Source organism: Acinetobacter genomosp. 33YU, assembly GCF_001990725.1.
Lineage (GTDB): Bacteria > Pseudomonadota > Gammaproteobacteria > Pseudomonadales > Moraxellaceae > Acinetobacter > Acinetobacter seifertii.
Genome location: NZ_LFZQ01000006.1, coordinates 57,672 through 115,342 on the forward strand (window position 1 = coordinate 57,672; position 57,671 = coordinate 115,342).

The window sequence follows — 57,671 nt, forward strand, 5'->3', positions numbered from 1 at the left end:
AAAGTTCGTGGTTCAATTGCCACCAGTCTTGTCAAAACGCTTTCATGTAAATCACCTTTCCCTGGCACACTCAAAATGTCCGGAGGTTTATGAATCACCATAAAATCATCATCACGATAGATCAGATGTTCACTTAGAAAATCACTCAAAGTTGTATTCCCAAGGCAAGATGAAAAACAAGCGGGCAATAATAAAAAGCTTACGTCCGAATTACAATGCCGTTCGGGTAAATTAACGACAGAATTTGCAAATATTATGATTCACTTTATGGCTAAAGCCGATTAGTGCTTCAATAACTGCATAATATGTTGCAAGGTAGGTGTTTGCATCAGCTCTTCAGCGCTTAGACTCGCACCGTTCGCACGCCATAACTCCACCAGATAATTGACTCCTACAGCATCTAAACCATAGTTTCTTAAATCTATTTCAGGATGAATTTCCATTGGATGCCGCCCCACCTGCTCAGCAACTGCCAATAAAATTCCTTTATCGGACAACACCTGTGCCGATGGTGCACTTAAAGACCATAAGCGCATTAAAGTCTGTGTATTTATATGTTGAATGGAGTCAAAACTGATTTTTTCAATCCATTGTATATGCTGCTCTAAACTACCTGCCAAGATCGCATCATTTACAACAGCTACATAATCTGTAATGGATAAAACAAGCTGCATCACTTGCTTAAACAACGGGGATAAATTTCCAGCTATTATCACTTGTGCTTGAGTGTTTGATGACAATTGTTGCCCAAGCTGTAACATGACCTGTTGAAGTTGAGATGACTGAATCATCATGACTGGAATTTCGAGTGCCTGTGCTCTTTTACTTAGCATTTCTAAATGATCGGCTAATGGCTGATTCATCCAGTCAGGGGCATTTTCAAGTTCGTTTAACCCAACGATGAGTAAAATGCTATGCGTAGATTCAATAGACCAATTTGAAGTACTTGGGGCTAATTGGATTTTTCGAGGTAAGGGATAAAACATTGTTCTCTACAAATATAAAAAAAGCTCAAATTAAAAAGCCCGTTTAACACGGGCTTTTTTGCTTACTTCATTTCGGCAAATGTTTCTTTTGCAGCCTGAATCGTATATTCGATATCTTCATCAGAATGAGCAGATGAAATAAAGCCTGCTTCAAATGCCGATGGCGCTAAGTTTACACCGCGCTTTAACATGCCATGGAAGAACTTTTTGAAAGCTTCAATGTCACATGCCAACATAGAGTCAAAGCTTGTAATATCTTCTTGATCGGTAAAGTAAAGACCAAACATTGCACCCGCTTGCTGAGTTTTAAATGGAATACCTGCTTCATCAGCCGCGGCTTGTAAACCCGCAAGTAACTTTTCAAGTTGAGCAGATAACTTGCTGTAAAAGTCAGGTTGACGTAAATGTTTAAACATCTCGATACCAGCACGCATAGCAAGTGGGTTACCAGATAACGTTCCTGCTTGGTATACACCACCTAAAGGTGCGATGCATTCCATGATTTCACGCTTACCGCCAAACGCACCTACAGGTAAACCCGCACCAATAATTTTACCCAAAGTCGTTAAGTCAGGTTTAACGTTATAAACTGACTGAGCACCACCTAAAGCAACGCGGAAACCTGTCATTACTTCATCAATAATAAATACAGATTTATATTCATCACACACATCACGAATGGCTTGTAAGAAACCGTCAATTGGTTTCACCATGTTCATGTTACCCGCAACAGGTTCGATAATAACGCCCGCAATTTCATGACCGAATTTGGCAAAACACTCTTTTAATGCAGCAATATCATTATAAGGCAGCGTTAAAGTATGTTTAGCAAAATCGACTGGAACACCTTTTGAAGTTGGCTCACCCTCACCTAAAGTAAGTAAACCCGAACCCGCTTTTACTAAAAGTGAGTCAGAGTGACCATGATAGCAACCTTCAAACTTTACGATTTTGTCACGGCCAGTATAACCACGCGCTAAACGAATAGCGGTCATGGTTGCCTCTGTACCAGAGTTGGTCATACGTACCAATTCAATGGATGGCATGATTTCACAGATAATATCTGCCAAAGTCGTTTCATGTACGGTTGGTGCACCAAAACTTAAACCATCTTCTGCTGCTGTTTGTACCGCTTTAATAATTTCTGGATGAGCATGGCCCAAAATCATTGGTCCCCAAGAACCAACATAGTCAACATAGCGCTTACCATCGACATCCCACAAATAAGCACCTTTAGCTTTCTCGATGAAAACTGGTGTTCCTCCAACGCCATTAAAGGCACGTACCGGAGAGTTCACACCACCAGGAATGTGTTTGCTGGCTTGTTTAAATAACTGTTCTTGCTTTGGAGATAAACTCATGGAAATGCTCGTCTTAAATATCTAAAAAATAATTTTGAAAGCTTAAGAAAATAATTGTGCCCACGCTTGTACACGGACAGGAATTTCAGCAGTTGATCGACCTAATATATCACTAATGACTGCGCAGAGGTCAGCTCCAGCCTCAATCACAGGTTTTGAGTTTTCAACAGTTAAACCACCAATTGCACAAATAGGTAAATCATATTGAGCCGCTGCTTGCTTAATGACTTCAATACCGACATTGCCGGCTTCTGGTTTTGTGGCAGTTGCATACACAGCACCAAAGGCAACATAAGTTGCGCCATCGACAATTGCTTTTTGTGCAAGGTCTAAAGAGTTGAGGCAAGTACGGCCAATAATGACACCTTCAGGAAGTTTCGATTTTGCATCTGTGATTTCACCATCACTTTGTCCTAAATGCACACCTAAACCAAACTGAGAAGCCAATTGTAAGTCATCATTAATCACAAAAGGAACTTGGTATTTTTCACATAACTTTTTGATCTGGTCAACTTCAGCAGGCTGGTCTGCTTTGTCTACTTTTTTACGGCGGTACTGTAAAATTGCGACCTGGCGAGTTGCGAGTGCGGCGTCTAATTTTTCTAATAATAATTGGATTGGGTCATCATTGGTAATGAGGTATAAACCGCGCATACTCTACTCTCGCTTTAAAAAACTACGCTAGTATAACGGATTTATAGGACATCATAAGTACCGATTGATATAGGCTTAACAGTACCAATCGGCATATTAAAATAGGAATAAAAAATTAACTCGGAATTTTATCGTGCTTACGGTCAATCAAACTTAATTGACCAGTCGCCACATCAGATAGCATTCGCCAATCAGAAATAAAGCTATAAAGAGGCTGTTTAAAACTGGCAGGCTTATTTTTTTCAAATACGAAATGTCCAACCCATGCACATGCATAGCCAGACACTAAACCATAAAGTGCGTATTTAGCTTGTTTCTTACGAATGGCTTTTGAAAAAAAGTATATCCCAATGCTGCTACCCACCACATGTAGGCGTCTGCTCATAATGTTACGGTGTTCAGTTAAATAAAAGCGATAAAATTCCTGATAGTTTTTAATCGGTAAGTCAAACTCTGGCTGAGCTTCATGGTTGAAGTTTACTGGTGCATTCACGATCATCTTCCTGATTTTTATTTGATCAAAACGTCACCTGATTGTACACCTAAATAAAAGCCTAGCGTCATATGTTTGATTGTAACTTTCTCTATCAAAAGCACTACTTTTAGCGCTAAGCTATTATACTTATTCAAGATAGTTTAAATACCTGATTCAGGGAGATCCATTATGGTTGAAGTTGAGCTTAAGTTTCAGTTACCTGAATCGAAGAAAAAAACTGTTCTGCAGTATTTAAAAAAACATAAAGCGCAGAATATTCATTTACAGGCCAAATATTACGATACACCAAATCGCCTACTCGCAAAAAATGGTATGGCCCTACGTTTACGTAAAGAAAATGATTTGTGGGTACAAACCTTTAAAGCTGCAGGTCAAAGCCATTTACACCGTGTCGAAGAAGAAGTTTTTTTAGGTAAATGCGAACAAGAACCCGAGTTAAACCTTGAGTTATACAAAGATAATAAAGCAGTTACCGATTTACTTACTCAAGCTTTAGGCACTGAGGTTGAAAAGCTAAGCTTGCAGTTTGAGACCGATGTACATCGTACTTATCATGTATTTGAAGCTGACAACACCGCTATTGAAGTCTGTCTTGATGACGGTGTGGTAAAAACGGCAACAACCCAAAGTAAAATTTGTGAAGTTGAGTTTGAGCTTAAACAAGGTGCTGTTAAAACACTGATTCAATTTGCACAGCAATGGATTAATCGTTATGAGTTATGGCTCGATGTTAGAAGTAAAGCCGAACGCGGTAATTTACTCGCATTAGGAAAAGCCGTTTCACCTGCTGTTCACGCAAAAAACTTGAGTTTAGATAAGAATATTTCAGCAGAACAAGCGCTCAAAAAAATTGTAGAAAACTGTTTAGGACAATTCTTACCGAATATGGCTGCAATTGCCGATAACGTCGCCGAAGCTGAGCATATCCATCAGGCACGTGTAAGCTTACGTCGTTTACGCAGTGCACTTCATCATTTTTCAGGATGGTCAGACGATTTAAACCCTGCTTGGGAAGAGCAAATTGCAGCACTTTTCCGCAAGCTTGGAAACACGCGTGACGTAGATGCTATTCGTACTGAAATTTTACCTATGATTGTGCAACATGGTTCACCTGAGCTTTTACTTCCAATCTCAGAGGAGCCATTAAAAGATCTTGCTACACTGTTCAAATCGGCAGAAACCGTCAAGCTTGTACTCGCATTACTGGCATTTGCTTATTCAGAAGAAGATAGCCAAAGTACCAAAGGAAAATTTAAAAAGGAGATAGAAAAAAGCTTAGATAAGTTACATTACCAAGTTGTGAGTCATGCTAAAGATTTCAATGAACTCGAAGTAACTGAACAGCACAAGATACGTAAAAAAGCTAAACAGCTACGTTACTGCATTGAATTTATATCAAGCTTATATCCATCTAAAAATGTTCAACAGTTTTTAAAGAAATTGCAACCCGTGCAAAATACCTTAGGACTATATAACGATTTGTTTATAGCTGAAGATCTCTTTAATAAAGCAATTGAACACGACCCGCACTTTTGGTTTGCTCTAGGATGGATTAAGGCCAAACAGCCTTATTTACAAAATCAGTCTGCCGAAGCTTTGCAAAAATTTAATAAAGTAAAAACTTTTTGGTAAATATCTTATAGTCGCGACATAGATGTCGCGACTTTTTATATTATCGGTATTTACCAAATACTTTCCACACGCCATTATCTGCTAACGGGTCATTATAGCTATCGCTACGCTGCTTTCTTGGTTTATCTCGGGCATCGACAAGTTCAAAGTGAGGCTCTACCCCTAGTACAATACCATTAGTATAAAAACGTGAACGTGTATATTCACTTTGACCATGCTGGAACACATAAGTTCTCAAGTCGATAAATTCACGGTGAGCAACGAGTGCTGCCGTCTCATCACTCTGCAACCATTCTTGCATGGTAAAAATCTGATCTGTTTCAAACTGACCGCATTTTTCAATAAGACTTGCCACACCACGAAAAGTTTTCGACTCTTTAGCACGTGTTTTATTAATACGAATCCGATCTACATGAAAAAAGAATAATGGTAAGTTCAGATGGCTTGGTAAATGAATTGCATCTGGTAATTCATCTTCCATAAAAGGTTGAAAAAGCTCTTGTGCCCTTTCGATTAAATCTTTCCATTGTTGGTAATAGGCTAAAACTTCTTCTTGCAAACCATAATAAATTGGTAGCCCTTCGACATGCTCTAAATATTGGGGTGGAAAAATATGCTGACGTAATAGAGCAATGTCTGTTTTTAAACTTTGAACGGCTATCGCATCTTGCATAATTAGAACTTCCAACACTTAGGCTATTTACAGACTAAGGCAAAGGTTTTGTTTCCGCAAGGCTTTGCCTATAATAAGCAGCTCTATTTTTGCGGGAATATGTCATGTCTCAAAAGATTAATGCAACAGATATTACTGAAGAAGAAGCGTTAAATGCTGTTTTCTTTGAGCGTGCGGATGAATTCATTAAACAAGCGAATGATTTTTGTCGCCCGCCTAAAGGCCAAAAGCCTGACCCTGCTGAGCTTCGCGGCCAAGTGAGTGCAGCCATGTTATTTGCAACAGCCCGTTTTAACACGTGGGTGGCTGCAAACAATTTTAAAGATGGCAATGAAATGCGCGATGCAAAAGAGCAAGTGATGTCTTATTTGCTTCAGCAATTTCAAATGATGCTCGAAGATAACTTTGATGAGTATTGTGAACAGTTCGAAAACTACTTACGTTTCCGTAAGAATGAAGATTTCCATGCTCACAAACATGACCATGACCATGACCATGACCATGACCATGACCATTAATAAGCTTTAAATACTCAAATAAAAAGCCACTTCATGTGGCTTTTTGTTTGATAAGTTAGTTATTGCTTTTGTGCTTGGCCATATTGGTCAGCCATCACTTCCACAAGGTTTGAAGGTTTAATATATTTTTTAATGACTGCGTTCACATCGGCAACGGTCAGCTTAGTTAAGTCTTGATCATGCTTAACGCGGTCAAGTAATGTTTTACCCGACTCAAGCTCAATATTTAACATACCGTGAATATTGCGCTCATCTTCTAGTGCAGTAACTCGTTTCTTCATGAGATCTGCTTTAGCTGCTGCAAGCTCTTGCTCAGTGATACCCTTCGTTAACAAGTCATTTAATACCTTATGAACTGAATCAGAGACTTGTGCTGAACGCCCAGCCGTATAGTTTGCACTAATACTTAACGCACCAACATTCGTGTCCTGATCAAGTTGTAGACCTGTTCCAAAACCATATACCAATGCATTTTTTTCACGAAGCTCTTGAGCCAAACGCGATGAGATTTGAGAATCACCTAAAATATAATTCATTAAAATTAATGCAGGTGCGTCAGGATGGTTTTTCCCAACTGGTAGTGTGATTATACTTTGATAACTACCAAACTCGCGTTGTTCAGATAAAGCATGTACCTTCTGAGCAGGAAAATCGACATGTTTAATTAAGATTTTTTCGTATGGTTGCTTACTGTTCCAGCTTCCAAACTCTTGATTCAATAGATTTTTCATTTTCTTTGCATCAAATGCACCAGTAATCGCAATTTGCGCATGGTTCATTGCAAAGAAATGCTGGTACAGCTCTTTAACTTGTTCTTGGGTCACATTCTTCAATTGTTTTTTAGCCAACTCAGGTTCGAAGTGATAACGCAAATCACCCGGTTGGTATTCTTCAATTAAACGCGATAATGTTAAACCTGCCACGACATCTGGTTCTGTGTAAGGACGATCAAGGCTCGATAAGCTTTGAGACTTAATTAAATCAAATTGAGATTGTTCAAATTTAGGATTTTTCATGACCTCTAAAACAAATTTGAAGAACTCATCAAATTTTTCAGTTTTAGATTGAATGTTAATAGTCATGCCATTGCCGTCAGCACTTGCATAAGCTGCACCGCCTGCATCGATTGATTTATCTGCAATATCTTGCAAACTATGTTTGTCAGAGCCACGCAGTAATAAATATGAAGTTAAATCAACAACTGTACCTTTATCAAATAAAGATTTTTCTGTACCAAAATCCATAGTAATAGTGGCATAGGTACGATCATCACGAGTTTCTACAGGGAACAAAGCATACTTCATTCCGTTTTTAAGTTTCCCGCGGCTAATCTTTTTCTCATTAGTTTCGGCATATTGCTTTGAGGTTTTTAAAAATTCACTAACTTCTTGTTGATAAACTTTCGGATCTTTTAAAGGCTCTGGTTTAACATCGGTTTGATCTAAAGTTTTAGGCTTATCTTTAGGGTCAAGTTGCAATGCTTTCTTTTGATCTTCAGGTGTCGGCAAAATATCGCCATCAATACGATGCCCAGCAACAAGGAACTGTTTCAAGGTTTGATTGACTTCATTGAGTTTCACTTTCTCAACTGCATCTAAATCTTTAAAATATTGGTCCCATTGCCCACCAGCTACACTGTAATCACTTAAACGAGAACCCAAAGCAACGGCATCTTTATTGACTAACTCACCTTGCGTTTTCATTAAGCTTTTTACGCGATTTAGCTCAGTCTCTGTAAAAGGCTTACCCTTTTCTATTCCCGAGAGTAAAGCACTTTCAACTTTATTAGGGTCATTTTTTGGTGAGTAAACCGCACCTAAAAATACGACATTAAAATCTTGATCTAACCATGTTGATGCCTGAACGTCTGTAGAAATACCCGTTTCAACCATGTTTTGGTATAAATGACCACTTGGTTGCATGGTATATAGCATTGGTGCTAAAGCGAGTGTTGGCTGAATTTTCGTGTTTTTTCCATTCATATAGATATGGAATTTGGCCAAATCACTGCCCTTTTTCACTACAAACTCACGATCCTTCATTTTTGTAGAATCTAAAACAGGTACCTGAACAGGCTTCGGCACAGCTCGCGCAGGAATAGGACTAAAATATTGGTCAATTGTTTTTAAAACATCAGTTTTATCAAACTTACCTGAAACAACCATAACCGCATTGTTAGGTGCGTACCAACTGCGGTAGAACTGGTTCAATTCAGGCATTTTAATAGACTTAAGCTCAGGTAAATCACCAATTGGTAATCGCCCTAAATACTTGTTTCCATAAGCCGATTTCCACATTTGATCCATTAAGACAGCAAAAGGCTGATCCATACGGACTTCACGTTCACGCTTTACGATTTCAATTTCAGAAGGTACAAATTTTTCTTGTAGAACTAATTTATCCATACGTTCAGATTCAAGGTACAACACTTGATCTAGCGCATTTTTTTCTGGACGAACGATATTGGTATATTTGGTTGAATAGTAATCCGTGCTCGCATTTGTCATTAATGTATATTGATCTAAACGGCGCTGAAATTCTTCACCCTTTACGTTTTGCGTGCCTTTAAATGCCAAATGCTCAAGTAAATGTGCTAAGCCACTTTTACCTTGTGGGTCATTTAAAGAACCTGTCAAATAGATAGTATTAATAAAGATTTTATTTTCTTTGTCATTCGGTGCAAGCACTACCCGAAAGCCATTATCTAATTTATATTCCTCAATACTTTGCTTACTTTTTACTAATGTCGTTTGTGCAAAAGACGCAGCACTTAAACCAAGAATACATAGGGAGAGAGTCAGTTGTTTAAACTGCATGAACATAGAAATACCAATTAATTTGAATAATAAAAAATCAATAGTTGTAAGAGTATAGTAGGTAATTTAAGCTGACATTAATAGTAAAGTTTTGAAAAGAAAGCCGTTTATTTAAACGGCTTTTTATTTTAAAGAAAAATTTCTGCTTGCATATAAAGTTTGCTATATCCTGCAATTTCAATACGTTCCTGATTCATTATATTGCAATATAAAACGCCTCCACGGCTAGAAGCTTGATAAGCCACAATATTATTTTTGCTCAGCTTTTCTGCCCATAACGGCGCTATTGCAGTATGAATTGAACCTGTAACAGGGTCTTCTTCAATGCCTGCAACAGGTGCAAAGTAACGAGACACACAGTCATAGTGCTCGTCTGCTTTTGTAGTGATTACGACATCCATATCTGTAGCCGTAATAGCTGTCCGTTTACCTAAGGCTTTAAGCTGCTCATCTAACACGTCTTGCACTGATTCATACTCAATAATATAAGCTTGAACATTTTGATAAACAGCCTTAAATGGTTTGCTTAAAGCTTGTCGTAAAATAGCTGGATAATCTTTCACTTGTTCAGCCTTACGAATTGGAAAATTCATTCTGATTTTGCCATCTTCATCTTGATGAACAATAAAAAGCCCTAAGTTTCGGACATGAAAATTAATGGTCTTTTTATCCGTAAAATCTTTAAAGAGTACAAAAGCACTCGCAAGAGTCGCATGACCACAAAAATCGACTTCAACCATTGGTGTAAACCAACGAATTTCATAGTTTTCAGAATCTATAATTTTTACAAAAGCAGTTTCAGATAAGTTATTTTCAAGCGCTATCTTTTGCATTAAATCTGCATCTAGCCACTCTTTTTCAACAATCACAGCAGCTGGATTTCCACGAAATAACTCTTTTGTAAAAGCATCGACTTGATACATTTTCATGATAGCGCTCTCTTTTGTAATAAGCTCATTTTCTAAAACTATTTAAAATAAAAACAGATACAGTTTTTTTTAAAATCCACATCACAATGGCAATTTAAGCATATAAAAAAACGGCTCATTCAGATATGAATGAGCCGTTTTATACTAACTATTAATGATGTTGAGTTAACTCAATTTCATCTTCACTATTTAATATGTCTTTATCTGTTTGGCCCATCAGTTGACTCGTCACTACACCCGCAGTCATTGACCCATTTACATTTAATGCAGTACGGCCCATATCAATTAACGGTTCGATTGAAATAAGCAGCGCAACCAAAGTTACAGGTAAACCCATTGCAGGAAGCACAATCAGTGCAGCAAAAGTCGCACCACCACCAACACCAGCCACACCAATCGAGCTTAAAGTCACAATACCCACTAAAGAAGCAATCCACATTGGGTCGAGTGTATTAATCCCCATAGTGGGAGCAACCATCACGGCCAACATTGCTGGGTATAAACCCGCACAACCATTTTGACCAATGGTTGCACCAAATGAAGCAGAAAAACTCGCAATAGATTCTGGAATACCCAAACGACGAGTTTGCGCTTCAATACTCAGTGGAATACTTGCTGCACTTGAACGGCTTGTAAACGCGAATGTTAAAACAGGCGCAACTTTCTTAAAGAACTTAAGCGGAGAAACACCGGTCAGGGTCAAAATAATGGCATGAACGCCAAACATAATCGCCAAACCTAAATATGACGCAACCAAAAAACCACCTAGGTTTAAAATGTCGGCCACATTTGAACTTGCCACAACCTTAGTCATAAGCGCAAAAACACCATACGGTGTAAGCGTCATGACTAAACGTACAAGCTTCATGACCCAAGACTGTAACGTCTGAATAGCAGTCAAAATACGCTGACCTTTTTCTGCATCATCTTTCATTAAATTAAGCGCAGCTATCCCTAAAAAGACAGCAAAAATAACTACACTAATAATTGAAGTCGGATTTGCACCCGTTAACTCAGCAAAAGGGTTACTTGGAATAAAGGAAAGAATAAATTGCGGTACGCTTAAGTCTGTTACTTTACTTACATAATCAGTATTAATTGCAGTTAAACGCGCAGTTTCAGCAGCACCTTGCACCAAACCTTTGGCAGTTAAGCCAAATAAATTCGTCACAAATACACCAACCAGCGCAGCAATTAACGTTGTGAATAATAAAGTTCCGATGGTATAGACGCTGATTTTTCCTAAAGAGGAAGCCTGATGCAACTTGGCTACTGCGCCTAAAATTGAAACAAAGACCAAAGGCATCACGACCATTTGTAAAAGTTTTACATAGCCGTTACCAACAATATTAAACCAGCTAATAGATTCAGCAAGAATCGGATGGCCACCGCCATAAATCAAATGTAGTCCTAAACCAAACACTACACCTAAAACTAAGCCAGCAAGAACTTTTTTAGATAAGCTCCAGTCCGTTTTACGTGTTTGGGCGAGTAAAAATATTAACCCGACAAAAACCACAATATTGATGATTAAGGGTATATTCATTCCCAAACTCCAAATTATTGCTTGTGTCATCTTTTAAGGGGGCATATTTGACCATAGCCGGCCTATATAAACTACCCTTTTCCACAATTTTCTAGCATGCAGATCATTACCGATCTGGATGAGAATATAAAATGACATTTAAATACATATATATCACTTTTAGGGCATAAGCTAAGTAGGACATTTATGTATTAAAATTAAGCACATTTCTGTATAAACTGTTGCTCAATAAAACCAATAAATTGCTTTAAATTATTCCCCCATGTCTCAGGAGGCTGAGCAACGACATAAGTGGTGAAGTGTGCAGATTCAGTATTAATTTCAAAACAGCTTAATGAGACTTTATCGGCCACTTTGGTTAAGTATGACTTTGGCAATAGCGCAAAGCCGACACCTAACTCTACACAACTGACAATACCGTCCAGGCTACCCATTTCCATGATTTGCGAAGGCGGCACACTATGGTCATTTAAAAACAGCTCAATTGCATGGCGATAGGAACACCCTTGTCGAAATGCAATAAATCTGGTCTTTGCAAGCGTGGCAATGTCAGGAAACTCGGTTTGCTGTTTTGGGCAAACCAAAACCAATTGTTCTTGCCATATCGGATAGCTATATAACTCAGGAATCACATATTTCGAGGCAACAAAAGCGCAATCAAGCTCACCTTGCTGCACAGCGTTAATCAAATATCCTGTTGGGTGAGTTTGAAGCTCAATCGGCAAATTGGGATATTGCTGCATACATTCATTCAGTAATTGAGGAAGTCGTATGGCCGCTGTGGTTTCCATACTGCCTAAACGAATGGTTTCGTTCGGATCAATATCACTGTCTTGAAAGATTTTTTTCGCTTTATTGTGCAGCGCGATCATTTGAACAGCATAGCTATGCAACTGCTGCCCTGCATTGGTTAATGTCACGGGATTATGGCGATTTAATAAAACCACTCCTAACTCTTCTTCAAGCTTTTTCACATGACTGGTGATATTCGATTGAACCGTATACATTTTTTGTGCAGCCAGTGAAAAACTTCCACTCTCTGCAACCGCTAAAAAAAACTCTAGAGACTTAAGCAACATATCACTATCTCAAAATAAGATAATTAGTATCATATTAAATCATTTTTAAAGATTGTAAAACTCGCTTTTAATAATAAAAAAATTGAGTGATTTCACATGACTACGCTTTATCGAATGAGTCTGCTTGTATTTTTAGCAACTTGCTTGGGTATTGGTGTTTTTAGATTTTCCTACACTGCTCTCATGCCAATCATGATTGTGCAATACGGATGGACACACGACTTCGCAAGCTTCTTAGGCAGTGCAAATTTGCTGGGCTATTTGCTAGGTGCCTTGTTGGCGTTGTTTAGTATTAAAGAAAAATCTATTCCCATACTCATTGTAAGTTCAGCAGTTGTGGGCAGCTTAAGTCTACTCTGCTGTGCCTTCATACACATGCCATTGGTTTGGTTTGTGTTCTGGCGCACCATTTCAGGAATTGCAGGCGGTCTACTCATGATTTTGGCACCGAGCTTTGCCATGAAAAATATTGCAATGAGTCAAAGGCTCAAAGTCAATTTCTTAGGGTTTAGCGGCATTGGTGTAGGCGTGTTATCTGCCACTATTATTATTCCCTTACTTAAAAATATGCCCATTCAATATGTCTGGAGCATTTTTGCAGCGCTCTCTATTTTTGGCAGTCTTGCACTTTTCCAATTACTCAACCATCAACCACAGCAGTCTGTTCAAACAACTAGCCAAATCCCTCAAAGCATCAAACATTCACGCTTGGGAGTGGTCATTATTATTGCCTATATGTGCAGTGCTTTTGCCTATATTCCGCACTCTTTGTTTTGGATGGATTACTTATCGGGAACCTTGCATTTTCCATTGCAACAGCGAAATTTGTTTTGGGTGCTGTATGGCATCGGAAGCTGTATAGGCGCTTTTGTGGCGTACTGTTTAAGCCGCTTCACCGGATATTTACAAGCAATTAAATGGCTTTATGGCATTTACTGCATAGCCGTTGCATTACCGTTCTTTTCACATGCCATCTCTTTACTTGCATTGTCTTCATTTCTTACAGGTTTGCTCACGCCTGCCACCGTATTCATTAGCTCTTATAGCCTTTTACAAATTTATGAGCAGCGTTATCAAAAACTCTGGAGCCTTGCCACGATTGGCTTTGCCAGTACCCAGCTTTTAGGTGGCGTGGTTATAAGTACCTTACATCATTTGCACTGGTCGTATGCCCACCTCTTTTTAATGAATGGCATTGTATTGCTGTTTGCCGCCAGTCTGTTAGTTCGCACCCGTTCTTCCATACCTATCACTCTCGGAGAAACCAAATCATGAAAACTCTGCTCTTTCCTTTATTTCTAGTTGCTTTCGTTCTTATTATTCAAGCCCTAGACCAGAGTTATCAAAAGAAAATCGGTGCACCCAAAACGGCAAAACACCCTGAGTTTATGCAATAAAAAAAGCCCCGATATATCAAGGGGCATTCACATTTATTTTATATTTAAGGCTTATTGTAAGATGCAAATACTGTCAAAAGATAATAATCAAACAAACTCTCTCTATCATCAACATGATTGGGGCTTAATAACTGAGTCATTGCACCATCTATAATAAATAAAAACAAATGAGCATCTTGATAAGTCGCATTCTTCCTATATGTAGATATAAGCTGATAAATCGTATTAACAAGCCATGTTCTATATTTTCTCACAACATCATAAGCCACTGGATAAGCCAACTTAATTTCCACAATCGCTTTAAAAATCAAATGATATGAGCTTTGCATATCGACATGTAAATAGAAAATTTTCTTAAGCTTATCAACCAAACTTAAATTTCCCACCTGTTCTAAAATAAATTTCACTTTTTCAATTAACTGGTTTTTATGTACAACCAGACATATTTCAACCAGTTTTTCTTTAGATTCAAAATATTGATATAAAGTCATTTTAGCTATTTTTGCTTCTCTAACGATAGTGTCAACACCAACATTAGTAAAACCATATTCACCAAACAAATAACTAGAAGTTTCAAGAAATTTTCTTGCTTTCCCACCTACTTTTAAATCAAGCATAAATTATTATTCCAATCATTTTTATTTTAAAGTTCAAGATATAGTTTTTTAAAATATATACAGCGTATAAAATAAAGGTGTAAGAAAACACCTTCAAGATTATATTACCAAATATATCTCGAATATAAATACTAAATGTAATTTTTGAATGTAATAATCTAAAAAATTAAAACCTATAAAAGATTAAAACTTTAAAGAAAATAATAATTTCTAATGAAATATAGGGACTTTGGTCAAGGCAACCAATAAACGAATTTTCAAGAACATGACAACCTCCAATACTCACAATTGGATCTGCCAAAATAATAAATTATGGTGGCAGAACGGAAGAGGGTTGACGGACCAGTAACACTAACTAGCACACCCGAGGGTGTCCCTCTCCCGTCCTACCTCTACGGGAGGGAACGAGTGGCACATCCGAAACAAATCCTCAGAAAAGGATTACCTCTGATGCTAGTGTTAAGCAGTCCGTCAAGACTGCCTGGCAATGTGGCCAGAATTTGAAGAATAATGATTGGCTAAACGGCTGTCAATAAACTACATTTATTAATTGTAAAAAAAATTAGACCGTAAATAAATACTTAACAATCTATATGTTGGGTATTTGATCATAAACAAAACCATCTTTGCTTTGAAAAAATATATCAAAGCTTTGACTCATTAACCAATCTTGCTGACTTTGCTTTTTAAAAATTGGGGAAATTCGTTCAATATAATAGCTTATCCATTCTGTATTATTTTTAAAATATGACTTATCCTTTAAATCGGCATATAAAGATTGCAAGTTAACCGATATAGTTTCAATAAAAGGATAAAACAACCAAACTGTTAAATCCATAGGTTCAACTTTAATCACTTTATATTTATAACTTTCATCAAAACTTTCAACTCGATAAAGCTGTGCCCCATTTTCGGTATATACCGAATACATCAGTTTAGTGTTTGCGACTTGAAAATAATCTTTCCCTATTTCACATTCTCTTAAACGTCTTGAAATTTCTAAACATTCGGACAAATACTCAGGTGGTAGCTCTTTAAAACTATTAAAAATAGAAACAGCACGGCTAATTACAAAATATTCACCCGTTCCTGTAATTATTCCATTTTTCCATGGAAAAATTTTAGAAATACATTCATTTGTAAAATTTAACGTACCATCTGGGTTAATGGTGACTTTCTTATTATCCGAAGCAATGATAATGCTATCGTTTAATTGAATTGCAACAATAAATGTCATAAAGATGGTGGAATTAATCACGTTTAAATACTATTATTATGCAGATTATAGTTTAACTTTAAATCTTTTTAATAAAATAATAGGTAAATCTAAATCATGGCTGGTGGTTCACAGATTATTATCAATAAAAGCGGTATTACTTTTATTACGCCGTCTAAATTCGAAGTTAAGGCTGGTCAGCATCTTTTTAAGCCCGGTGCTCAAGTACAAATGCCTCAGAATGCACTTCCCCAACCGATCTGTATCGAATGTCTTATGAAAGCTGCGAAAGAAGGCGTAGGGATCGTTAGAAGATGAGTTTTAATAATCAAAATTTAGAAAGTTTTATTGCTAACCATCATAAAGATGAACAATTATTTTTGCTTGTCGATGGCGCACAGATCGACCATGGCCATATATCACACCTTGAAGACACATACGGCGATTGCTTCTACTTATTTCAAGGTACATATGAAGAAGAAGCCTATCAGTATGGTCCTATTTTGTTTGAATTAAATAAACTTGACCTTTATCAAGTTGAAAATCAAATCAACCTTATGAAAACAAAAGATTCAATGGTTTTAATTAAAAGCAAATTAGACATTAAACAATTGAAAAATAAGCTTCTAGAAAAGCTCTATATTGAACTCGATGACGGCGGGATAGGTATTATTCGATATTACGATCCGCGTGTCTTAAACCGCCTTTCTCTCATCTTTAATAGTGAACAGAAAAAGCAATTGCTTGAAGGCTTTGAGTCCATTTCTTTTATGCTCAACGAATTAAGTTATGAGTTGAAATACAATGATTAAGTTAGATAAAAATCAGATTGATAGCCTTGAGAAAGTAAAAGATCGAGAAGAACTCTGTGAAAAAATTTATCAGTACTTAGTAGATAAGAAGGATTCTTTCAGAGCTTATTCAGTAAATTACGATCAACTAAAGCCTGAGATATACAAGAGCTTTGATTTATTGGTATCGCTTTTATTGACTGACAATGAAGTCATTTGTCAGCTGATCGTATGGAATACGATTATGAGGAAAGATGTACTTGAAGATCCTGGTATACAAGAATTTATTTATAGTTCCAATATTCGCGGTAAAGATCTTTTATCGACTTTTGAATTTTACGAATTGAGAGATTGATGAAATGTGGATGTTTGTTTTACGTGGTGCCGCTGCGGTTGGTGGACGAGCTGCTGCCCCAGCTGCAGGCGAAGTTGTCGCTGCTCAAGGCGGCAGAGTTATTGCGACCGAAGCAGCGAAAGGTATGACGACCATTGTTCTAGCTAAGGAAGTCAGTAAAGATATAGCAAAGCAACAACGATGTAATAAGTGCGAACCTTACCAATTAGGCAATAAGCACGAAATTGAACGCTCGATGGGTAATGAAATTAATACACAATATCAGTTCAAAATCGCTAACTTATCTAGCTATCCTTTAACCTTTAGAACATCTGAGCCCTTTTTAAAACCCGGAAATAAAAAGGAAACAACAAAGGTGCAAGAATGGGTAGTAGGTGGTGTTTCTTTTGATGGACTATGGCCGATGGAATGTATTCTGGTCGAAGCGAAAGGCCGATATGCACAATTTTTAGATCCTAAAATGAAAGTATTCATTAGAAATAATGTTTTTGATCTTATGATTAAAGAAGCTGCAAGCCAAAGAGCAGTTGTCCTAACTTTAAAGACTGCTAAGTTAAACTGGTATTTTTATGAAAAAGAAACGAAAGACTTTTTTGATGAACGTATCGCAAATATGATTCACACAATTTTTATGCCTTTATAAATTTGGATATTAAAATGAGAGAGTTTGTCCTTAGTACACGCCTACCAAAAGAGTTAGGAAAGTCTTCAGCTGACATTGAAGCGCAATTAAAAACACTAGAAAATATAGTAAATGAAATTTCTGTTATTGATCCAATTTTTGCGAATTGGTATGTCAATAATTATGATGAAACTGCTCCTGAAGCACCTTTAGAATATAAAATCCCTTCAGAACAAGGATTCAAATATCTATTTAATAAAAAAAGTGCTGACCAATTTGAAAGCTTTTCTTTATGGAATGGCCTTGAGGAAAATATTGACTCTGCTAGTTTAAGCTTTAGAAGCTTTACCCTAGTAATAACATTTCAAAAGGTTCTAAGTGCTGAACAGATTGTTCAAATTTTTGAAGTGCTATTAAAGAATTTAAAAATTGAATATCTATATGTTAATTATAAATTCTTTAGAGATATTAATGTATTTGAACATCGTTTACCGACTACTTCGATTTGCTATGTCTCTTTAAATGTTGCTGCTGACTATTTGCCGTATCTTTATAAAAAAATAGATATAGATAACCAATACAACAAAGGTACTATTCTTGTATTTGATGAAAATTGGGCTTCTGAAACTGACGACTTAAAGAAAAAAGTGCAAGAAAATTCTATTGCTTTAATAGAATTGGGTGCAATTCCTGAAGCTACTATTCCTGATTCTTTTTTTCAGTAATTATTAAATACAATAAGAATAGGGGGGAAGAAAATTACTCCCCTTTCTTATAAAATACAGTCAAAACATAGTTTAATGAAATGAAAGAATTTTTTCTTAGTACCCGTATATCAAAAATTTTAGGTACATCTGATCATGAAATTAAAGCTCAATTAGAAACTTTAGAGCGAATGATTCAAAAAATTTCACAAATTGACCCAATTTTTTCGAAATGGTATGTAAACGACTCTGATGAGAATACTACTAAAGCACCATTAGATTACCTTTTTCCTTCAGAAAAGGCTCAAAAATTTCTCTTTAACCTTAGAAAAGAAGATGAATTTGAAAGCTTTTCTTTATGGAATGGATTAGAAGAAAGAATCAACTTTGCAAGTTTCAATTTTGATAATTTTGGCTTAGTTATGACATTTAAAAAAGTCTTAACAGATGAGCAAATGGTTCTACTATTTAAGGCTTTATTGGAAAATCTTAATTTTCAGTATATTTATATTAATGATGGATTTTTTAAAAAAATTAATATTTTTGAGCATAGACTACCTACCACTTCTATCTGCTATGTTCCTATCAATATAGCCACAGACTATTTACCACATCTTTATAAAAAGGTAGATATAGATAACCAATACAACAAAGGTTCTATTCTTGTGTTTGATAAAAAATGGGCAGATGAAACAGAAGAATTAAAGAAAATAGTGCAGGAAAACTCGATAGCACTTATTGAACTTGGAGCAATTCCTGAAAAAGAATTACCCGAAGGTCTTTTTAGTGAGTAATCTATAAATATAGTGATAGTTGGGGTACAAGGCGTGCCCCCCTGTTTTATCGAAAATAAAAGCAAAAAATAATCGTTAGATAAAACAATATCACTTATCCCAACAATTTTATGCCTTTATAAGAATTGGACCTCAGCATGACAGAGTTTTTTTTAAGTACCCGTATTCCAAAAATACTAGGCTCTACAGATAGTGAAATTACTGCACAAATTGAAAATACAGCGCAGTTTATAAACAAAATTTCAGAAATTGACCCTATTTTTAAGACTTGGTATGTCAATAATGCAACCAGTTCAAAACCACCATTAGACTATCCATTTCCTTCTGAGAAAGCGAAAAACCATCTTTTTCAAAAAAGAAAAAAGAATATTAATAAAAGCATACTTTTATGGAACGCACAGATAGAAAGTCGCCTATTTGCTAGTTTTCGGTTCGATAGAGTAGGCTTGCTAATGACATTTGAAAAAGTCCTAGAAACGGAGCAAATAATTAAGCTATTTAATGCTCTTCTTGAATGTTTTAAATTTGAATATATCTATCTTAATACCGATTTCTTTGCTGATATAAAAATTTTTCCTCATCGACGCGAAATCACGTCGATTTGCTACGTCCCTGTCAGTATAGCCGCAGACTATTTACCGCACCTCTATAAAAAGGTTGAAGTAGATAACCAATACAACAAAGGAACTATTCTTGTTTTTGCTGAAAACTGGGCAGATGAGACAGACGAATTAAAGAAAATAGTTCAAGAGAACTCAATTGCCCTTATTGAGCTAGGCGTTATTCCAGAACGCGGGATTACCAGACTGTTTTTTTAATGAGTAATTCAAAATAGATTCTTAGCCCTCTTTGAAAGGGCTTTTTTTGTAAATATTAACATCTTCTCAAAGTGAAAATAGATTGTATAGACATGTACTACAAAATGCATAATGATCATTCTTTTGAAGGCTTGCAGAGTGCCCTACTGACAAAAAATGTCATATTATGTCAATGTGGACTGTTATTTTCTGATCTATATTCAATAAAAATTTATAATTTTTAATACTTAAAATAGAGTAAGACATGAGCAATAACAATTATATTGATGAGCTTTTGAAGCTCTTAGCGATGTTCGCTTTTATCTGCGTTTCATTATTAGCATTTAAATGTCGAACTATATTTGCCCTGGACATCACCACATCCTATGAAGTCTCTTTAAAGATTATTATTTATATTGCCACAGCGGCTACTCTTGGCTTTTTAACACGCGATCATATTGAGTTTACAACACAATTTTTAATTGCTATTCCATTTGCATACTTTTGGCTATCGCCTGTTCTTGACTATAAAGCCATTCAAACCATCCCAGAGGTTCCATTTTACCTCTCTGGTCATGGTCAAATTTTAGGATTACTCCTCGTCATTATCTTCTGCTTTGCGCTATGGGTATTTAAAGAAACAAGCTCAAATTCGCATTAGTCTTAAAAAGTCTGAATAACGATTTTTCGTGATTTTTATAAAGTTAAAAATGGTCACTGAAATATATATTTTTATAATATATATTTTAAATAAATTACTTTATATCAATTAAAACTTAAAAATGTTAAATGTATCAAGCCCAGCAAATGCTGTTGTAGTAACTATTATTTCAATAATTGCTACATTTAGCCTTCTTATATGGAAGTTTAATGTTTATGTTGGTATAGATGTCTATACCAGTGGAGAAGTACTTTTCAAAACTCTGTTATATGTAATGGTAATAGGGCTATTTAGTTACTATTTCCGCTTTACCATTAAAATGAGTAACACGGTAATCTTTTCATTACCGCTGTTTTTCTTTTGCATTAGACCTATTTTGAACTATAAACTTACGCACAGTATTGGACAAGTTCCCCTCTATGCAACTCATTATGGTCAGGGTGGAATATTGTTAAGTTTAACTGTACTGACTTGTATGCTTTGGGCTTATACTGCGAACTCATAGCTTGTTATTTGTATTAACTTCAATACTATAAATAATATTCATTAAACAACAAAGAAGCCCTCATTAAGGGCTTCTTTGTGACAGTCTAATCTTCCATATGACGAATAATTGCCTCACCAAATTCAGAACAACGCAATAAGGTTGCACCGGGCATTAAACGTTCAAAATCGTAAGTCACCGTTTTTGCTGCAATCGCTCCTGAAATACCTTTAATAATCAGGTCTGCCGCTTCCGTCCACCCCATATCTCGAAGCATCATTTCAGCAGAAAGAATAATTGAACCAGGGTTTACTTTATCTTGCCCAGCATATTTAGGTGCTGTGCCATGTGTTGCCTCATATACGGCAATTGCACCCCCGATATTTGCTCCCGGAGCAATTCCTATACCTCCTACTTCTGCTGCTAATGCATCAGAAATATAGTCACCATTTAAATTAAGGGTTGCTATCACTGAGTAGTCGGCGGGACGCATCAAAATTTGCTGTAAGAAAGCGTCCGCAATCACGTCTTTAATTATGATGTCTTTACCATTTTTAGGGTTCTTAATTTTAACCCATGGCCCACCATCTATGAGTTCACCACCAAAACGATCTAAAGCTAACTCATAACCCCATTCTTTAAAGGCACCTTCGGTATATTTCATAATATTACCTTTATGAACAAGGGTTACCGATGGTTTGTCATTATCTATAGCAAACTGAATGGCTTTACGAACTAAACGTTGCGATCCTTCTTTAGATACAGGTTTGATTCCAATACCGCATCCTTCTGGAAAGCGAATTTTTGTGACGCCCATTTCTTCTTGAAGGAACTTAATCACTTTTTTGGCTTCTTCAGAATCAGCTTTCCATTCAATACCTGCATAAATATCTTCCGAGTTTTCACGGAAAATCACCATATCGGTTAATTCAGGGTGCTGAACAGGTGAAGGAACGCCTTCAAACCAACGTACAGGGCGTACACACACGTACAAGTCTAATTCTTGGCGTAATGCCACATTAAGTGAGCGAATACCGCCACCAACTGGAGTAGTTAATGGGCCTTTAATTGAAACGACAAATTCACGCAGAGCTTCAAAAGTTTCTTCTGGCATATAACTGCCATAAATTTTATTAGCCTTTTCACCGCAATAGACTTCCATCCACTCAATGGAACGTTTACCGCCATAGGCTTTTAAGACAGCCGCATCAACAACTGTTTTCATGGTCGGTGTAATATCTACACCAATACCATCACCCTCAATAAAAGGAATAATTGGATGATTTGGTACATTCAGTGATAGGTCTGCTTTTACTTTAATTTTATCACCATCGGCAGGAACCACGATCTTCTGATAACCCATTGTGTAGATTCTCCCTTTTATAATATTTAACTAACCAAACAAAAATAATTATCGATAAACAATACTTTCAACTTTTATTAACGCATAATAGCTTAATCGAATTTAATCCTTTTTGAGATTTATGTGGGAAATAAGCAAATTTCACACTTAAATATAGCTCAATGTTTTTACCGCTTATTTGAAAGAAGAAGTCATTTTTTATGAAAATCGTCATTCTTAACAAACCTTATGACGTACTCTCCCAGTTTCGTAAAGACGAAGCGCATATGACGGTCTCTGATTTTATAGATGACCCGACTTTACGCATAGCAGGTCGTCTTGATATGGACTCTGAGGGTTTAGTTTTTTTAACCGATCATGGTGGTTTGAATCAGTTCATTACCAACCCTGCGAATAAAAAATACAAAACGTATTTAGTTCAAGTTGATGGCGATGTTACTGAAGAAGCGCTTGAGCAACTTCGTAAGGGTATAGAGCTTAATGATGGTATGACTTTACCAGCAAAAGCAATTAAGGTAAGTGAACCTGAATGGGTCTGGGACCGCGATCCTCCTGTACGTTACCGTGCCAACATTCCAACCTCTTGGATTGAAATCTCTATTTGTGAAGGTCGTAACCGCCAAGTTCGCCGCATGACCTCTGCGGTAGGTTTCCCAACTTTACGTCTCATTCGTACTAAAATTGGTTCAATTGATTTAGTTCAATTAGGACTAGAACCGGGTGAGACCAAAGAAATTGAACCTCTACTCTACCCTGACTTTAAAGATGTGCCAGCAGAACAACCTTATCGTTCACGTTCTTATGTGAAAAAACCAGGTGGTACAGGTGGTAAACCAATGGTTCGTAAGAACAAAGATGGTTCTGTTAAAAAGTCTGGTACAAAACGTATCTGGCAAATGGATGAAAGTGAAAAGCCACGTCGTAAGACCAATGGTACAACTCGTCCAAATACCAAAGCTCCACGTGGCCGTGGCCGCAATGGTCGTTAAGATTTAATCTTTTAAAAGCTCACGTCAGTGGGCTTTTTTTAATGCCATTTATTTTTATAAAAAAATAAAAAAAGCCGATGTATAAACACCGGCTTTTAAGCTATTCATACGAGTTAGTAATTAAGCACCAACACTTGCAAGAGCAGCATTGAATGTAGCGCTTGGACGCATTACAGCATTTACTTTCGCTGGATCAATTGCGTAATAACCACCGATATCGGCTGCTTTACCTTGTACTTGAGCAAGTTCAGCAACAATCTTCGGTTCTTCTTCAGCTAAAGTTTTTGCAAGTGAAGTAAACTTCGCTTTTAACTCAGCATCTTCGTTCTGTGCAGCAAGTGCTTCTGCCCAGTAAAGTGATAAGTAGAAATGGCTACCACGGTTGTCAAGCTCGCCTGTACGACGTGATGGAGACTTGTCGTTGTCAAGCAATTTACCAGTCGCTTCATCAAGTGTCTTCGCAAGCAACTTCGCACGAGCATTATTCTCTTTAACACCCATCTCTTCTAAAGAAGCTGCTAAAGCAAGGAACTCACCAAGTGAATCCCAACGTAAGTGGTTTTCTTCAACAAGTTGTTGTACGTGTTTAGGTGCTGAACCGCCTGCACCAGTTTCGTACATGCCACCGCCCGCCATAAGCGGAACGATAGACAACATCTTCGCAGAAGTACCAAGTTCCATAATTGGGAACAAATCTGTTAAGTAGTCACGTAAAATGTTACCAGTCACAGAAATTGTATCTAAGCCACGAACTACGCGCTCAAGTGTGTAACGCATTGCACGTACTTGAGACATGATTTGGATATCAAGACCAGTCGTATCGTGATCTTTTAAGTACTTTTGTACTTTCTTGATCAATTCGTTTTCGTGTGGACGGTATGGGTCAAGCCAGAAGATCGCAGGCATGCCTGAGTTACGTGCACGAGTTACTGCAAGTTTTACCCAGTCACGAATCGGAGCATCTTTCACCTGACACATACGCCAGATATCGCCTTCTTCAACATTTTGAGTCAATAACACTTCACCAGTGTCAAGATCGGTAATGTTTGCGATACCAGCTTCAGCAATTTCAAAAGTCTTGTCGTGAGAACCGTATTCTTCAGCTTTTTGAGCCATCAAACCAACGTTTGGTACTGTACCCATAGTCTTCGGATCGAAGTTACCATGCCATTTACAGAAATTGATCATTTCTTGGTAAATACGCGCAAATGTTGATTCTGGCATTACCGCTTTAGCATCGTATTGCTTACCATCAGCACCCCACATTTTACCACCAGCACGGATCATTGCAGGCATAGAAGCATCTACAATGATGTCGTTAGGTGAATGGAAGTTTGTGATGCCTTTTGCTGAGTCAACCATTGCAAGTGCAGGACGGTGTTCTTGGCAAGCATGTAAGTCTTCGATGATTTCTTCACGTAATGACGTTGGAAGCGTTTCGATTTTCTCGTATAACCCAGCCATACCGTTATTAACGTTGATACCTAACTCGTCAAATAACTTACCGTGTTTTTCAAAAGCTTCTTTGTAGTAGATTTTCACACAGTGACCGAACACGATCGGGTGTGAAACTTTCATCATTGTCGCTTTTACGTGTAAAGAGAATAAAATTCCAGCTTCTTTACAATCATCAAGTTCTTTTTCATAGAAATCACAAAGTGCTTTCTTGCTCATGAACATTGAGTCGATGATTTCACCTTCTTGAAGCGCAACTTTTGGCTTAAGAACAATGCTCTTACCACTGTTTGTGATAAGTTCCATTTTTACATTGCGCGCACGGTCAAGTGTCATTGACTTTTCGCCGTGGTAGAAGTCACCTTCTTCCATGTGTGAAACGTGAGTTTGTGACCACTGTTTCCACTCGCTCATTGAGTGAGGGTGTTTCTTAGCGTAATTTTTAACGGCAGCAGGAGCACGACGGTCAGAGTTACCCTCACGAAGAACTGGGTTTACTGCTGAACCTAGGCATTTGCCATAACGAGCTTTAATAGTTTTTTCTTCTTCAGTCGCTGGGTTTTCCGGATAGTCAGGAATTGCAAAACCTTTAGATTGAAGTTCTTTAATACATGCTGTCAATTGCGCAACAGAGGCACTAATATTTGGGAGTTTAATAATGTTAGTATCTGGATCTTGTGTAAGACGACCTAGCTCAGCAAGGTTGTCGGATACCTTTTGCTCTTCACTTAGGTAGTCAGCGAATTCTGCGAGCACACGTGCAGCTACAGAGATGTCACTTTTAACAATCTCGATACCTGCTGGCTTAGTAAAGGTCTCAATGATCGGCAGTAGCGAATAAGTCGCCAATAATGGCGCCTCGTCAGTCAGTGTGTAAATGATAGTTGACTTTTCACCAGCCATATATAGCCCCTTCCGTTGAATTGAGTTTTGAGGACCGAGCTTTTGGCCCAGTGCCTACGAACCGATATGCTTAAATAAAACCCTGAGAGTATCGACTCTCATTGGCTTCCAGTCAACGAAATATCCAGTGATAACGACATTTCGCAGCGAAATAATACATAATTTAAATCTATTGATAATAATCTTATACCTAACTTATGGTAATAGATGCACGTTTACCAACTTTTAAGGTATAGATCAGTCTTAAATTACATGAGATATCTTTCAGAGTTCTGACAAATATTATACTTTTCATTCAAAATAAACTCAAAGATAACACCTATTTCAATTTTTAAAATCTACTAAAAAGTAAGAACCGATGTACGAAACATCGGTTTTTTATAAACTATTTAACTGTTATTCAGGCTTTTAACCATTTATCAGCTTTTGTTTGATCTTCAATAATAAGTTCAACTTCAGTTAAGTTTATACTTTCACCTGTAACATCAAACGACAACAGCTCATCACGGCGGAAAGCTAAGACTTGATAATTACCCTTTTGCTTAGCATATTTCTCAATAAGTTTTGTGGTCGCTTTTAATCCATCAATTGCGATAATGACATCATTGGCAGAAATACCTGCTTTTGCCCCAGCTCCTTCACGTTGAGCATTTTGTACCAATACACCTTCAGGTTTATCGGTTAGCTTTAAACCATAAGCCAAAGTCTTATCGTTTTTAAGCGTATAACTTAAACCAAACTCAGGGAATAACTGATCCAGCGGCAACTCATCCGTTGTGTTAATCAAATGATTAATTTGCTCAACCCAACTATCACCCGTTAACTCTTCACATAAATCGAAAACGGTACGTTCATTAACCTGAATATCATTTTGTGTATTTTCATACAAACGACGCATTAAGGCATCAAGACTAGAACCACGTAAACGTAAGCCTAAATCTAAACATAAGGCAACTAATGCGCCTTTGTTGTAATAGCTGGTGCCCGCATTATTGGTGTTTTCATCTGGACGATAAAACTTAATCCATGCATCAAAACTTGATTCAGCTACTGTCTGAACAAAACGACCTGGATTTTGTAAATAACGATCAAGCTGTGACTTCAACAAATCTAGATAAGACTTCTGAGAGATCACACCGCTACGTAATAAAATGAGATCATCGTAATATGAAGTAAAACCTTCAAAGATCCACAGTAGCGAGGTATAACCTTCTTGATGTAAATTGTAGTTTGCAAAGTTTTCTGGGCGGATAAACTTCACTAACCAAGAATGAAAATACTCGTGGCTACATAACCCTAAGAAACGTTGATAGTCTTTCGAAGGTTCAGTTGGTTCATTCGATTTTGGTAAATCATCACGTGGTGTAATCAGACTAGTACTGTTGCAATGCTCTAAGCCACCATAACTATTGCCTGTTGCCATCGTCATAAAGGTATAGTTTTTAAATGGCGCTGAACCAAACATTTCAATTTCAGCTGCACAGATTTTTTCAATATCTGCTTTTAAACGTTCTATATTGGTATTGTGCTGTCCAGAAATTGCAAATTCATGTTCAATTCCATGAGCATCGAAGCTAAAACGTGTTTGCTCCGCAAGTTCAAATGGACTATCAATCAGTTGATCATAATGATCAGCTTTTAAGGTAAAACGTCCCTTAACTAAGCTTTTTGAAGCTAAGCCAGTTGCTAATTGAAAGTGTTTTAACTCGTCAGGCAAAAAGATTTCTAACTCACAAGCAGATTGCTCTTGTCCATCTAAACCTAAGCATACACAGGCTGGGTTAATATATAGACGAGTTTGATCTACATAAGCACCACGTACTGATAAATCGTAAGCATAGACATCATATTCAACAGTAATTAACTCATGATCGGTGTTAAATAAACGCCAGCGATTTTTTTCAGTTTTTTTAATATTGAGCATGCGCCCAGCTTCATCGTAAGCTTTTACAGCTTCAATATGCTTAGAAAACTCACGAATTAAATAACTACCCGGAATCCACGTTGGTAACCATAGTTCCTGATTTGGATTCGCTAAAAAACGAATTGTGACGTGAACAAGATGCTGTTTGTAATCATCGAACTCTATTTGATAATGCAACATAAATTCTTCAATTTAAAATAAGAACGGTTTCACCTTAGATTATCACTTTTTTGTATCGACTTGCGTAGATGTATTTTTTGGCAACAATTCAGACTAGCCTTCTACAAAAAAAAGGCATAGCATGCTGTGCATCTGTGTTCCGTATTTGCCAGTAAACGTCAAGGTCACCTAGTGAAATTCTTCCTATCTCTTTTTACACTGTTTAGTATTTTCTGTACTACTCTTACCAATGCTGCCCTTCTTAATATTGCTCCTGAGAGCGTCGAGGCCGCTGCTTGGACAATAGTAGATACTCAATCTGGTCAAGTTATTGCTGAACATAATAGTCATGTGCAACGTGCACCAGCATCTTTAACCAAAATGATGGTTGCTTATATTGCATTAAAAGAGGTTAAGGCTGGAAAATTAAAGCTAGATCAAGTTATTACTGCGACACCAGTAGTTAGCGTGGTTCAGTGGGATGAATCACAAATGTACCTTAAAGCAGGTGAGCAAATTTCAGTTGATCAGCTTTTGGCAGGTTTAATTGTGATGTCGGCAAATGATGCTGCGGTGACTTTGGCAGAAAAAATTTCTGGTGATGTGCCTCATTTTGTACAACGCATGAACCAAGAAGCTCAAGCTTTAGGCATGAAAGACACGCATTTTAGTAACCCTGCCGGTATTACAATGCCTGATCATTACACGACAGCGCATGATCTTAGCTTATTAAGTCAGGCAGTGATTCACCAAACACCTGAATATTTACATTATTCAAAAATGCCAAGCTTTAGCTACAATCAACGTTTTCATCATGCAACTAACTTTGCTTTGAAATATGATCCATCTGTAGATGGTTTAAAAACTGGCTATACCAAAGCAGCAGGTTATAATTTAGCACTTACAGCTTCACGTCCTTCGTTTTCACCGAACCTACCACAAAGACGTTTACTGGTTATTGTTTTAGGTACAGCAAGTGCAGTGAAGCGTGCTGAAATTGCCGATAAGTTAATGAATCTTGCTTATGCGTATACACGTGATGAAGTAGTTATTCCACAGCAAAAACTTATTGCTGAGCTACCAGTTATTAAATCAACTTTAAAAATGTTTAAGGTTGAAACTAAGCAGCCAACTATTGTCACGACTTCTTTATATGCCGAACCAGCAGCAATTGATTTAAATACGTTTGATTACGCAACACAACGCATTCAAGTCCTTGATAGCAATAAACAACTAAAAACTATTGCTCCACTAGAAACGACTCAAACTCGTGTAAATATTGCATTAAACGAGCAAAAATTAACAGCACCGTTAATGAAAGCCATGAACTTGGCAACAGTTTCAATTTATCAAAACAATCAACTGATTCACAGTCTGCAAATTGAAAATGATGTGCATATTGAAGAAGCCAATATTTTCCAAAAAATCATGATGTGGTTCTCAAATTTGTTCTCTATTTTTTCATCGAGTAATCATAGTGCAGCAAAACTCTACCCTGTAGATTCGCACTAAAAACATCAAATTGTGCACAGAGGCACAATAAATTTTATAAATAAAAGATGGCATAATTTAGCCATCTTTTTTTATAGAAAAATAATTAGGTGATAAAAATGGCCCAAAGTTTACATCATATTGTTATTGTCGGTGGTGGTGCGGGTGGTTTGGAACTTGCCACACAACTCGGTGAAACTTTTGGGAAAAGTGGTAAAGCTAAAATTACATTAGTCGACCAAAATTTGACTCATATCTGGAAGCCTCTACTTCATGAAATTGCGGCGGGTTCCTTAAACCCTCACGAAGAACAAACCAATTATTTTGCGCATGCAGAAAAACATTATTACGAATTTATATTGGGAACACTTGTTGCAATTGATAAAGAGAAAAAAATAATAGATTTAGTCCCTCCTCAAGTGTCTAAAGAACAGAACACTCAAGTTCAAAAACTCAGTTATGACACGCTTATTTTAGCGCTTGGTTCAGTATCCAATGACTTTAACACAACGGGTGTACGTGAAAACTGTCATTTTCTAGACAGTAGAAATCAAGCAGATATTTTCCAACAAGATCTTTTGCATTTGTACATTGAAGCACAGAATCAACCAGATCAACGTACACTCAATATTGGAATTGTTGGTGCAGGTGCAACGGGTGTAGAACTTGCTGCCGAGCTTATAGAAACCACTAAAAACTTTTACCGATATGGTTTGAAAAAAATCCATCCGAATCAAGTCAAAATTACACTGATTGAAGCTTCCGAACGTATTTTACCTGCTTTAAGTGAGAAAACAGCTGAGCATAGTGCAAAACAGCTCCAAAAAATGGGTATCGAAATTTTAACTCGACATCGCGTTGAAAAAATTGATAAGGATTGCATCTATTTCAGTAACGGTAATGAACTCAAAAGTGATATTACGGTATGGGCAGCTGGCGTAAAAGCACCGAAAGTTCTTGAAAGTTTTACCGATTTCGAACGTGACAACATTAACCGTTTAATGGTCTATGCTACGCTGCAAACTTATTCTGACCCAAATGTATTCGCTTTTGGTGATTGTGCACACTGCCAACTTGATGCACGAAACCCTCCTCTTGGACCACGCGCTCAAGTTGCCAGTCAACAAGCAAGCTTTTTAGTTAATGCTATGGCTGCCAGACTGAATGGCCGTTCGCAGCCAATGTTCACTTTTAATGACAAAGGTTCACTTGTGTCTTTAAGTCGTAATAAAGCCGTTGGAGAATTACTTGGGGATGTCAGTGTACAAGGATATATTGCTAAAACAATGTACGTATCTTTATACCGTTTACATCAAGCAACAATTCACGGATATACTCAAGCTGGACTACTTACAGTGAAAGATTTACTTACAAGACGAGTACGACCAAAAATTAAGCTGTATTGAGTTGAATTTTTTGAGTTCATCCCTATATAGGTAAAAACGCATTAGAAAAAGTGTTAAAGATTGAGATTTTGTAGTCTACAAAATTTATTTTTCACTTTATGATGTACGCTTTAATTGATTGAATGGATCAAAAACATGACTGCAATTGCAAATAACCACGTGGTTTCATTCCACTATAAATTAACAAACGCTGAGGGTGAAACACTTGATCAATCTCAAGGTGAACCACTTGCCTATTTGCACGGTGCAGGCAATATCATTCCTGGTTTAGAAAATGCATTAACTGGTAAAACTGTTGGTGATAAATTCACTGTAAACGTACCAGCTGCTGAAGGTTATGGCGAATACAACCCAGACCTAGTACAAGAAGTTCCAGCTCAAATGTTCCAAGGTGTTGATAACATTCAACCTGGTATGCAATTCCAAGCTCAAACTGATGACGGCGTTCAAATCGTTACAGTTAAAGCGGTTGAAGGCGACAACGTTGTTGTTGATGCTAACTTCCCACTTGCTGGCCAAGACTTAACTTTTGAAGTTGAAATCGTAGAAATCCGTGAAGCATCTGCTGAAGAGCTTGATCACGGTCATGTACACGGTGCTGGTGGTCACCACCACTAATTCATCTTTAACAAGATGATAAAAAGCAAAGCTTCGGCTTTGCTTTTTTTATGCATTTATTTTATATAATATTCAGTGAGTTAATTTATTATTGGACTATGCATGTCAAATGCTTATCAATTGATTTGGTTCCGACAAGATTTACGAGTGCGCGATCATGCAGCTTTATGGCATGCTTGCCAACAAGGTAATTCAATTGCATTAGTCATCTTATCGCCAGACCAGTGGAAACAGCACGACGATGCTCCAATAAAAATTAGTTTTTATTTAAGACAACTCAAAAAACTTCAAGAAGAATTGGCAGCTCTTCACATCCCTCTGGTTATTCAGGTCATCCCTTATTGGAAAGATATTGCCAAATCTATTTCTGACTTTAGTAAGAAATATAATATTGAAAATGTTTATGCCAATATTGAGGTAGGAGTAAATGAACTAAAAAGAGATAAAACTGTACAAGACACTTTAAATAAAGACAGTAAAGAACTTTTTTTATTTCATGACCGCACGATTTTTCCTCTGCGTTCAATTCGCAATAAATCAGAACAACCTTATCAAGTTTTTAGTGCCTTTAAAAAAGTGTGCTACTCAAAATTAGATACTAGTGGTTTACCTCAATGTTATCCTTTACCTAATAAACAAACTAAAGTTCCAACCGATTTACTAGAAGTGGAAAATACAAACTTAGCTGAAATTGAAAAGCTATTCTGTTCATCCATTACAACAGAACAGCAAGATTTATGGCCTGTTGGCGAGTCATATGCATTAGAACAACTAGATCATTTTATTGAAGACTCGGTATCTCACTATAAAGTCGAGCGAGATTTTCCCCACATAACAGGTACAAGTAAACTTTCGCCTTATTTAAATATTGGAATTTTATCTATACGCCAGTGTTTACAAGCATTATTCCGCAGTCAACATGGTAACTTTCATTTAACCAATGAAGGTCAGCAAACATGGTTAGATGAACTTATTTGGCGAGAGTTTTATCAACATATTTTATTTGACTTTCCATATGTGTCTAAACATGTTCCATTTAAAAAGGACACTCAAAAAATTCAATGGAATCATAACCCAGAACACCTAACTGCATGGCAAACTGGTCAAACAGGTATTCCTATTGTTGATGCCGGAATGCGTCAGCTTTTACAAACAGGCTGGATGCACAATCGAGTACGAATGATTACTGCTATGTTCTTATGTAAAAACTTACTGATCGATTGGCGTATTGGTGAGCAATGGTTTATGCAACATTTAATTGATGGAGACCTAGCTGCAAACAATGGTGGATGGCAATGGTGTGCTTCAACTGGAACAGATGCTGTACCGTATTTCCGAATTTTTAACCCGATTAGCCAATCGCAAAAATTTGATCCGAATGGTGATTATATTCGCACATGGGTAAAAGAATTAGCTCATCTAGACAACAAATCTATTCATGACCCTTATTCAGCCAATAAGTCTCTTCAGTTGAATTATCCAAAACCGATTGTTGATTTAAAAGAAACGCGCCTAAAAGCAATTGAAACATTCAAGCGTATTTAGTTAACAATTACGTCTTATATGTTTACTTTTGATTAAAAAATAATAACGGGATTTGACTATAAAGGGACTTTCAACTACAAATAAACAGTATAGATACTTAAAAAGGACATAAACAACAACAACTTCCAAAATCACGACCTTTCATTATAAAAGTATAAAAAAATTAACATTACAAAAAAGGTAGCATAAACCATATGCAACAAAAGAACCCAGGTAGAACACTCGTCTTATGGATTATTGCAGCTCATCTATTTATGGGAATGATTGCATACGAGTGGCTGCCTGTAAGCTTTAGAGGAAGCTGGATTTTTATTCTAATTCTTTTAGTTTCTGGTGCTTTTTTAGAAGTTGGTTTATCACTAATTGTGGGTTTACTCGCTTTTATTGGCGTATCTGTTTATTTTCTCCTTGACCTTGGAGCACAAACGCATATTGAACGTCAGCTTCTTTTACTTTTTATTATTCCTCTTATTCCAGTTTTTTTAAGTGCCGTACGCCATAATATTGAAACTAACGTTCAGAAATATCGCGATATTCAAAGCTATGACCGAAATTATCGTCGGGATATTTTTCCATTAAGCGCTTTAAAATATTTTCAACATAGTTTTTTTAGATTGCTTGATCATCATCATGTGCAAGATTATGAAGTCTTCGTGATTAGAATTCTTAATCGTAGTCTAATCAAAGAAATGTTAGGAGATGATGTCTGGAAAACCACTCAAAATGAAATGATTACGATTTTGAGCCAACATCAACCGAATGAAATTGTTTTCCAATTTGCTGATGATGATTTAGAGAACATATACAGCATTGTCATTCGTCAGCAAAAAACTGACGAAGAGCCTGACTTTATTAAAAAGCTAAGAGAAATTATGACACTGCGTCTCGAGGTTGAATATAAAGTTATTGTTATTCCACCTGAGGAGATGAACTAATGTCTACTCTTCTTAATATTTGTGGAATTGTGATCGCATCTAGCCAATATCCTGACGCCACTTTACAACAGTTCTATCGGCAATATTACCATTGTGAAATCAAAGCTGAACAAATAAAAACTGAAGTACAAACTCCAGAAGATCTTTCGATGTTCTTCCCTTATCAAGATACTTGGTGGCCTGTATTTACTCTTGACCAGATCAGTTCTGAAAGTTTTCAAAAGTTTATTCATAAGGGAGTTCGACCCGGCATTATATTGCCAGATGAGGTTTTTGGTTTCCCCCACTATTTCTTGTTAAAAGAAGCAGTAAGCCAAGGTGCTATTCCTATAGTACTATTTAAAACTGAACAACCTCAGTATTTTGCTGCGAAGGCAACATTTTCAACAGCAATTGGTTTACGGCCAATGGCTGCGTTTGTGAGTACAGGATGGGATGAAAATTTAATTTCACAGCCAGCGGGTAGTTATATTATTCCATTAAATTCAGAAAATTTACCGATACCATCCAGAGAAATTAAACAAGGTAAACATTTATTTTATTCGGCCAAGAACTTTAACGGCCATGTTTCAGGTTACGAAATTATCATTAACCCTCCAGCCGACTTGCCTCTTTCCAATATTCGTTATCCGCAACTCGGTATTTCGTGGAAATTTAATAATATTAATTATGTAAGCACCCCTGAACATGTCAGTACAAATCTTATCGGTTATATATTTATTGGTTTAAGTGTAGTTGTTGTTCCTCTAGATCTGATTTTAACAACAACTTATCCAGATCTTCTCGGCACATTTGGTAGTTATATTTCATGGATCTCCTTAGTAGTGGGATTAATTCTATTATTGCTACTCATCTCTTCTATTATTAGGAGGGTCCGTACAAATGGCTCCAATTGATATTCTATTTTTATTTGGCTTTTTAGGTATTTGGATTCCACAAGCATTTTGGGCGTGGCTAAGCTATCAAGCGTGGAAATATTCAAAAACAGCTGAAAAAGAACTACAAAATCTACCTATCCCCGAGAGATGGCCAGTCTTAAGCGTTTTAATTCCCGCCTATAACGAAGGCGTAGTGATTGAAGATACTTTACATGCAATTGCTCAACAGGATTATCCAGCCGAAGCTTATGAAGTTCTACTAATTAATGATGGATCTAAAGATAACACGCTTGAAATTGCAGAAAGCCTCGCAAAAATTTATCCATGCATAAAAATTGTTAATGTTCTAAAAGGTATGGGGGGTAAAGGGAAATCAAGAACCCTCAATAACGGGCTTCCTCATGCTAAAGGTGAATTAATTGTTGTTTATGATGCCGATAGTACTCCTGAACCCGATTGCGTTCGATTACTCGCACAAACACTACTTGCAGATAAAAAACTAGTCGCTGTAAATGGCAAAGTAAGAACCCGTAACTGGCAAGATAGTATTTTGACGCGCTTTATTGCGATTGAGTTCATCTTTTTCCAATGGATCTTTCAAGGTGGACGTTGGCAACGTTTTGAGTTATCAACATTGATGGGCACTAACTATGTCATATGGCGTGATGCCTTAGAAACCTTAGGTGGTTTTGACGAAAAGTCGCTAGTGGATGACACTGAAATGAGTTTCCGAATTTTTATCGGACAAAAACGAATTAAATGGGTTCCTTATGCAATTGGTTGGCAGCAAGATCCGCCTTCGTTAAGCGTATTTGTTAAACAGCGCTCACGTTGGACTCAAGGTAATTTTTATGTGACACGTAAATATTTACCAGTAGCGCTCAGAACACCATTCCCCATCGGAATTGAAATTCTGAATAACATCATGTGCTATATCCTTTTCGTACCAGCTCTGTTCTGGAGTCATATTACGTTAACGCTTGGTTTACTTGATATTGCAGGTATTTCTGTTCCTGGGCCATTTACGCTCTTATGGGGCCTTTCATTTTGTCTATATGTAGCACAAATGTGGTTTACGCTTTCTCTAGAAAAGGTTAAACCAGAGCTCTATTTTTATTCAGTTTTATCTTATGTAAGTTACTCACAAATATTCTTATTTATTGTATTTAAAGCCGCATTCGACATGCTAAAAAATAAAATACAAGGTAATTCACTTCAGTGGTACAAAACAGAACGTAGCAAGGAGAAAAAATAAATGAAAAAGACTTTCAAACTTTATCCACTCATACAAGCACTCCTTGCTAGCAGTTGCCTTATGTTAGCTGTGCCAGCTCATACCAACACATGGACTTTAGACGATATTAGTACATCAACTAAATATACCGTTGAGCCTTACTTTTTCTATATTGGAAAAGGTGCAGAGTGGCAGAACATTCAGTTTTCCAGTGACTATTCCACTGAAAGTGACACAACATTACTCGTAAAATATGACGATAAGCTCATCTATAACACCACCTTAAATGGGAGTGGACAATTTAAATTTGATATTCCAGCCAGCAAGACTGGTTTCCATCGTTTAGATTTTATTATTCAGCAATATTCTAAACCAACCTCTTTAAATCAAGCCAAAGATACATTCTGTACAGAAGATATAGATCATTTGACATATTTAAGTAATTCTCAACTCGACTTTACATCTATTCGAAATGTTTATCGCTTAAAAGATTTACCTGATGCTTTGTTTAACCCCCAAGCGAAAAGACCTACTCCTTTTGTCGGTATCTTGAAATATAACCGCAAGGAGATTACCGAAGCCTCTATGCTTGCTCGACTAGCAACCTCTTGGAGCTCTGTCACTCCTATTGAATGGATCGATTCTGGACAAACCAATTTAAACCCTGAAACCAAGTTTGTTATTGAAATAATAAAATCGACACCTCCACTTAAAAATGGAACCTTTGTACAAATTTCAAAACCGACAGATGGTGCTCCTACCCTCTCTATCACTTATCACACACCACAAGAACTTACTGCTGCTATTAATGGATTAATTAATCCAGCTTATGTACAGCAGCTTGATACAGGCAGTGCAATTTTCCCAACTACAATTTCAGCACCTGCTTGGGCTCAATTCAAGAAAATTGATACGCTTGCAGACTTAGGTATTGAAGATTTTCGGTTAAATCACGCTGAAAAAAACTTGTTTCTCGATTTTCCAGCAGTATGGCAGCCTACTGACATCCTACAAGGACAAATTGCCCTTCGTATTCAAAGCGGCCTATTACAGGGTTCAAACATTACGGCATGGCTTGATGGTGGTCTTGCAGGTAGTATGAAAACGGCAGATCTTGCCTCTGACCCAGTTAATCGACAATTCAACATTTTCGCGAAATCTATTTCTAATACAACCAACTTTAGCTTGAAGCTTGAAAACTCGGTCATTGCCAACTCTCAATGTCTGCCCACTGCTCATGGTTCACTTTGGGTCGATACAGCCAAATCGACTGTCAAGCTTCCACACAAACTTAAAAATGGGGTGGCAGCCCTTTCCATGACATTAGCAACCAAACCAACAATTGCAATTGATGATCAATCTGGTGCATTAAATATTGCGGTTACATTAGGGCAAGTCGCTAAAAAAATGTTACTTACTGATGCTCCAATGCCACTGAATTTAGTACGTTTTTCTCCAAATGCTCCACAAGCAGTTAATGTGATTGTGAATAAACAGATTTATCAACAACAAGTCTCAATGCATCAAAACATTATTTATGCGCCAGCAGCAGCAAACGGTTTTATTGTGAGTTATAACAATAATCGCTTTGATGTCATTACTGACTCTGAAAATGGTGCACAAACCTTCATGCATCTATGGGGAAGCATTCAACATAAAATTCCAAATAATGTGACCAAAATGTTGGTTTCAGAAAACGGCAATATTTATGTTCTCCAAAAATTAATTGTAGGTAATCAAAAAGCTCCATTAGTTCAACAATCTTCATTCTTTTTACTGGTTGTGATTATCTCTGCAATTATGATAATAGTGATCTTCTTGTGGTATTGGTTACGACGTAATAATGAGAAAACAGATACCAATTAAAATAACTGCTTTTATTATTTTAATTATATGTAGTGTAGTGGCTTATGCGGGGTTGTTCAAAAATCATGGACAACCACCAGTCATCGAAGGAATTTTTTGGCAACCAGATAACAATACCACTCCTCCAAAAGGAAACTGGCATTATTTAGGAGTCAACACTTTTGTTCCCCAGTGGTCAGTCGTTGAATCTAAATCGTGGTGGACAAACTCCAACCTCCCACAGTGGGAAAAAGCCATTGATATACAGAAAATTAAGCAACAACCTTGGGCTAAAAATCTCATATTAGGTTTAGCTGGTGAATATAATGAACCAGCAGCACGTGCAAATGTTGTTGCTTTAGGAGAAAAATCTGCACAAATTATTCAAGAACAAAATGATGCATCTTTAAAAGGTTACTATTTTCCAGTTGAAGCTGATCCAACTTGGTTAAGGGTAAGCACACTAGGTCATGTTCTAGAAAAACTGCCAGCACCTATTTGGGTGAGCATTTATAGTGGTGAAAGAGAACCTGAAAATTATAATTTATGGGTTAAAAGTTGGCTACCGAGCCAAGCTGGTGTCTTTTTCCAAGATGGTGTAGGTGTCGGCGTAAGAACCCCTCAACAAGCAAGACATATTTTAGACCAACTTGAACAAACTCTTGGAAAAAATAAAACTGTTATTGTACTAGAAGCATTTCGCACCAAAAAAAATGGACAATTCAGAGCAGCCTATCCTTGGGAAATTATTTCTCAGATTAAAGCGTATGAAGGCAAAACAATTTATATTTTTGATGGTCCCCACTATATGGGACGCTGGTCGGTTTATATCGTCGGTTTATGGTATCGCCTGACTTATGGCAGCATTCCAACTACCATAAGTGAATCAGAAAATTCAAAATAAATACTTTTTATTCAGAAGTTCTGGCAATTTCATCTAATATTCGCTGGGCAGCACGCCCATCACCAAACGGATTTTCAACATTTGCCATTTTTTGGTAATGCTGCGAATCTGTTAAAAGTTTTTCAGCCTCATCAATAATTTTTTGCTGATTTGTTCCAACAAGTACTCCTGCGCCCACCTCTACTACTTCAGGTCGTTCAGTAGTGTCTCGTAAAATTAATACAGGCTTATTAAACGATGGGCTTTCCTCTTGTAAACCACCAGAGTCTGTTAAAATGAAGATAGAACGGTCTATGACGGCTAATAAACTTGGATAATCAAGTGGTTTAACCAAGTGAATTTGAGCATGATTTTTAAACTTATCATGCACTACATCATGTACAGCTGGGTTTAAATGCACAGGCCAAATAAAATGTAAATCAGGATGATGATTAGCTAAATATTCAACTGCATTACAAATATTTTGAATTCCCTCACCAAAATTTTCACGGCGGTGAGCGGTAATAAGTACGACTTTATCGTTTTGTTTTAACTCAATTCCGTAAGGTTCGAGCTGATTTTTTAAACCAGCTTTTTCAGAAATTAATTTTCTGCCTAAATATACAGCATCAACCACAGTATTGCCTGTCACTGTAATTAAAGAAGGCTTGATTTGCTCATTAAGTAGATTTCTTTTTGATTGTTCAGTCGGAGCAAAATGCCATTTAGTAATACGCGAAACTAGCTGACGGTTTCCTTCCTCTGGGAAAGGATGGTCTAAATCATAAGAACGTAAACCTGCTTCTACATGGGCAACAGGGATTTTCATTGAAAATGCGACTAACCCAGCAGCTAACACAGTCGTAGTATCCCCCTGAATGACAATCGCATCTCGTTTTTGACCATCGGTGTAGACATGTTCAAGTTGTGTCAAACCATGAATTAACAGCTGATTTAGGCTTTGTCCTGCATTCATAATTTTAAGTCGGTGGTCAATTTCAACCCCAAAGAAATCTATAGCATCTCGCACTAATTCATCATGCTGCCCCGTGAAAATAACTTCTACCTGAAATCGTGAGTCTTGTTTTGCTAATAAAATTACCGGAGCTAGCTTTATTAGCTCTGGACGAGTACCAAATACAATTGAAATAAAAATTTTTTTCATTATTAGAAGTCCTTATAAAAAACAAGTTCTACACGAGTATTGTTGTAATGATCTTTTGTATTAACAGGCACGTCTTTAAAATAGTTGCCATATAAACGTTCAACACGAAGTTTTATCGGTTGATAATTAAAAGGTTGCCATGAAATCCCTGGCCCATATTCAAATAAATTATTGTAATACTCATTTTTACTGTCTGCTAAGCCATGCAATTTCACATAAGCCTGCACAGTTCCATTATCTCCTTTATATAAATTTAAACCTGTGCGTAAGCGCAAATCTCCAATAACGTTATAGTCTTCTCTTGAATAAGTCGCGACATTGCCATAGAGGTCAGTAAAGTAATTATCTAAACAAAGTGTATGATTACAGTTAGATTGCGAATACCACTCTTGATAACCTGCTACCCCTCCAACTACACTTTCACGAAATTTTTTTCGATTTCGATCAATCAAGTCATAACTTCCGCCAACTTCGACATAAGCTCGAACAGGAATAGAAGTCCATGGTTGATAATTTGCACCTACCCCAAGAGTAACTGCATTTTCATCAATAATTTCAGGTCGTACTCCACCTTGAGATTTAGTATCACGGTTTAAATTAAGAAAAGCGTAGACTTGAGTACGACCATTGTCGATGTTTTTACCGTACCGAACTTTTAAAGGAAAAATAACATCGTCATAACGTGACTCATAAGAGGGTGCAAAATAGATATCCCCAAAATATGGCTTAACCTCACCTCCACTTAAATTTTTAACCGCTTGAGTTGCCTTCGCAGCAATTGCTGGATTTGAAGATGAAGTTAGTTCTTTAAATAAAACCAGTGCATCACGATTCTTTTTCTGTTGATTCAGCAAATATGCTTCTTGTAATTTTAAAGTGTCGTCTTGAGGAGCTAAAGCTCTTGCTTGTCTTAAACTTTGTAAAGCCTCATCTCTTTTTTCGAGCCGAATCTGTAAATAAGTCAGGCTTTTCCAGACTTTAATATCTGTAGGGGTCAGCTTACTCAGCTCAACTAATATTTTTTCTGCTTCTTGAGGTTGAGACTGCTCTATTTTATAGAATCTGTCCCATTTATCATAAATGAGGTTTCCAGGTTTATATTCAGAGGTAACTGGGTCTTGTGCATAAGCAGAACACACACTTACTACCGCTGAAGAAATGACTACTCCCATGAGTAATATCGAATGCGTTATAGAGTTTATTGTTTTGCTATTTCTCATTATCACCTCTACAGTAAATTAGAGTTATTAAGGGTAATTTGTTAGAATGATCAATAAATATCATAATTTAAAATAATGAGTTACATCGTTAAGTTAGGTTAAGGATGATTTAATATAAATAGTTTAGTCTCCATTTTTATTATTGATCTATTCTTTAGTATCCCTAAATTCCCTATAATGATGACATATTTTTTGATCAATAATTTGTAAAATTTCATAGCATCTATAAAACATTTATAAGGCAAAACACATGGCTTTTCCACATCATACAGAGCATCATGCAATTCACCGTTCAGGTTGGTTAAGAGCTTCAGTATTAGGAGCCAATGATGGAATTATTTCTGTCACTAGTTTAATTATGGGTATGGCAGCAAGTGGAGCTAACTCACATACTTTATTAATTACATGCATTGCTGGACTAATTTCTGGGGCTACATCAATGGCTGCCGGAGAATATATTTCTGTAAAATCTCAAGAAGATATTGAAAAAGCAGATTTAGCGATTGAAGCAAAAGAACTCTCTAAGCACCCTCAAAAAGAGTTAGATGAGCTAACTCAAATTTATATTTCTAGAGGCTTATCTAAAGAACTAGCTCAAGAAGTTGCTTTACAGCTAACCAGTCATGATGCATTGGGTGCACATGCTCGGGATGAAATCGGCATTCATGAAAATACCGCAGCCAATCCTGTACAGGCCGCACTATCATCTGCTGCATCATTTTCTTTTGGGGCTTTTTTCCCCATGCTGGCTATATTACTCAGCCCGAATCAATGGATTATGCCTGCTGTCCTAGCCACAGGAATTCTTTCATTAGCGATTTTAGGTGCACTTTCAAGTTACTTTGCTGGTACATCTAAACTTAAAGGCAGTTTACGTATTACCTTATGGGGAATTTTAGCAATGGCTTTTTCAAGCTGGATTGGTTCTTTATTTAATGTCACGCCATTATAAAAAGATCTTTTAAATAGTGTTCCAGAATATTTAAAAATTAAATAGCCAATATTATTTGCTCTTCATTCTATTTTCACGTTATGGTGAAGTGAAAGAAATGAGGTGAATAAAATGAGCCTATTACAACAACTTGTAATTAAACATCCAATTTTTCTGGCTCCCATGGCAGGCGTTTCTACACCAGAACTAGCAGCCGAGGTTTCAAATCAAGGAGGCCTTGGATCATTAGGTTTGGGAGCAAACACTCCACAAAGTGCACGTGAACAAATTTTAAAAACTCAAGCACTCACTGAAAACTCATTTCAGGTTAATTTTTTCTGTCATCAATCTACAGAGCTTAACCTAGAAAAAGCAAAACAATGGATTGAATATTTACGTCCTGATTTTGAAAAATTTGGTGTTCAACCTCCTCAAGAGTTGCACTGTATTTATCCAAGTTTTTTAGACAATGATGACTTTTTAAATGTTGTTTTAGAAACTAAGCCTAAAGCAGTGAGCTTCCATTTTGGTATTCCACATCTGCATCAAATTAAAGCTTTGAAAGAAGCTGGTATTTTGACTATGGTTTCGGCCACCAACCTGATTGAAGCGCAAGCGATTGAAGCAGCAGGTATCGATATCATCATTGCTCAAGGTATTGAAGCAGGTGGACATCGAGGAATTTTCAACCAAACTTTTGATGCAGCGATTAAAACCAGTGATTTGGTCCAATTGATTGTGAAGCATTGTAAGCTTCCTGTTATAGCTGCGGGTGGCATCATGACTGGCTTGCAGGCCAAACATATGTTGGGTTTAGGAGCAACCGCAGTCCAGTTAGGTACAGCATTTGTCCAATGCCAAACTTCAAATGCTTCTGCTGAATATCGCAAAGCATTATTTACTGAACCTGTAACGCAAATTAGTGCTAGCCTTTCTGGGCGTCCAGCTCGCGGTTTATTAAACCATTGGCATACCAAAATTGATTCACCTACTCGACCTGTTCAACCAGAGTATCCATATGCTTACGATTTAGCAAAACAACTCAATGCTCTTGCGAGCAAACACCATGACTATGGTTTTGGTGCGTTTTGGGCAGGAAGTAATGTTGCACAAATACGCGAATTAGGTGCTTCTGATCTGATCAATCAACTGGTTGTTGAAATGTTAGATAATGAATAAATGAAGATTTTAAGCAACCAGTCGTGTACTGGTTGCTTTATTTTAGTGAGTAGCTAATAAATTAACTTGTTCAACCTGAACATCACTCATCAAATTACCTTCTGCAAGCAATTGATTAAAATAACTCTCGACCACTAATGCTTGTTCAGCAGTAGTTTCAACTTTATACATATTTTGACGGAACTCGTTACTCGAACGTAAGCCTTTGGTGTACCAAGCAATATGCTTACGAGCAATACGACATCCAGAATATTCACCATAAAATTGATATAACTCAGACAAATGTCCTAAAAGTACATCTTTGACTTCTTCAATATTTGGAGCAGCCAAATGCTCACCAGTTTTTAAATAATGAGCAATTTCACGGAAAATCCATGGACGACCTTGTGCGGCCCGTCCAATCATAATTGCATCGGCGCCAGTATAGTCCAGTACATATTTTGCTTTCTCAGGACTATCAATGTCACCATTGGCAATAACAGGAATATTGATTAATTCTTTAACATGTTTGATTAATTCATAACGTGCTGTATTTAAATACATGTCTTCACGTGTACGGCCATGCAATGCTAACGCGGCAATCCCCGCCTCTTCAGCACGTTTAGCCACGCGTAAAATATTTTCTTGCCCATTTAAAAATCCCAAACGGGTTTTTAAAGTCACAGGAACATCAACAGCTTCAACAACAGCATCTAGTATTCGAGCTACCAAGTCCTCATCTTGTAATAATGCTGAACCTGCTAATTTATTACATACTTTTTTTGCAGGACATCCCATATTGATATCAACAATTTGTGCCCCATTTGCAACTTGATAACGAGCAGCCTCAGCTAACTGTTCTGGGTCAGAACCCGCGATTTGCGCAGAGATAGGAGCCAACTCTCCATCAAAATTCGCACGATAAAGACTTTTTTTAGTCATTCGCAAAGTTTTGTCGGCAGTCATCATTTCACTCACCGCATGACCCGCACCAAAATACTTGCACAGTGTTCTAAATGGACGGTCAGTTACACCAGCCATAGGAGCAACAATTAAATTATTTGACAGTTGATAGGGACCAATATACATATATATTCATACAATTCATGATCAACATAGTATACTTCATCCGCTTGATCAGCTCATCTTTTTTGCAGGTGCTTTCCTCGCCATGAACAAACCGTTGTCTTCCCGTTTTTTATTAAAATCATTCGGTGTAGTCACCGTATGCATGAGTTTAACTGCTTGTGGAGATAAAGCCTGGTGGTCAAAAAATGATGAGCCCGATTTAGAAAGCCAGCAAATTAAAAAATTAATCCCATCGCGCGTGCATGATCGTGAGTCGTGGGCCAAAGATATCGACGATATTATGCAGGACTTAAAAATTCCTAAAACCAAGCAAAATGTTTGTAGTATTGTCGCGATTGTAGATCAGGAATCTAACTTTGTTGCCAATCCAGTAGTACCCGGTCTTGGTAAAAAAGCGGTCGATGAAGTCAGTACCCGTTTAAATGAAAAGTTTGAAGACAAACTTGGTGAGAAAGTTGGTGGTACTGTCGCAGGCTATTTCGAAGAAGTATTAAAAACCCAGCCCTCTCCTGACAACAACTACATGAGTCAGATGCGTAAAGTCAAAACTGAAAAAGATCTCGACTTACTTTATCGTCAAATTTTTGATTTTATGACTCAACATTATCATGTCAGTGCCTTAACGGGCGCAGCCAAATTGGTCGGACAAGATATTGGTGAGAAAATGAATCCAATCACTACACTGGGTTCAATGCAAGTTCATATTAATTATGCCAAAGCGCATAAGCGTTCTAGCATGAATATTGCAGACCTTAGAAATGATCTTTATACGCAATATGGCGGTCTATATTATGGTATTCACCGCTTGATGGTATATCCAGCAGACTATGATAAGGCCATTTACCGTTTTGCCGATTATAACTCAGGTATGTACTCTAGCCGTAATGCTGCTTTTCAAAGCATGCTCGATGCCCTTAGTGATGCTGAGCTCAGCTTAGATGGTGATTTGTTACTTTACAATAAATCTGGTGATCCACTCGCAGTTCAGAGTCAGTCAGAAAAAGAGTTAATGAAACTATTTACTGCAAATAATGTTTTAATTACTCCAAGACAACTTCGCGATGACCTGAAGTTGGAAAAAGAGAAAAAGTTTGAGAGTACACAAACTTATATTGCCTTAACTAAACTCTATAAGGCTAAAACTGGCAAAGAACCTATCTATGCAATGATGCCTCAAGTGGTCATTTCTGGGCCTAAATTAAGTCGTGACTATAATACTAACTGGTATGCAACCCGCGTAAACGGACGATATGAATCATGTATGCAACGAGCGAAACGAATAAGATAATAAAAAACCTCGCCCTGTTCGATTTTGATGGAACCTTGTGCACTAAAGACAGTTTTACAGGGTTCATCTTTTATGCATTATCTAAGCGCCACATTGTGAAGCAAGGCTTGAAAATCCTGCCATGGATTCAAGCCTATTATCTTAATTTTTATCCCGCCCATGCGATGAGAGCTAAACTTTTTCGCAGTATGTTTAGCAATACTCCAGCCATTGAACTGCAAAGGTTAGGCGAAGAATATGCGCAAGAGCTTGTATCGACGCTTTCACCTGAAATCTTCGCTCAGTTACAACAACATCAGTTACTTGGTGATCAAGTAGTCTTGGTTTCAGCTTCAATTGATATCTATCTTGCTCCACTTTGCAAATTACTTGATATCGAATTAATTTGTACCGAAACTCAAATTAAAAATGGCATGATGACGGGCTACTATTCAACGCCAGATTGTAGTAATGAACAAAAGAAGTTAAGAATACATGAACAATATTCTTTGCAGGATTATTATCAAATTTATGCTTATGGGAATACTTCAGAAGATTTAGATATGCTGAGCCTTGCCACCCATCCTTTTATGGTTGGTGAAGATCGAATCTTGCCGTCATTAACACCACAAAAAAAGCTCGCATAAAGCGAGCTTTTTTATTGATCACAACTTAATAAATCGCCATATGATCGCGATGAATCATTTCCAGCGAACGAGCTTCACCAAGTACTTGATAAACCTTATCCGAAGCTAAGCCTTTAATGATTTCAGCAGAACGCGAACTAAAGTTTACTCGTCCAACTGCAATGCGCTTACCCTGTTTATCAACGCATTCAACCACATCGCCACGATCAAAGTGACCTTCAACAGTTTTGACCCCAACAGGGAGTAAACTACGGTGTTTCAATTTAATCGCTTCAACCGCACCATCATCAATCACCAGACGACCTGCTGTTTGCAAATGCGCAGCAAGCCACTGTTGATGCGCTGTCATACGATCTTTATCAGTCGTGAATAACGTACCTAACATTTCGCCAGCCATTACTCGTGACAATACATTGTCACTTTCACCACTAGCAATCAGTGTTGGACAGCCTGACTTGGCAGCTAAACGCGCAGCACGAACTTTAGTGACCATGCCACCTCGTCCAAGAAGTCCACCACCACCAGCCATTTCAAATAAGACATCGTCCATGGCACGCACAGTTGATAACAACTTTGCATCAGGGTTATGGCGTGGGTCTGAGTCAAACATGCCTTGCTGATCTGTTAAAATGATCAGTAAATCAGCATGTACTTGACCAGCAACCATTGCTGCTAAGGTATCGTTATCACCAAAACGAATCTCGTCAGTAGAGACTGTGTCGTTTTCATTGATAACTGGAATAACACGCCAGTCAATCAAGTTCTGCAACGCATCGCATGAGTTCAAATAACGACGGCGATCTGCCAAATCATCATGTGTTAGTAACACTTGCGCTGTTCGAATACTATGATTTTCAAGCACGCTAGACCACGTATGAATTAGGCCCATCTGCCCAATTGCGGCACATGCTTGTAAACTGGGTAGATCGGTGGGTCGACTCGCAAGCTTCATACGAACCATACCTTCTGCTACAGCTCCTGAAGACACTAAAATAATTTCGTGTCCAGCATTGTGTAAATCTGCAATCTGTTTCGACCAATGCGAAATAGCTTCCAGATCTAGCCCCTGCCCATTTGCTGTGAGTAAAGATGATCCGATTTTAACAACGATTCGTTTACACTCACTGAGCTTACGTTGCCCATCGACCACTTCTATCATGTTTTCCTCGATTTTTTAGTCACGAACGTAGATGCTTTCTACATCATTGTCGTCTTCATCATCGTCAAAATCATCATCATCGTCCATCATACTTTCGAGACGTTGTGCTCGACGCATCGCACGATATGCTTCTTTTGCCGCAATGGTTTGTTCACGTGTTTCAACTTCTAGTTGTTCACGGAAAGCTCTTACTTCTGCTGCGTATTCAGGATCTTCAACTTCGCGTTCGCGTTGTTGTTCAATCTGATCCATCAAGTAATACACAACGTCTTTTGTTCCTTCGCTTAATAAGCCTGATGTCTTAAAGACAGGACCAGTCCACTTCAACTCGTCTAAAATGTGCTGACACCACTCTTCACGACTTTCTTCAGCAATTTGATCCAGTTTATTGAGTACTAAAACAACTGGTAGTTTCGCTAAAGTAGGAGAAAACTTAGCCAACTCGTTCATAATTGCTTTAGCATTGTGTGCTGGATCAGAACCATCAATTGGTTGCACATCAATAATGTGTAGAAGAATACGAGTACGTGCCAAGTGTTTAAGGAAACGAATTCCTAGACCTGCACCCTCTGCTGCACCTTCAATAAGACCCGGAATATCGGCCATTACAAATGAACGATGACGGTCAGCATCTACAACACCTAAGTTTGGAACCATAGTGGTAAATGGATAGTCCGCTACCTTCGGTTTTGCAGCACTTACAGCACGAATGAAAGTAGATTTACCAGCGTTTGGCATACCTAATAAGCCAACATCCGCCAATACTTTCAACTCAAGGCGAATTTCACGAAATTCACCTTTTATACCAGTCGTACATTTACGTGGAGCACGGTTAGTTGATGATTTGAAGTGAGTATTACCTAGACCACCTTCACCACCACCTGCAACCAGAATTCTTTGGCCGTCTTCAACCAAGTCGCCAATAATATCGCCAGAATCTGTATCAACAATTGTTGTACCTACAGGTACTTTTAAAACCACATCTTCACCACCACGTCCGGTACAGTTAGCACCTGCACCGTTTTTACCACGCTCAGCGCGGAATTTACGGGTGTAACGGTAATCGACTAAGGTACTTGTATCATCATCAGCTTGAATATAGATACTTCCACCACGTCCGCCATCACCACCATCTGGGCCACCAAATGGTACAAATTTTTCACGGCGAAAACTGGCTACGCCATTGCCACCGTCGCCAGCCTCTACGGTAATGACTGCTTCATCAACAAAGCGCATTTGCCAATCCTCTAAAAACTCTAAAACCGCCTATTCTGCCATATTTTCATAAAATTCTCGAATAGAAAATCGAGAGAATTCAACTTTCCTAGGTCTTATTCTATATCTTTTGATATTGATAAAAGTTTAAAGCTGATCAGAGTCGCTTTTTATGCATTGATCCCTTATGGATGAACATTGCGTAAAGGCAAATCCATCTTCATATCTAAATTCGCTTTTGTGTGCTGTACAGAGTTATACATAATGGCATTAAAGCTTGAAATATTACCCATTTCCATTGCATCATTAATTTTCAAACTTGGATTAAACTGATGTTTAACTGGTAAATTTACCGACTCATCGAACTCAAAATAAACTGGACCATTAAAAGCAATTTTAACGGGAATGGTATAACTACGTTTTAACTGAAATGGAATATCAAGATTAATAGGAATATTTAATTTTAATGGAAATCTAGGTAATAACTTATTTTGGTAAATTAAATCGGTAGTTGTTTCCAAAGGCATAACCTGATCAACTTTCAGAGTTGTCGCATAATCAACACTTACTGTAATTGGCGTCTCGACTTCAAACTGCAAATCAGCCAAATACCTTCCCTTTAATGGTACCGAAATCTGACGATCAATCTTAATTGAGGTATCAAGTTTACCTATAGACTGTACCTGTAAATTATTACCAACATGAATTTTTGTCTCTAATGACTCCGGTAAACGAATATCCGACTCATGTGCAGACACTACAACTGAAGCTTGTATATTTAAATAAAGCCAAAATAAAATTGCCGTGAGTACCATAATCAGAAAAAAACTGATCAGCATACTTTTTATTGAACCAAGCATCAGTCACCTTCCTACTTATTCTGGTTCTGATCAGGTACAGATGTAGCATTATCGGCTTTAACGCGATTAAGGCTCATACTTGATAAAGGTATTTTTAACTCACCATGCTCAATTTTAACTGGCAAAGTATTTTTCACATCTACTGAAGCATTTAAAGCAGTTTTTACAGGTACATTCAAACTACCTTGAATCGGAATATTGGTCTTTAATTGAGCATTTAGAGGAATATGAAGATCTTCTTTTAAAACTGTTTTAACTGGAGCATCAAACTTCAAATGAACTTTTTGATCGAGTGGTACTTGAATATCAATAGGTACATCAAGCTTTAATGGAATATTACCTTTTAATGGCAAAGTTATATCCTTACCTAATACTCTGACTTGAACTTTAGTATCTATTGGGAGGCTTTGATCAACTTTTAATGTTTCTTTAACTGGAATAACAGTGCTAATTGGCACCATATTATCGAAATAGACCCGTGGGGTTAACGTCTGTGTGAGAGGGATAGTTAACTTTTCATTAATAGGAATATTCGCATTTACTCTACCCTTTACATCTACATTTAAGGCATCTTTGACTTTAACCTGTACCTGCAAAGGTTCTTGTAAATCAATCGCTACAGCTTGGTTTTTCAGCGGGATATAAATATTAAAATGCTTGAAAACCCAAATGGCGATGAGTACACCACATATATTCGCGATGATGATGAAAAAGAAGACGATTAATAATCTTTTAAACTGCTGCAATTCCAATCCCTTTTACTATTTCTTTTTGTTCCTTAAATCCTATTCTCATTGATTTTTAAAAAATAATCAGCATATATTTTGTACGGTTGTAAAAAAACCCAGTCTAAACTGGGTCTTTTTGTCACAATATTTTATCTAACGTTAAATAGAATTAAGCGTTAGTTTCTGCAGGAATTTTTGTATAGCTTACGCCACACATTTGTTCAGCAATACGTAATACTTGGCAGCTATAACCGACTTCGTTATCGTACCAAACATATGCAGTTAAGCGGTTACCAGAAGTAATCGTTGCTTGAGCATCATATACACCAGCTGTACGAGAACCGATAAAGTCACTTGATACCACTTCTGTAGAGTTGGTATAACCGATTTGACCTTGAAGGCTAGAGTTAATCGAGATTTGACGAATGTATTCGTTCACTTCTTCACGATCAACTTCTTTATCAAGTGTTAAGTTTAGAATAGCAAGAGATACGTTTGGAGTTGGAACACGTACAGAGTTACCAGTTAACTTACCTTTTAATGCCGGTAATGCTTTAGCAACAGCTTTAGCAGCACCAGTTTCAGTAATAACCATGTTCAATGTAGCGGCACGACCACGACGATCAGCTTTGTGGTAGTTATCAATTAAGTTCTGGTCATTTGTAAATGAGTGAACTGTTTCAACATGACCATTAAGAACTTTATATTTGTCATCCAATACTTTAAGAATTGGAGTGATTGCATTTGTTGTACAACTTGCAGCAGAGATGATTTTGTCTTCATCTAAGATGTCAGTGTTATTTACACCAAATACAACGTTTTTCATTTCGCCTTTACTTGGTGCAGTTAATACTACACGTGCAACGCCTGGGCATTTCAAGTGTTGGCTTAAGCCTTCAGCATCACGCCATTTACCAGTGTTGTCGATTAAAAGCGCGTTTTCAATACCGTATTCAGTGTAATCAACTTCACTTGGGCTAGATGCATAGATGACTTTAATGAAGTTACCATTCGCAATGATTGCTTCGTTTTCTTCATCAACAGAGATTGTACCAGCGAAAGTACCGTGAATAGAGTCACGACGAAGTAAAGAAGCACGTTTCGCCAAGTCACCGTCAGAAGACTTACGAACAACAATCGCTTTAAGGCTTAAACCACGACCTAAACCTGATTGGCTAATGATTAAACGAGCTAAGATACGACCAATACGACCAAAACCGTAAAGAACTACGTCTTTTGGTTGTTCAGAAGTTGCGCTACCTTTAATTGTCTCAACTGCTTGAGCAACAAACGCATCAACATCACCGCCTTTTTCTTTATATTCAACTGCAAGTTTACCGATATCAACTTCTGCAGAACCAATGTTTTCAACTTTTGCTAAAGCTTCTAAAATTGGGAATGTATTTACAACAGAAAGCTCAACATCTACAACACGTGTACGACGGTGAGTTTTCAAAATTTGAATAACAGAACGGTTAATTAAAGAGCGACCGTAAACAGATACGACAATATTTTTTTCACGGTATAATTGACCGATTAATGCAATCATACGTTCCGCGATTTCTTCACGGTTTTTCCAACGACCTTGGTGTTCAGCATGCAGGGCGATGATAGTGTCTTTGCTCACAGATACGTCCTCTAATTAATTATATCTAGGCGTGATTTTTAAAACCCCGTAATTGTAATGGAATTATTGGCAAGAATGAATCAAAAGCTGACGTTAGTAGCTAGATTTTCCTAAAATTCATCATAAATTCATAAAATACCTATAATTATTTTTTATTATCTTATTGTTTAAAGCAGCTAAATTTTTGCTTTTTCTTACTTTTTAGATTCTGATGCTCTAATAATGAGCATCATTTTTTAATCTTTTTTGATATTTTTCGATATTTAACTGCAAATTTTTGGCTTTTTGCTGCTGTTGATAAAGATGAAAAGCACCTTCTAAGACAAGTACAAAAACAGCACACCAGATTGGAATATAAGTAAACCACTCTTCTCGACCAATACTTTCACCTAAAACCAACGACGCCAAAGCTAGCAATACAGGTTCTAGATATCCGAGCAACCCAAATACCACTAAGGGTAAAAAACGACTCGCTAATATATAACTTCCTAAACCTATAGCACTAAGCACCCCTAGCCCCATAATGACCAAAGCAAGGGTTGGTTGATCGAGAAATTTAGCGTATGGCAATACACCTGTATGGGTCAGATAAATCGCTACGGGCATAATAATCACAAGATCCCACCAAAAACCACCTAAATTATCCGTTTTAATTTTCTTGCGTAATAAGAAATAAGCTGAATAACCAATGGCAACTAAAGCAGTTTCCCAAGCAATACTTCCTAAGCGAAAAATCTCATGGCCGACCCCAACTATGGCCAGAATAATAGCGACCCACTGAAATTTTGATATTTTTTCGCCATATAGCAGACTACCAGCTAACACCAATACAAGCGGTAGAAGGAAATATCCCAAGGACACTTGTAAACCACGCCCATGCATTGGCCCCCACAAAAAGAGCCATAGCTGTACCGAAGTCAACACAGAGGTTGTGATGAGCAATAAAAGAAAAGTGGGTTTTGCCAAAATACGCTGATAGATATTTTTAATATGGCTTAAGTCACCACTCCACCACATAAACAAAGTTAAAAATGGCAAAGTCGCAATAATACGCCACCCAAACGTCTGCTCACTATCAAGTTGGCCGAGTAATTGGGTATAGAAATAAAGTACACCGAAAGTTAATGATGCCATGACAGAGAAAATCACGCCTTTTAACATCACCAACCTCTTTATACTTCAATAAAAATAAAGCGATACAATACTTGATTTATCTACTATACAAAAGAAAAAAACCATGTGAAGACATGGTTTTTTCTTAAGCAATTTTTTTTACTCTTTGTGCTCAGAGTGAATAATATCTCGAATATCAAATCCTAATGTTTTTGCATAATTCAGATATTCATCAACTACCTCTTTTTTAGGGTGCGGCGTTCGAGATAATACCCAAAGATATTTACGGGAAGGCTCTCCAACTAAAACCGTCTGATAGTCTTCATCTAGTTTTAAAATCCAATAATCACCACGAATTACGGGTATCCATCTTACAGCCTCAGGTAAAAAACTAACCTTTAGTTTAGTGTTATATGGTGGATTCACTACAAATGCTTCACCAATAGATTGCTGTAATTGTTTTTGATTATCATAACAACGGTTATCTACAACAATATTTCCATTTTCATTTAAGGTATATGTTGCAGATACGTTGTAAGCACATTTTTTTTGAAAAAAAGCTGGTTTACGTGCGACTTCATACCACACACCTAAATAACGGTCTAATTCAACTTTATCGACAGTTGGTAGCGGTTTTTGCTGGGCGTAAGCATATGTTCCAACGGCTAAGCCAGTCAGAACAATCCCGCCCAATGCAATTTTTGCCAAGCGCCAACTGGCTTGCGGAACATTTTTTCGAAATGCCATTGTTGCCCTCAACTTTTAGTTGTGAATACAAAAATAACTTAAACATCTACAGTAGCTTGTTTTTTAAACAAATCATGTAGTGTTATGTATCCATTTATTGCAACATTTGCGCTTTTAAACGAACAATTTCATCACGAATGCGAGCAGCTTGCTCGAATTGTAAGTCTTTCGATGCCTTTAACATTTCTTTCTCAAGCTTAGTAATATGTTTACTAAACAGTTTAGGATCAGAAAGAATATGTCGATCATCGGCACTCAGTGCTTTTGCCTGCTCTAATACCTTCTCATCAATTTGATCATCTGAAAGCACTTCACCTGAATCAATTTCTTTGATCACCTGACGAACAGCGCTACGAGGTGTAATACCATGTAGCTCGTTGAACTCAATTTGTTTGGCTCTACGGCGCTCGGTTTCATCAATTGCTTTTTGCATAGAATCGGTAATTCTATCTGCATATAAAATTGCTTTACCTTTCACATTTCGGGCAGCTCGACCAATGGTCTGAATAAGCGAACGTTCTGAACGTAAAAAGCCCTCCTTATCTGCATCTAAAATAGCAACTAAAGAAACTTCCGGCATATCCAAGCCTTCACGAAGCAAGTTAATACCGACTAAAACGTCGAATACACCTGTACGTAACTCATGAATAATTTTGACACGCTCAACTGTATCGATATCTGAGTGTAAATAAGCAACCTTAACGCCATATTCTTTTAAATAAGACGTCAAATCTTCCGCCATACGTTTAGTTAAAGTCGTTACCAATACACGTTCATTTAAATTCTTACGAATATTAATTTCAGAAAGCACATCATCGACTTGAGTAAGTACTGGGCGAACTTCAATTTCAGGATCAATTAAACCTGTTGGTCGAACAACTTGCTCAACCACTTGTTCTGACTTTTCCAATTCGTATTTAGCTGGCGTTGCGCTCACAAATATAGTAGTTGGAACAATACGCTCCCACTCTTCAAATTTCATAGGGCGGTTATCAAGCGCACTTGGTAAACGGAAACCATAATTCACTAAGTTTTCTTTACGTGAACGGTCACCTTTATACATTGCGCCAATCTGAGGAACCGTTACATGCGATTCATCAATAATAAGTAAGGCATCGTCTGGCACATAATCAAACAATGTCGGTGGTGCTTCACCTGCTGGACGGCCCGATAAATGACGAGAGTAGTTTTCAATACCATTGGTATAGCCTAACTGCTGCATCATTTCCAAATCATAACGAGTACGCTGCTCTATACGCTGAGCCTCAAGCAACTTGTCATGTTCTCGGAAGAACTTAAGCTGGTCTTGAAGTTCATCCTTAATGGTATCAATCGCACGTGTTAAGTTATCTTTTGGTGTCACATAATGGCTTTTTGGATAAATCGTGACACGTGGTACTTTGCGCACCATTTTACCAGTGAGTGGGTCAAACCAACGAATTGAGTCTACTTCATCATCAAAAAGCTCAATACGAATTGCATGTTGGTCCGATTCAGCTGGGAAAATGTCAATAATTTCGCCACGAATTCGATAAGTACCACGTAAGAATTCAAGTTCATTACGGGTATATTGCATTTCAACCAAACGGCGAATAATTTCGTCTCGACTCACTCTGTCACCCTGCACCACATGCAATAACATTTGCATGTAAGCATTTGGGTCACCCAAACCATAAATAGCAGATACAGAAGCAACAATAATTGCATCACGGCGTTCTAACAAAGCACGTGTTGCCGATAAACGCATCTGGTCAATATGGTCATTAATTGCTGCGTCTTTTTCAATAAACGTATCTGAAGACGGAACATAAGCTTCTGGTTGATAGTAGTCGTAATAACTTACGAAGTATTCAACTGCATTATTTGGGAAAAAGGCTTTAAATTCACCATAGAGCTGCGCTGCTAAGGTCTTATTGTGCGCCATCACAATAGTTGGCCGTTGTGTTTGGGCAATGACATTTGCCATGGTATAGGTCTTACCGGAACCAGTCACACCCAACAGTAACTGATTACGAAAACCTTTTTCGACGCCATTTACCAGCTTTTCAATTGCCTGTGGCTGATCACCCGCTGGCTGGTAATGAGTGACCAAATCGAAAGGTTGATTTTCGTTCACAGTTCTCTCTCTTTTATAAATATGCGTAATTTGCTATTAATGGTGTCAATAAGCCAAATTTACAATCATTTTTCTGTACTTTAATCAGATTTTTGATTACATATAGTGAATATCTTCAAATTTTATATTTTCATAATTTAAAGTCTCAACCTTGAATTTACACATGAATACACTTTATTCTATGCCTTTCAAAAATATGAAAATTTAAAAAATTGCTGTGAATTCCATCAATATGCAATATTTTATATTAATTGTTCCAAGTTGCCTGTTTTTGATTGGACTCGCTTTTACATTTTGCCGCTTAATTTTTAAAGCTGATCTTTTTTTATTATGGATTGGCTTAGCTTATGTCATTCCCTCAATTGCATTATTTGCTCAATGTTTAATGAACAATGCACAACTTACTTTAGCGGCTCCTTTCACAGCAATTTTATATTTATTAGGCAGTTGGTTCGGTGCCTATGCTATTAGTCTGAAGTTAAAGGTTTCTTTTAGGCACAAATTAGCATTAGCGATTAGTTTATGTACGATTGCTATATTGACCTATTTTTCATATATACAGCCCCAAATATGGGTACGATTAATTATTTTAAATATTTCTTTGGGTTTAGTAGGTTTTATTACAATTCCCCATGTACTAAAAAAATTACCGTCCTCTAAATCATTTGATAAATGGATCTTAATTTTTTATTTGATCAGTGTTTCATATTCTTTTTTTCGAGCTGGAATTAACTTCATATTTTTAGAGCCTATAGATCAAAGTCAATTTACCTTAACCTCATCAGTATGGTGGCTGCTATGTATGTCAGCCAACATTCTCTTAAATATTTTATTTGCTCTAGTCATTAGTGGATGCGCCGTCAAAGATGTTATTCATCATCTCAATAATGAACGTTTTCAAGATCCGCTCACTCATTTATTAAATCGTCGTGGTTTTTTTGAAAAAAATAAAGTTATAGATTTTGGTAATAGTTTTTATTTTTTAATATACTTCGACCTTGATCATTTCAAAACAATTAATGATACATGGGGTCATTATACAGGTGATCTAATTTTAAAAGGCGTTAGTGAAATAATATTAAATAATAAAAAGGCTAATGACTTAGTAGCACGCTTTGGAGGTGAAGAATTTATTTGCTTGATCTCGGCTAAAAATGAAAGAGATGCTTTACACCAGACACAACGGCTTAAAGCTTTGATAGAACAAACTGTATTTACGAATAATAAAATTAGAATTACAGCAAGTTATGGACTCACCTCTATAAAAAACTTACAGGACATTGAACAGGCTTTGCATCGTGCAGATCATCTCCTCTATAAAGCTAAAGCAAATGGTAGAAATCAAATTTCATGTGATTTTGTTATTTAAGTAAGACCTTTACTTTATGACTCTATAAAAACATATCAATTTCTTATAAGTCCTTCTTTATAAAATAAATTGATAACTTTCATCTTCATTGAGTACAGTCTTATAAAAAATATAAAAGAAAAATGCAAACAGGTATTGACCCTTCCCGCAATCAACTGCAACATGAGATTATACTCTATTTAATGATAAGAATATGTCATACCAATATCATGATGAAAGCATTGTAACGGAACTTCCTGAAGATACAGTTTTCGTATTTGGAAGCAATCTTGCCGGGCAACACAGTAGTGGAGCTGCCCGAGTTGCTAGTCAGCACTTTGGTGCAGTTGAAGGTGTAGGTCGTGGCTGGGCTGGACAAAGCTTTGCAATTCCAACTCTAAATGAACATATTCAACAAATGCCACTCTCCCAAATCGAGCATTATGTTGAAGACTTTAAAATTTATGCAAAAAACCATCCTAAAATGAAGTACTTTGTGACTGCTTTAGGATGTGGAATCGCAGG

General features: G+C 37.2%; 54 protein-coding genes (2 of these 54 cut by a window edge). 28 read left to right on the forward strand and 26 right to left on the reverse strand.

Going from position 1 to position 57,671, the window contains the following annotated elements; translation table 11 throughout:
• The 5 genes from AC056_RS06615 to AC056_RS06635 form a co-directional block, all read right to left on the reverse strand.
• A protein-coding gene (locus tag AC056_RS06615) for an RluA family pseudouridine synthase (protein ID WP_077163102.1) crosses the window boundary here: on the reverse strand, window positions 1–149 show its start. It extends 490 nt beyond the left edge of the window; only the first 149 of its 639 coding nucleotides appear in the window; its start codon is at window positions 147–149; its stop codon lies beyond the left edge, outside the window.
• 132 nt (window positions 150–281) lie between these two features.
• The gene (locus tag AC056_RS06620) at window positions 282–986 is read right to left on the reverse strand and encodes a phosphopantetheine-binding protein (RefSeq protein WP_077163103.1); all 705 of its coding nucleotides are present in this window, start codon (window positions 984–986) and stop codon (window positions 282–284) included.
• 62 nt (window positions 987–1,048) lie between these two features.
• Window positions 1,049–2,347: a glutamate-1-semialdehyde 2,1-aminomutase gene (hemL, locus tag AC056_RS06625; protein WP_004700086.1), complete on the reverse strand. Its 1,299-nt coding sequence runs from the start codon at window positions 2,345–2,347 to the stop codon at window positions 1,049–1,051.
• A 42-nt stretch (window positions 2,348–2,389) separates the two neighbouring features.
• Window positions 2,390–3,001: a thiamine phosphate synthase gene (gene thiE, locus AC056_RS06630; RefSeq protein WP_077163104.1), complete on the reverse strand. Its 612-nt coding sequence runs from the start codon at window positions 2,999–3,001 to the stop codon at window positions 2,390–2,392.
• Window positions 3,002–3,116: 115 nt separating this feature from the next.
• A complete protein-coding gene (locus tag AC056_RS06635; protein WP_077163105.1) occupies window positions 3,117–3,500 on the reverse strand; it encodes a DUF962 domain-containing protein in 384 nt (127 codons plus the stop codon).
• Between the two features lie 165 nt (window positions 3,501–3,665).
• Here AC056_RS06635 and AC056_RS06640 point away from each other — a divergent pair, with 165 nt between their 5' ends.
• The gene (locus AC056_RS06640; protein ID WP_077163106.1) at window positions 3,666–5,129 is read left to right on the forward strand and encodes a CYTH and CHAD domain-containing protein; all 1,464 of its coding nucleotides are present in this window, start codon (window positions 3,666–3,668) and stop codon (window positions 5,127–5,129) included.
• 40 nt (window positions 5,130–5,169) lie between these two features.
• Here the strand turns inward: AC056_RS06640 and AC056_RS06645 are convergent, their stop codons facing one another.
• Window positions 5,170–5,802, reverse strand: coding sequence for a hypothetical protein (locus tag AC056_RS06645; protein WP_077163107.1), 633 nt, complete (start codon window positions 5,800–5,802; stop codon window positions 5,170–5,172).
• Window positions 5,803–5,906: 104 nt separating this feature from the next.
• Between AC056_RS06645 and AC056_RS06650 the strand changes: the two genes are divergently transcribed.
• Window positions 5,907–6,320: a DUF3144 domain-containing protein gene (locus tag AC056_RS06650; RefSeq protein WP_077163108.1), complete on the forward strand. Its 414-nt coding sequence runs from the start codon at window positions 5,907–5,909 to the stop codon at window positions 6,318–6,320.
• Window positions 6,321–6,379: 59 nt separating this feature from the next.
• Here the strand turns inward: AC056_RS06650 and AC056_RS06655 are convergent, their stop codons facing one another.
• From AC056_RS06655 to AC056_RS06670, 4 genes are all read right to left on the reverse strand, one after another.
• Window positions 6,380–9,142, reverse strand: coding sequence for a M16 family metallopeptidase (locus tag AC056_RS06655; RefSeq protein WP_077163109.1), 2,763 nt, complete (start codon window positions 9,140–9,142; stop codon window positions 6,380–6,382).
• Between the two features lie 122 nt (window positions 9,143–9,264).
• Window positions 9,265–10,065 carry a PhzF family phenazine biosynthesis protein gene (locus AC056_RS06660; protein ID WP_077163110.1) on the reverse strand — a complete coding sequence of 267 codons (801 nt, stop codon included), beginning with the start codon at window positions 10,063–10,065 and terminating at the stop codon, window positions 9,265–9,267.
• Window positions 10,066–10,216: 151 nt separating this feature from the next.
• Window positions 10,217–11,611 carry an L-cystine transporter gene (locus AC056_RS06665; RefSeq protein ID WP_004700069.1) on the reverse strand — a complete coding sequence of 465 codons (1,395 nt, stop codon included), beginning with the start codon at window positions 11,609–11,611 and terminating at the stop codon, window positions 10,217–10,219.
• 197 nt (window positions 11,612–11,808) lie between these two features.
• Window positions 11,809–12,690, reverse strand: a complete 882-nt coding sequence (locus AC056_RS06670; protein ID WP_077163112.1) for a LysR family transcriptional regulator — start codon at window positions 12,688–12,690, stop codon at window positions 11,809–11,811.
• 96 nt (window positions 12,691–12,786) lie between these two features.
• On the opposite strand from AC056_RS06670, the gene AC056_RS06675 reads away from it, so the two are divergent.
• Window positions 12,787–13,965, forward strand: a complete 1,179-nt coding sequence (locus AC056_RS06675; RefSeq protein ID WP_139344627.1) for a YbfB/YjiJ family MFS transporter — start codon at window positions 12,787–12,789, stop codon at window positions 13,963–13,965.
• On the forward strand, window positions 13,962–14,087 hold the full coding sequence (locus AC056_RS06680) for a hypothetical protein (RefSeq protein ID WP_077163113.1): 126 nt from the start codon (window positions 13,962–13,964) through the stop codon (window positions 14,085–14,087). The genes AC056_RS06675 and AC056_RS06680 overlap by 4 nt, the downstream gene beginning before the upstream one ends.
• A 44-nt stretch (window positions 14,088–14,131) precedes the next feature.
• On the opposite strand, the gene AC056_RS06685 is transcribed toward AC056_RS06680, so the two are convergent.
• Together AC056_RS06685 and AC056_RS06695 are read right to left on the reverse strand one after the other, a co-directional pair.
• Entirely contained in the window at window positions 14,132–14,704 is a 573-nt protein-coding gene (locus AC056_RS06685; RefSeq protein ID WP_039254497.1) for a TetR/AcrR family transcriptional regulator, read from the reverse strand.
• Between the two features lie 589 nt (window positions 14,705–15,293).
• On the reverse strand, window positions 15,294–15,941 hold the full coding sequence (locus AC056_RS06695; protein ID WP_077163114.1) for a hypothetical protein: 648 nt from the start codon (window positions 15,939–15,941) through the stop codon (window positions 15,294–15,296).
• A 96-nt stretch (window positions 15,942–16,037) separates the two neighbouring features.
• Here AC056_RS06695 and AC056_RS06700 point away from each other — a divergent pair, with 96 nt between their 5' ends.
• The 8 genes from AC056_RS06700 (at window position 16,038) to AC056_RS06735 (ending at window position 20,644) form a co-directional block, all read left to right on the forward strand.
• Window positions 16,038–16,238, forward strand: a complete 201-nt coding sequence (locus AC056_RS06700) for a hypothetical protein (protein ID WP_039255555.1) — start codon at window positions 16,038–16,040, stop codon at window positions 16,236–16,238.
• Window positions 16,235–16,732, forward strand: a complete 498-nt coding sequence (locus tag AC056_RS06705) for a DUF4123 domain-containing protein (protein ID WP_077163115.1) — start codon at window positions 16,235–16,237, stop codon at window positions 16,730–16,732. The genes AC056_RS06700 and AC056_RS06705 overlap by 4 nt, the downstream gene beginning before the upstream one ends.
• Window positions 16,725–17,066 (forward strand): hypothetical protein, encoded by a 342-nt coding sequence (locus tag AC056_RS06710; RefSeq protein WP_039255551.1) that lies wholly within the window; start codon window positions 16,725–16,727, stop codon window positions 17,064–17,066. Before AC056_RS06705 ends, AC056_RS06710 begins: the two co-directional genes overlap by 8 nt.
• A 4-nt stretch (window positions 17,067–17,070) precedes the next feature.
• Window positions 17,071–17,709, forward strand: coding sequence for a Tox-REase-5 domain-containing protein (locus AC056_RS06715; protein ID WP_039255550.1), 639 nt, complete (start codon window positions 17,071–17,073; stop codon window positions 17,707–17,709).
• Window positions 17,710–17,723: 14 nt separating this feature from the next.
• Window positions 17,724–18,413: a hypothetical protein gene (locus AC056_RS06720; RefSeq protein WP_039255548.1), complete on the forward strand. Its 690-nt coding sequence runs from the start codon at window positions 17,724–17,726 to the stop codon at window positions 18,411–18,413.
• Window positions 18,414–18,493: 80 nt separating this feature from the next.
• Window positions 18,494–19,186 (forward strand): hypothetical protein, encoded by a 693-nt coding sequence (locus tag AC056_RS06725; protein ID WP_039255546.1) that lies wholly within the window; start codon window positions 18,494–18,496, stop codon window positions 19,184–19,186.
• Between the two features lie 137 nt (window positions 19,187–19,323).
• Window positions 19,324–20,004 carry an immunity 52 family protein gene (locus AC056_RS06730; RefSeq protein ID WP_077163116.1) on the forward strand — a complete coding sequence of 227 codons (681 nt, stop codon included), beginning with the start codon at window positions 19,324–19,326 and terminating at the stop codon, window positions 20,002–20,004.
• Between the two features lie 244 nt (window positions 20,005–20,248).
• Entirely contained in the window at window positions 20,249–20,644 is a 396-nt protein-coding gene (locus AC056_RS06735; protein ID WP_077163117.1) for a hypothetical protein, read from the forward strand.
• 590 nt (window positions 20,645–21,234) lie between these two features.
• On the opposite strand, the gene icd is transcribed toward AC056_RS06735, so the two are convergent.
• Window positions 21,235–22,491, reverse strand: coding sequence for an NADP-dependent isocitrate dehydrogenase (icd, locus tag AC056_RS06745; protein WP_077163118.1), 1,257 nt, complete (start codon window positions 22,489–22,491; stop codon window positions 21,235–21,237).
• 200 nt (window positions 22,492–22,691) lie between these two features.
• On the opposite strand from icd, the gene AC056_RS06750 reads away from it, so the two are divergent.
• Entirely contained in the window at window positions 22,692–23,480 is a 789-nt protein-coding gene (locus AC056_RS06750; protein WP_039255298.1) for an rRNA large subunit pseudouridine synthase E, read from the forward strand.
• Between the two features lie 120 nt (window positions 23,481–23,600).
• On the opposite strand, the gene AC056_RS06755 is transcribed toward AC056_RS06750, so the two are convergent.
• Together AC056_RS06755 and AC056_RS06760 are read right to left on the reverse strand one after the other, a co-directional pair.
• Window positions 23,601–25,838, reverse strand: a complete 2,238-nt coding sequence (locus AC056_RS06755; RefSeq protein WP_019457697.1) for an NADP-dependent isocitrate dehydrogenase — start codon at window positions 25,836–25,838, stop codon at window positions 23,601–23,603.
• Between the two features lie 400 nt (window positions 25,839–26,238).
• Window positions 26,239–27,942: a M61 family metallopeptidase gene (locus AC056_RS06760; RefSeq protein WP_077163119.1), complete on the reverse strand. Its 1,704-nt coding sequence runs from the start codon at window positions 27,940–27,942 to the stop codon at window positions 26,239–26,241.
• 171 nt (window positions 27,943–28,113) lie between these two features.
• Here AC056_RS06760 and AC056_RS06765 point away from each other — a divergent pair, with 171 nt between their 5' ends.
• The 9 genes from AC056_RS06765 (at window position 28,114) to AC056_RS06805 (ending at window position 38,777) form a co-directional block, all read left to right on the forward strand.
• Window positions 28,114–29,433 carry a D-alanyl-D-alanine carboxypeptidase PBP6B gene (locus AC056_RS06765; protein ID WP_077163120.1) on the forward strand — a complete coding sequence of 440 codons (1,320 nt, stop codon included), beginning with the start codon at window positions 28,114–28,116 and terminating at the stop codon, window positions 29,431–29,433.
• A 98-nt stretch (window positions 29,434–29,531) separates the two neighbouring features.
• Window positions 29,532–30,818: an NAD(P)/FAD-dependent oxidoreductase gene (locus tag AC056_RS06770; RefSeq protein WP_077163121.1), complete on the forward strand. Its 1,287-nt coding sequence runs from the start codon at window positions 29,532–29,534 to the stop codon at window positions 30,816–30,818.
• A gap of 135 nt (window positions 30,819–30,953) precedes the next feature.
• Window positions 30,954–31,436 carry an FKBP-type peptidyl-prolyl cis-trans isomerase gene (locus AC056_RS06775; protein WP_004700040.1) on the forward strand — a complete coding sequence of 161 codons (483 nt, stop codon included), beginning with the start codon at window positions 30,954–30,956 and terminating at the stop codon, window positions 31,434–31,436.
• Between the two features lie 102 nt (window positions 31,437–31,538).
• Window positions 31,539–32,981: a deoxyribodipyrimidine photo-lyase gene (gene phrB / locus AC056_RS06780; RefSeq protein ID WP_077163122.1), complete on the forward strand. Its 1,443-nt coding sequence runs from the start codon at window positions 31,539–31,541 to the stop codon at window positions 32,979–32,981.
• A gap of 194 nt (window positions 32,982–33,175) precedes the next feature.
• Window positions 33,176–33,916, forward strand: coding sequence for a hypothetical protein (locus AC056_RS06785; RefSeq protein ID WP_004700036.1), 741 nt, complete (start codon window positions 33,176–33,178; stop codon window positions 33,914–33,916).
• Window positions 33,916–34,812: a hypothetical protein gene (locus AC056_RS06790; protein WP_077163123.1), complete on the forward strand. Its 897-nt coding sequence runs from the start codon at window positions 33,916–33,918 to the stop codon at window positions 34,810–34,812. Before AC056_RS06785 ends, AC056_RS06790 begins: the two co-directional genes overlap by 1 nt.
• Window positions 34,799–36,049 (forward strand): glycosyltransferase family 2 protein, encoded by a 1,251-nt coding sequence (locus AC056_RS06795; protein WP_077163124.1) that lies wholly within the window; start codon window positions 34,799–34,801, stop codon window positions 36,047–36,049. The genes AC056_RS06790 and AC056_RS06795 overlap by 14 nt, the downstream gene beginning before the upstream one ends.
• Window positions 36,050–37,894, forward strand: coding sequence for a hypothetical protein (locus tag AC056_RS06800; RefSeq protein ID WP_077163125.1), 1,845 nt, complete (start codon window positions 36,050–36,052; stop codon window positions 37,892–37,894). It abuts the gene before it with no gap.
• On the forward strand, window positions 37,872–38,777 hold the full coding sequence (locus AC056_RS06805) for a hypothetical protein (RefSeq protein WP_077163126.1): 906 nt from the start codon (window positions 37,872–37,874) through the stop codon (window positions 38,775–38,777). The genes AC056_RS06800 and AC056_RS06805 overlap by 23 nt, the downstream gene beginning before the upstream one ends.
• Window positions 38,778–38,784: 7 nt before the next feature.
• Here AC056_RS06805 and wecB read toward each other — a convergent pair whose 3' ends face one another.
• Window positions 38,785–39,921, reverse strand: coding sequence for a non-hydrolyzing UDP-N-acetylglucosamine 2-epimerase (gene wecB / locus AC056_RS06810; protein WP_077163127.1), 1,137 nt, complete (start codon window positions 39,919–39,921; stop codon window positions 38,785–38,787).
• A gap of 2 nt (window positions 39,922–39,923) precedes the next feature.
• Complete coding sequence (locus tag AC056_RS06815; RefSeq protein WP_139344628.1) at window positions 39,924–41,141, reverse strand: tetratricopeptide repeat protein; 1,218 nt, start codon at window positions 41,139–41,141, stop codon at window positions 39,924–39,926.
• 250 nt (window positions 41,142–41,391) lie between these two features.
• On the opposite strand from AC056_RS06815, the gene AC056_RS06820 reads away from it, so the two are divergent.
• Together AC056_RS06820 and AC056_RS06825 are read left to right on the forward strand one after the other, a co-directional pair.
• Window positions 41,392–42,093: a VIT1/CCC1 transporter family protein gene (locus tag AC056_RS06820; protein ID WP_077163128.1), complete on the forward strand. Its 702-nt coding sequence runs from the start codon at window positions 41,392–41,394 to the stop codon at window positions 42,091–42,093.
• A gap of 111 nt (window positions 42,094–42,204) precedes the next feature.
• Complete coding sequence (locus tag AC056_RS06825) at window positions 42,205–43,251, forward strand: NAD(P)H-dependent flavin oxidoreductase (RefSeq protein WP_077163129.1); 1,047 nt, start codon at window positions 42,205–42,207, stop codon at window positions 43,249–43,251.
• Between the two features lie 42 nt (window positions 43,252–43,293).
• On the opposite strand, the gene dusB is transcribed toward AC056_RS06825, so the two are convergent.
• Entirely contained in the window at window positions 43,294–44,319 is a 1,026-nt protein-coding gene (dusB, locus tag AC056_RS06830) for a tRNA dihydrouridine synthase DusB (protein WP_019457683.1), read from the reverse strand.
• A gap of 82 nt (window positions 44,320–44,401) precedes the next feature.
• Here dusB and AC056_RS06835 point away from each other — a divergent pair, with 82 nt between their 5' ends.
• Entirely contained in the window at window positions 44,402–45,607 is a 1,206-nt protein-coding gene (locus AC056_RS06835) for a DUF1615 domain-containing protein (RefSeq protein WP_077163130.1), read from the forward strand.
• Complete coding sequence (locus tag AC056_RS06840; RefSeq protein ID WP_004700012.1) at window positions 45,577–46,233, forward strand: HAD-IB family hydrolase; 657 nt, start codon at window positions 45,577–45,579, stop codon at window positions 46,231–46,233. Before AC056_RS06835 ends, AC056_RS06840 begins: the two co-directional genes overlap by 31 nt.
• A 25-nt stretch (window positions 46,234–46,258) precedes the next feature.
• On the opposite strand, the gene proB is transcribed toward AC056_RS06840, so the two are convergent.
• The 8 genes from proB to uvrB all read right to left on the reverse strand — a co-directional run bounded on the left by proB (window position 46,259) and on the right by uvrB (window position 55,798).
• On the reverse strand, window positions 46,259–47,392 hold the full coding sequence (gene proB / locus AC056_RS06845; RefSeq protein WP_077163131.1) for a glutamate 5-kinase: 1,134 nt from the start codon (window positions 47,390–47,392) through the stop codon (window positions 46,259–46,261).
• 15 nt (window positions 47,393–47,407) lie between these two features.
• A complete protein-coding gene (gene cgtA, locus AC056_RS06850) occupies window positions 47,408–48,628 on the reverse strand; it encodes an Obg family GTPase CgtA (protein WP_019457680.1) in 1,221 nt (406 codons plus the stop codon).
• A 164-nt stretch (window positions 48,629–48,792) separates the two neighbouring features.
• Window positions 48,793–49,467: a hypothetical protein gene (locus AC056_RS06855; protein ID WP_174739887.1), complete on the reverse strand. Its 675-nt coding sequence runs from the start codon at window positions 49,465–49,467 to the stop codon at window positions 48,793–48,795.
• 11 nt (window positions 49,468–49,478) lie between these two features.
• On the reverse strand, window positions 49,479–50,213 hold the full coding sequence (locus AC056_RS06860) for an MFS transporter (RefSeq protein WP_077163209.1): 735 nt from the start codon (window positions 50,211–50,213) through the stop codon (window positions 49,479–49,481).
• A 151-nt stretch (window positions 50,214–50,364) separates the two neighbouring features.
• Window positions 50,365–51,822, reverse strand: a complete 1,458-nt coding sequence (locus AC056_RS06865) for a glyceraldehyde-3-phosphate dehydrogenase (protein WP_077163132.1) — start codon at window positions 51,820–51,822, stop codon at window positions 50,365–50,367.
• A gap of 216 nt (window positions 51,823–52,038) precedes the next feature.
• Window positions 52,039–52,986 carry an EamA family transporter RarD gene (gene rarD, locus AC056_RS06870; protein ID WP_077163133.1) on the reverse strand — a complete coding sequence of 316 codons (948 nt, stop codon included), beginning with the start codon at window positions 52,984–52,986 and terminating at the stop codon, window positions 52,039–52,041.
• Window positions 52,987–53,094: 108 nt separating this feature from the next.
• Complete coding sequence (locus AC056_RS06875) at window positions 53,095–53,682, reverse strand: lipocalin family protein (protein ID WP_019457675.1); 588 nt, start codon at window positions 53,680–53,682, stop codon at window positions 53,095–53,097.
• Window positions 53,683–53,776: 94 nt separating this feature from the next.
• Complete coding sequence (gene uvrB / locus AC056_RS06880) at window positions 53,777–55,798, reverse strand: excinuclease ABC subunit UvrB (RefSeq protein ID WP_049065914.1); 2,022 nt, start codon at window positions 55,796–55,798, stop codon at window positions 53,777–53,779.
• A gap of 232 nt (window positions 55,799–56,030) precedes the next feature.
• On the opposite strand from uvrB, the gene AC056_RS06885 reads away from it, so the two are divergent.
• Together AC056_RS06885 and AC056_RS06890 are read left to right on the forward strand one after the other, a co-directional pair.
• Window positions 56,031–57,167 carry a GGDEF domain-containing protein gene (locus AC056_RS06885; RefSeq protein ID WP_228144357.1) on the forward strand — a complete coding sequence of 379 codons (1,137 nt, stop codon included), beginning with the start codon at window positions 56,031–56,033 and terminating at the stop codon, window positions 57,165–57,167.
• A gap of 193 nt (window positions 57,168–57,360) precedes the next feature.
• Window positions 57,361–57,671: the beginning of a hypothetical protein gene (locus tag AC056_RS06890; protein ID WP_077163135.1), read on the forward strand. 481 nt of this gene lie beyond the right edge of the window; only the first 311 of its 792 coding nucleotides appear in the window; its start codon is at window positions 57,361–57,363; its stop codon lies beyond the right edge, outside the window.

Bases quoted from the DNA above. Each gene is read 5' to 3' on its own strand.
- AC056_RS06815 (WP_139344628.1), bottom strand. From the start codon at position 41,141: ATGAGAAATAGCAAAACAATAAACTCTATAACGCATTCGATATTACTC.
- AC056_RS06885 (WP_228144357.1), top strand. From the start codon at position 56,031: ATGCAATATTTTATATTAATTGTTCCAAGTTGCCTGTTTTTGATTGGA.
- AC056_RS06785 (WP_004700036.1), top strand. From the start codon at position 33,176: ATGCAACAAAAGAACCCAGGTAGAACACTCGTCTTATGGATTATTGCA.
- AC056_RS06840 (WP_004700012.1), top strand. From the start codon at position 45,577: ATGTATGCAACGAGCGAAACGAATAAGATAATAAAAAACCTCGCCCTG.
- AC056_RS06835 (WP_077163130.1), top strand. From the start codon at position 44,402: ATGAACAAACCGTTGTCTTCCCGTTTTTTATTAAAATCATTCGGTGTA.
- AC056_RS06750 (WP_039255298.1), top strand. From the start codon at position 22,692: ATGAAAATCGTCATTCTTAACAAACCTTATGACGTACTCTCCCAGTTT.
- AC056_RS06680 (WP_077163113.1), top strand. From the start codon at position 13,962: ATGAAAACTCTGCTCTTTCCTTTATTTCTAGTTGCTTTCGTTCTTATT.
- AC056_RS06800 (WP_077163125.1), top strand. From the start codon at position 36,050: ATGAAAAAGACTTTCAAACTTTATCCACTCATACAAGCACTCCTTGCT.
- AC056_RS06635 (WP_077163105.1), bottom strand. From the start codon at position 3,500: ATGATCGTGAATGCACCAGTAAACTTCAACCATGAAGCTCAGCCAGAG.
- AC056_RS06670 (WP_077163112.1), bottom strand. From the start codon at position 12,690: ATGTTGCTTAAGTCTCTAGAGTTTTTTTTAGCGGTTGCAGAGAGTGGA.
- AC056_RS06855 (WP_174739887.1), bottom strand. From the start codon at position 49,467: ATGCTTGGTTCAATAAAAAGTATGCTGATCAGTTTTTTTCTGATTATG.
- AC056_RS06675 (WP_139344627.1), top strand. From the start codon at position 12,787: ATGACTACGCTTTATCGAATGAGTCTGCTTGTATTTTTAGCAACTTGC.
- dusB (WP_019457683.1), bottom strand. From the start codon at position 44,319: ATGTATATTGGTCCCTATCAACTGTCAAATAATTTAATTGTTGCTCCT.
- AC056_RS06770 (WP_077163121.1), top strand. From the start codon at position 29,532: ATGGCCCAAAGTTTACATCATATTGTTATTGTCGGTGGTGGTGCGGGT.
- AC056_RS06695 (WP_077163114.1), bottom strand. From the start codon at position 15,941: ATGACATTTATTGTTGCAATTCAATTAAACGATAGCATTATCATTGCT.
- AC056_RS06735 (WP_077163117.1), top strand. From the start codon at position 20,249: ATGAGCAATAACAATTATATTGATGAGCTTTTGAAGCTCTTAGCGATG.
- AC056_RS06685 (WP_039254497.1), bottom strand. From the start codon at position 14,704: ATGCTTGATTTAAAAGTAGGTGGGAAAGCAAGAAAATTTCTTGAAACT.
- AC056_RS06660 (WP_077163110.1), bottom strand. From the start codon at position 10,065: ATGAAAATGTATCAAGTCGATGCTTTTACAAAAGAGTTATTTCGTGGA.
- AC056_RS06720 (WP_039255548.1), top strand. From the start codon at position 17,724: ATGAGAGAGTTTGTCCTTAGTACACGCCTACCAAAAGAGTTAGGAAAG.
- AC056_RS06790 (WP_077163123.1), top strand. From the start codon at position 33,916: ATGTCTACTCTTCTTAATATTTGTGGAATTGTGATCGCATCTAGCCAA.
- icd (WP_077163118.1), bottom strand. From the start codon at position 22,491: ATGGGTTATCAGAAGATCGTGGTTCCTGCCGATGGTGATAAAATTAAA.
- AC056_RS06755 (WP_019457697.1), bottom strand. From the start codon at position 25,838: ATGGCTGGTGAAAAGTCAACTATCATTTACACACTGACTGACGAGGCG.
- AC056_RS06650 (WP_077163108.1), top strand. From the start codon at position 5,907: ATGTCTCAAAAGATTAATGCAACAGATATTACTGAAGAAGAAGCGTTA.
- AC056_RS06640 (WP_077163106.1), top strand. From the start codon at position 3,666: ATGGTTGAAGTTGAGCTTAAGTTTCAGTTACCTGAATCGAAGAAAAAA.
- AC056_RS06645 (WP_077163107.1), bottom strand. From the start codon at position 5,802: ATGCAAGATGCGATAGCCGTTCAAAGTTTAAAAACAGACATTGCTCTA.
- AC056_RS06710 (WP_039255551.1), top strand. From the start codon at position 16,725: ATGATTAAGTTAGATAAAAATCAGATTGATAGCCTTGAGAAAGTAAAA.
- proB (WP_077163131.1), bottom strand. From the start codon at position 47,392: ATGATAGAAGTGGTCGATGGGCAACGTAAGCTCAGTGAGTGTAAACGA.
- AC056_RS06875 (WP_019457675.1), bottom strand. From the start codon at position 53,682: ATGGCATTTCGAAAAAATGTTCCGCAAGCCAGTTGGCGCTTGGCAAAA.
- AC056_RS06775 (WP_004700040.1), top strand. From the start codon at position 30,954: ATGACTGCAATTGCAAATAACCACGTGGTTTCATTCCACTATAAATTA.
- AC056_RS06665 (WP_004700069.1), bottom strand. From the start codon at position 11,611: ATGAATATACCCTTAATCATCAATATTGTGGTTTTTGTCGGGTTAATA.
- AC056_RS06700 (WP_039255555.1), top strand. From the start codon at position 16,038: ATGGCTGGTGGTTCACAGATTATTATCAATAAAAGCGGTATTACTTTT.
- hemL (WP_004700086.1), bottom strand. From the start codon at position 2,347: ATGAGTTTATCTCCAAAGCAAGAACAGTTATTTAAACAAGCCAGCAAA.
- AC056_RS06705 (WP_077163115.1), top strand. From the start codon at position 16,235: ATGAGTTTTAATAATCAAAATTTAGAAAGTTTTATTGCTAACCATCAT.
- phrB (WP_077163122.1), top strand. From the start codon at position 31,539: ATGTCAAATGCTTATCAATTGATTTGGTTCCGACAAGATTTACGAGTG.
- AC056_RS06795 (WP_077163124.1), top strand. From the start codon at position 34,799: ATGGCTCCAATTGATATTCTATTTTTATTTGGCTTTTTAGGTATTTGG.
- AC056_RS06820 (WP_077163128.1), top strand. From the start codon at position 41,392: ATGGCTTTTCCACATCATACAGAGCATCATGCAATTCACCGTTCAGGT.
- AC056_RS06760 (WP_077163119.1), bottom strand. From the start codon at position 27,942: ATGTTGCATTATCAAATAGAGTTCGATGATTACAAACAGCATCTTGTT.
- AC056_RS06620 (WP_077163103.1), bottom strand. From the start codon at position 986: ATGTTTTATCCCTTACCTCGAAAAATCCAATTAGCCCCAAGTACTTCA.
- cgtA (WP_019457680.1), bottom strand. From the start codon at position 48,628: ATGCGCTTTGTTGATGAAGCAGTCATTACCGTAGAGGCTGGCGACGGT.
- thiE (WP_077163104.1), bottom strand. From the start codon at position 3,001: ATGCGCGGTTTATACCTCATTACCAATGATGACCCAATCCAATTATTA.
- wecB (WP_077163127.1), bottom strand. From the start codon at position 39,921: ATGAAAAAAATTTTTATTTCAATTGTATTTGGTACTCGTCCAGAGCTA.
- AC056_RS06655 (WP_077163109.1), bottom strand. From the start codon at position 9,142: ATGTTCATGCAGTTTAAACAACTGACTCTCTCCCTATGTATTCTTGGT.
- AC056_RS06725 (WP_039255546.1), top strand. From the start codon at position 18,494: ATGAAAGAATTTTTTCTTAGTACCCGTATATCAAAAATTTTAGGTACA.
- AC056_RS06805 (WP_077163126.1), top strand. From the start codon at position 37,872: ATGAGAAAACAGATACCAATTAAAATAACTGCTTTTATTATTTTAATT.
- AC056_RS06730 (WP_077163116.1), top strand. From the start codon at position 19,324: ATGACAGAGTTTTTTTTAAGTACCCGTATTCCAAAAATACTAGGCTCT.
- AC056_RS06825 (WP_077163129.1), top strand. From the start codon at position 42,205: ATGAGCCTATTACAACAACTTGTAATTAAACATCCAATTTTTCTGGCT.
- AC056_RS06715 (WP_039255550.1), top strand. From the start codon at position 17,071: ATGTGGATGTTTGTTTTACGTGGTGCCGCTGCGGTTGGTGGACGAGCT.